This is a genomic window from Paenibacillus sp. OK076 (assembly GCF_900110055.1).
GTDB lineage: Bacteria > Bacillota > Bacilli > Paenibacillales > Paenibacillaceae > Paenibacillus.
Genome location: NZ_FOCH01000010.1, coordinates 1 through 56,284, shown reverse-complemented (window position 1 = coordinate 56,284; position 56,284 = coordinate 1). Strand labels below are relative to the sequence as shown.

Genomic DNA, 56,284 nt, shown 5'->3' with positions numbered 1-56,284 from the left:
TGATCATGCAGCGGGTTGTACACAACATTATTGGTACGAATGTATTCCCATACATCCTCTGAAGTCCAGTGGGCAATCGGGTTGAACTTCATCAGACCAAACTTGGCATCATATTCGACCTTCTTGGAGTTTGCACGCGTCGGTGCTTGATCTCTCCGAATACCGGTAATCCATGCATCGTACTGGGATAGAATACGTGTCAGCGGCTCAACCTTCCGAATATTACAACAAGCATTAGGATCAGACTTCCACAATTCATCTCCATGTTGAGCTGCCTGCTCTTCAGGAGTAATTTTCGGTGATACACGTACAAAATCAAGATTGTATTTCTCCTTCATTTTGTCACGAGTTTCGTAAGTTTCCTTGAAATGAAAATCGGTATCTAGATAAAATATATCCGTAGATGGGCTGATCTTCTGAAGCATATCTACAAGTACAACATCCTCTGCACCGAAGCTGCATGCAAAAGTGATATTTGGAAACGTCTCAATAGCGTAACGAATAATATCCTCTGGACTTGCGTTTTCCAACTCCTCAGCTTTCGTCCGTGCAAGTTCTTCTTTCTCCAACAAGTTCATGTCTGCATTTCCCCCATTCTGCATTTCAAAAATCACTAAAGCCGACTAATCTAATATGAATTATGTATAGTATAATTCTTTCATGGGGGATGTCAATGCCTGCCATATGGTAAAATACATCAGTTTAAGCCCATTTATTTGCTGTTCATCTTGAAAAATAATTTGGTCTTAATAATGCATTTAATTGATTTGTGGATAAAATCATCCATGTGTTGCATCATCAATCCCCCCCTGTCATCATCCACTCATCATTGAAATCCTTTGCTACTACTGGGTTTATCGAGCCGATTTGATAAAACGAGGTATAGAAGATCTCTATATAACCGAAGCAATTTAGAATAATGAGAAGGATCTAATAATGAAATAAAAGCGGAATCGAATTCTTCAATTGTAAGGGCTATTTATCAAAACCATAAGAAAAACTGATGAAATTAATCATGAAAAATGTATGATTACAACCATTACGAGGTTCTAAACTGCGAATTAAATTAGTGGATAACGGAGAGGTAAATTAAATGGAGTACTACCTAGAGGAAGAAACCTTAACCGTTACAGAGGAACCTGAAGCCTCTTTGATTCATCATCTGATGTTAAGAGCATTTATTATACTTATTGGTCTCTAGAATACAAAAAAGCCTTTGACCGAGGCCAAAGGCTTGTAATGCATATTAACGTTTGGAGAACTGAGGTGCGCGACGTGCGGCTTTGAGACCGTATTTTTTACGCTCTTTCATCCGTGGGTCACGAGTCAGGAATCCTGCTTTTTTCAGGGAAGCACGGTATTCCGGATCTGCTTTCAACAGAGCGCGGGAGATACCATGACGGATCGCACCGGCTTGACCGGAGATTCCGCCACCATGAGCGATAACAAGAACATCATAGTTGCTGAGTGTTTCTGTCAGGTTCAGTGGTTGTTTTACGATCAGTTTGAGTGTTTCCAAACCGAAGTATTCATTAATATCACGTTTATTGATGACAATGCGTCCTTCACCCGGTACAAGGCGAACACGAGCTACCGAATGTTTACGACGACCTGTCCCATAGTATTGTACTTGTGCCATGAAACTGTCCTCCTTTTAATTAACCGCGAAGTTCATAAACTTCTGGTTTTTGTGCTGCATGTGGATGCTCAGTGCCTCTGTACGCTTTAAGTCTCAACTTCATTTTCTCGCCCATGCGAGTTTTAGGAAGCATACCGCGAACAGCCAATTCCAACATACGTTCCGGTTTGTTTTTAACCATCTCTTCAGCAGTAGTTACTTTCAAACCACCTGGGTGCATCGAGTGACGGTAGTATTTTTTACCTTGCATTTTTTTACCAGTCAATACAATTTTCTCTGCATTGATGATAACAACGAAATCGCCAGTGTCCACATGTGGAGTGAATTGTGGCTTATGTTTGCCGCGGATCAAAGCAGCTGCTTCGCTCGCCAAACGTCCGAGCGTTTTGCCTTCGGCATCAATGATGTGCCATTGGCGCTCAACTTCGTTAGGCTTCGCCATGTACGTGGTACGCATGAAAAGTTCCTCCTTAAAATGTTCAACATCATTATATTCATTTATCTTCATTCATTAAGTGATAACTTTAGGTGTTGATGGATAGTTCTTTCATTGTGACCCTCTTAATTGGGGCTGTGGGAAAGCCATTAAGAAAACACAACTTTTATATTACATGATAGGAGCTTAAATCGCAAGTGTTAATTAAGCATTTCACTTCGCAAATTTAATCTTTTTTGTATTCAAGGTCCCAGAGCATTAAACCGCAGCTAACCGCAGTAGGTCCTGCAGCAGAACGATTACAAGCAGCAATCATATTCGGTACGTCAGAGGCTTTCCGTTTGCCCTCTCCGACCTCCAGCAGTGTACCTACAATGATACGAACCATATGCTGCAAAAAGCCGTTACCACTCACATAGATGTGAATGACACCCTGATCGCGCGGATGGTCCCTACACATAGAACGGTCCACTTCTATCCATGCTTCGTATACCGAACGTACATGATTGTCTTTCTGAGACTTGCGTGAAGCAAAGGAGGTGAAATCATACGTACCAATAAAATGACGTAACCCCTCCTGCATTGCCGCAATGTCCAGCTTGGCATGGTGATGATATTGCAGCCTCCGATTAAACACGTCCGGGAATTGATTCGCATTGACGGTATACCGATACGTTTTCTTTTTCGCAGCATAGCGAGAATGAAATTCGTTTGGTACTTCAACCGCATCAATAACGATAATATCGGATGGCAATCTGGAGTTGAGCGCCATACACCATCGTTCAATCGGGATCTGGGATTCCGTAGGAAAATTGAAGATCTGTCTGCGTGCGTGAACGCCTGCATCCGTTCTGCCTGAACCCGTAATTTTAACCTTCTCACCGGTTAAAGCACGAATGGCATCTTCAAGATGGTCCTGAATGGTATTCCCTCCCGGCTGAACCTGAAAGCCGTAATAGGCAGTGCCATCATAAGTTAACGTCATACACAAGTTGCGCATCAATACCACACCTTTGTTCCATACTATACATGTGCCTATCCCGAACAGCAAAAGAAGCCCCTTTCGGAGCTTCTATTACAGCACGAAATCCGAAATGAAGAGAAAAAAAGGGTTAAACCAGAATCAACGATTCTGTCCCCTTTCCTCATCTCATCTGTTCTACGCGCGGTCAACCAGTTCCAAGTAAACCATAGGCGCAGCGTCACCACGACGAGGTCCCAGTTTCAGGATACGAGTGTACCCACCTGGACGCTCAGCGTAACGACCGGACAATTCGCTAAACAGTTTTTGGATTGCATCTTGCTCACCATCGATTGTTTCGCGGCGAACATAAGCTGCCACTTGGCGACGGGCATGAAGATCTCCCTTTTTCGCTTTAGTGATCAGTTTTTCAGCAATAGAGCGAACCTCTTTTGCTTTCGCTTCAGTTGTCTGAATGCGTTCGTATAAGAACAGGTCGGTTACCAGGTCACGGAACAAAGCTTTACGTGCGCTGGAATTACGGCCCAACTTTTGGTATGCCATTGTTTTCCCTCCTTCACTTCAAGCACTCGGCTGTCTATTCTTCTGTACGGAGTCCCAAACCAAGTTCCTCAAGCTTCTCTTGAACTTCTTCCAAAGACTTGCGTCCGAGGTTACGGACTTTCATCATGTCTTCTTCTGTTTTCGTAGTCAGCTCTTGCACGGTATTAATACCGGCACGTTTGAGGCAGTTGTAAGAACGAACAGAGAGATCCAGCTCTTCGATCGTCATTTCGAGTACTTTTTCTTTTTTGTCTTCTTCTTTTTCGACCATAATCTCTGCATCTTTCGCTTCGTCTGTAAGACCCACGAAGAGCATCAGATGCTCGGTCAAAATTTTAGCGCCAAGGCTTACAGCCTCTTCAGGACGAATACTTCCGTCAGTCCAAACTTCCAACGTGAGCTTGTCATAGTTGGTTACTTGGCCGACACGCGTATTTTCCACAGCGTAGTTTACGCGGCTGATCGGGGTGAAGATGGAATCGACTGGGATGACGCCGATCGGCTGGTCATCGCGTTTATTCCGATCTGCCTGGACGTAGCCGCGACCGCGATTGGCAAAAATACGCATGTGAAGTCTCGAACCTGGTCCGAGCGTAGCAATGTGCAAATCCGGGTTAAGAATTTCCACATCGGAGTCAGCACGGATATCTCCAGCCGTAATTGCTCCTTCGCCTTCAGCATCAATCTCGAGCACTTTCTCCTCGTCCGAGTGAATTTTGAGCGACAAAGCTTTCAGGTTAAGGATGATCTCCGTAACATCTTCCATAACGCCAGGAACTGTAGCAAATTCATGCAGAACGCCATCGATTTGAACCGAAGACACTGCCGCACCCGGCAGTGACGAGAGCAAGATGCGACGAAGCGAGTTTCCAAGCGTCGTACCGTATCCGCGCTCTAGCGGTTCTACTACGAATTTCCCATAGGTGCCATCATCGTTGACGTCTACCGTCTCAATTTTCGGCTTTTCGATTTCAATCACTGCAATACCCCTCCTTCAAAACGTCGGTCCTCTATGAAACATTTACCTTCTCTTGCGAAAACATGTAGTAGTATGCCTAAACAACCATTATTAGCAGATTGTGGCGGAAATATACCACACGCAGGGGCAAATCTCATTAGACACGACGACGTTTTGGAGGACGGCATCCGTTATGCGGGACTGGAGTTACGTCTTTGATCAGGTTAACTTCAAGACCAGCAGCTTGCAAAGAGCGGATCGCTGCTTCACGGCCTGCGCCCGGTCCTTTAACCATAACCTCAACGGCTTTCATCCCATGTTCCATTGCAGCTTTGGCAGCAGTCTCAGCAGCCATTTGTGCAGCAAACGGAGTCGATTTACGGGAACCTCTGAATCCGAGGCCGCCGGAGCTTGCCCACGAAATTGCGTTTCCGTGAGGGTCCGTAATGGTAACGATAGTGTTATTGAATGTGGAGCGGATATGTGCCACGCCAGATTCAATATTTTTACGGTCACGACGTTTAGTACGTACGACTTTTTTCGGTTTAGCCATTTTCTCTTATCCCCCCTTATTATTTCTTCTTGTTCGCTACAGTACGACGAGGACCTTTACGAGTACGAGCATTCGTTTTCGTACGTTGTCCACGAACAGGCAGACCACGACGATGACGAACTCCACGGTAACAACCGATCTCCGTCAAACGTTTAATATTCAAAGAGATTTCACGACGCAGGTCACCTTCTACTTTGACCTCTTTGTCGATACTTTCACGCAATTTGCTGACTTCATCTTCCGTCAAATCACGAACACGAGTGTCCGGATTGATGCCTGTTGTGCTCAGAATTTTCTGGGAAGTCGTTTTACCGATTCCGAAAATATAAGTCAAGGCGATCTCAACGCGCTTATCACGTGGCAAATCCACACCAGCTATACGTGCCATTTTACGCTACACCCCCTTCTTTAACCTTGTTTTTGTTTGTGTTTCGGATTTTCACAGATAACCATAACATTCCCTTTGCGGCGAATGACTTTGCATTTTTCGCAAATCGGCTTGACCGAAGGTCTTACCTTCATGTGAATTACCTCCTCAAAGTTTTGCTTAGCAAAACTCTCTTCGTAAGCATTGACCTTGTTCTACTAATATAGAACCGGCTTCGAAGCTTTCGCAAGTTTTGCCGGGCAAAACCCGCTTCATAAGCTTCACAGTTCATTGCAACTGTCTACTACTATTTACGGTAAGTTATACGACCTTTTGTCAAATCATAAGGTGATAACTGAACAACCACTTTGTCTCCAGTCAGGATACGGATAAAGTGCATCCGCAACTTGCCAGAAACGTGAGCGAGAATTTGATGACCGTTCTCAAGCTCAACCTTGAACGTTGCATTCGGTAGCGGCTCGAGAACCGTACCTTCCACTTCAATGACATCTTCCTTGGCCATTAGTCAGTCTCCTTTCTCTTCAGCTTGAATGTTGGTGGATTCCAGAAACGAATGAACCGCATAGCGGAGCTTTCCGTTTGTCACCCGACCACTCTCGTTTAAACTGTTTACGACCTCTCTGCTAATCATCGGTTGGAGTTCAAGATGAAGAATATTCTTCTTCTTGGGTTGATCAAACTTACGTTTGTCTCCATCCGCAATATATACGAACCTGCTGTCCGCTATAGCAACAATTACTGCGGCTTGGTCCGCATTGCGGCCTTTACGGATCTTCACAAGTTGACCGAGCTGCGGATTAGACTGATTGTTCATGCCTTATCACCTACGCATTCAGTTTTGTGAAAATTTCCATGCCTTCTGGTGTAACTGCTACGGTGTGTTCAAAGTGGGCGCATAACGATCCATCAACAGTGACGACAGTCCAGTTATCTTCCAACGTTTTCACATACCGTCTGCCTGCGTTAACCATCGGCTCTATGGCCAGCACCATGCCCGCTTTAAGCCGTGGTCCCCGATCAGGAAGACCATAGTTCGGAATCTGTGGTTCTTCGTGCAGATCCGCTCCTATGCCGTGACCGACATATTCACGTACTACCGAGAACCCTTCATCTTCAATATATTTCTGAATCGCATGAGATATTGTAAACAAGCGAACGTCCGGTTTAACCAGCGCCAGACCTGCGTATAACGAAGCCTCGGTAACGTCCAGAAGACGACGGGCTTCTTCGGAAATACGGCCGACTGGATATGTCCAGGCGGAATCTCCGTGATAACCCTGGTACTGCGCGCCAATGTCAAACGTAACGATATCGCCCTCGTTCAACTTTCGTTTGCCGGGAAATCCATGCACCAACTCTTCATTCACTGAAGCGCACACACTGGCAGGGAAACCGTTATAACCTTTGAAAGACGGCACAGCTCCTTGACTGCGGATGTATTGATCGGCCATATGGTCAAGTTCTCCAGTCGTAATACCGGGAGCGATATGCTCTGCCAAGAGACGATGCGTTTCCGCAACAATTCTCCCCGCTTCCCTCATCAAGCCCAGTTCCGTTTCGGACTTACCAATGATCATTCAATTAACCTCGCAGCAGGGACACGATTTCATGAGAAACTTGATCGATATCCTGCTCTCCGTCCATTTGACGAAGAAGGCCTTTGTTCTCATAAAATGTGAGGAGTGGTGCTGTTTTGTTGATATATTCGTCGAGACGTGTGCCTACGCTCTCTTCATTATCATCAGAGCGTTGGTACAAGTCACCGCCGCATTTATCACAAATACCTTCCTGCTTAGGCGGATTGAATACGACATGATAGGTGGCGCCACAGTTCTTACAAATGCGACGACCCGTCAGACGGGCGAGCAATTTGTTGCGGTCCACTTTCAGGTTGATTACATGATCGAGACCTGAGTTCAGTCGATCCAGAATACCATCGAGCGCTTCTGCTTGAGACAGGGTTCTTGGAAAACCATCCAAGAGGAATCCTTCTCTGCAATCAGGCTGCTGCAAACGTTCTTCAACGATGCCGATCGTTACATCATCTGGTACTAGCAATCCTTGATCCATATATTCCTTGGCTTTCAGGCCAATGGGAGTTCCCTGCTTAATCGCGAGACGAAATGCATCGCCTGTTGAAATATGGGGAATACCGAACTCTTTCACAATGACGTCTGCTTGCGTTCCTTTTCCTGCCCCCGGAGGGCCCATGAATAGGATGTTCACGTTATGTCACTCCCTCCAAGACTACCCTACATCAACAAACAGCACAATAGGTGCCGGCAAGTAAATCTTAACTTGACCGGTACCTATTGCCTATTTATTGATAAAACCTTTGTAGTGGCGTTTGATCAATTGGCTTTCGATTTGCTTCATCGTATCCAGCGCAACACCGATAACGATCAGGAGAGACGTTCCTCCAATTTGCGCAGATTGAGGCAAACCAGAAAGTGCCCCCAAGATTACAGGCAGAACGGAAATTACTGCCAAGAAGATGGCACCTGCCGTTGTCAAACGAGTCATGACACGGGTCAGATATTTCTCGGTTGCTTTACCCGGACGAATGCCTGGGATGTAACCGCCGTTCTTTTTCATGTTGTCAGCCATCTGCTGTGGATTCATCTGTACAAAAGTATAGAAGAATGTGAATCCGAAAATCATCACTACATACAGTAACATACCCAGAGGTTTATGAGTAGTGAGATTGGCTCCGATCCACTGTGCCCATGCACGATCAGCCCAGAAGTTGGCGATGATCGATGGGAACATCAACAGAGATGAAGCAAAGATGACAGGGATAACACCTGCTGCATTAATCTTCAGCGGGATATGTGTGTTCTGTCCACCGTACATTTTGTTACCTACGACGCGTTTAGCGTACTGTACAGGAATTTTCCGAATCGCCTGCTGAATGTAAATGACACCTATGATAATCAGTACAATAACAATTGCAACGATTACCCCTTTAAGAATGTTCATGAACAGTTGATCAGCTTGGATGAAGTCAGATTCGATTGTTTGTTTGATAATGTTAGGCACCGTTGATAGGATACCCGCAAAGATCAAAATCGAAATCCCGTTTCCTATGCCCTTCTCGGTGATCTGCTCACCAAGCCACATTAGGAATGAAGTACCGGCCGTAAGTACAATCGCGATCAAGATATAATCTGCAAATGTTGCATTAGGCACCATTTCTGTATTGTACAAGCGGTTGAATCCGATCGACGTACCAAACGCTTGAATCAATGCCAGACCTACCGTTAAATAACGGGTCAGTTGTGCAGATTTTTTCTTACCTTGTTCCCCCTGCTTAGCCCACTCCGCTAATTTTGGAATAACGTCCATGGAAAGCAGCTGCACTATGATAGACGCAGTGATGTAAGGCACGATCCCGAGCGCAAATATCGAGAACTGAAAGAGCGCTCCACCCGAGAACGTATTGAGAAGTCCAAAAACTTCTTTACCCGCAGAATTTGTCGCTTCGAACACATCTTTGTTAACTCCCGGTACGGGGACAAAGGAGCCGATGCGGTAAATGATCAGTACAAAAAGGGTAAATAATACCCTTTTGCGCAGATCTTCAACCCGCCAGATATTCTTTAGGGTCTTGAACATTAAATCACCTCAGTTGTACCGCCGGCAGCTTCAATTTTCTCAATAGCAGATTGAGAAAACTTGTTAGCTTTAACAGTCAGCTTCACAGTGACATCACCGTTACCCAGGATTTTGATTCCGGATTTAGCGTTTTTAACTACGCCGTTCGTCATCAAGAATTCTGGAGTTACTTCAGTACCCGCAGCAAAACTGTTCAGGTCTTCAGTATTCACAACTGCATATTCTTTGCGAGTTGGGTTTACAAAACCACGTTTTGGCAAGCGACGATACAATGGATTTTGTCCACCTTCGAAGCCTGGACGTACTCCACCGCCAGAACGAGCGTTTTGTCCTTTGTGACCGCGACCTGATGTTTTACCTGTACCACTACTTGGACCGCGACCAAGACGTTTACGTTCTTTGCGGGATCCAGGAGATGGTGAAAGCTCATGTAACTTCATCGTTCGTTGCACCTCCTTAAAGATTTGTGGGATTAACCCTTTTTTAAGCTTCTACTTCTTTAACAGCGACCAAGTGGCTTACTTTGTTAATCATACCACGAATGGCAGGATTGTCGTTTTGAACCACTTTACTGTTGATTTTGCGCAAGCCCAATGTTTTCACAGTTGTTCTTTGCGTCTCCGGACGTCCGATCAAGCTGCGGACGAGGGTAATTTCTAATTTAGCCATGAGATTCCCTCCTTAACCCAGAAGCTCTTCGACGGATTTGCCGCGCAGTTTTGCCACGTCTTCAGCACGCTTCAAACGGGACAAACCTTCCAAAGTCGCATTGACCATGTTCATGGAATTCGAAGAACCCAGAGATTTTGTCAAAATGTCACCTACACCAGCAAGTTCGAGAACCGCACGTACAGGACCACCAGCGATAACACCAGTACCTTCAGATGCTGGTTTCAACAGAACGCGTCCTGCGCCGAACTTACCTGTTACCAAGTGAGGAATCGAAGTTCCTACGAGTGGAACGTGTACAAGGTTTTTCTTAGCGTCTTCAATACCTTTGCGAATTGCATCAGGTACTTCGCCCGCTTTACCGATACCAGCTCCAACCCAGCCGTTGCCGTCGCCGACTACAACCAGTGCGCTAAAGCTGAAACGGCGTCCGCCTTTTACTACTTTAGCTACGCGATTAATATTTACAACTCTTTCAGTCAGTTCCAAAGTATTCGGATCTACACGCAAGTCGTTAACCTCCTTTTGAAAAATATCTTAAAACTCAAGTCCTGCTTCACGAGCCGCTGCAGCCAATGCTGCGATACGACCATGGTACAGATAACCGCTACGGTCAAATACGATGTTAGAAACGCCTTTGTCTTTTGCACGTTTAGCAACGAGTTCGCCAACTTTACGAGCAGATTCAACAGATGCGCCGTTTTTGATGTCGCCGCTCAATTCTTTGTCTACAGTAGACGCGGAAGCAATCGTAACACCAGCTACATCATCGATGATTTGAGCATACATATGTTTACCAGAACGGAATACGTTCAAACGAGGACGTGCTGCCGTTCCTTGGATTTTCTTACGAACACGCAGGTGTCTTTTCAGACGAGCCTTGTTTTTATCTTGTTTCGTAATCATCTCAGGGATTCACTCCTTTCAGGTTACCTCGCTGGCTTCAAACCGGAAGCCACGGGGTATATTAGAAACACAAGAAGCAAGCAAGCCGAAAACCGCGCAAAGGCGGTAAGAAAAATCTTATTTCTTCTTACCGGCTTTACCTTCCTTACGGATGATACGCTCGCCTTCATATTTGATACCTTTACCTTTGTACGGCTCAGGTTCACGAACGGAACGGATTTTAGCAGCGTAAGCACCTACACGCTCTTTATCGATTCCGCGAACGATGATTTTCGTATTCGAAGGAACTTCGAATTCGATTCCCGCTTCCGGTGTAATTTCAACCGGGTGAGAGTACCCAACGTTCAGAACGATTTTATCTCCGGATTTGCTTGCACGATATCCGACCCCAACCAGCTCCAGAGATTTTGCGAATCCTTCAGTAACACCACTCACCATGTTGTTTACAACGCTACGCGTTGTGCCGTGCAAAGAACGGTGAGTTTTGTTATCGGAAGGACGCACAACTGTAATTTCGTTGTTTTCAACTGTAACCTTCATGTCTTTATGAAGTTCACGAGTCAAAGATCCTTTTGGTCCTTTTACCGTAATAACGGTGTTGTCCAGTGTGATGTCCACACCACTTGGTACTGTAATTGGTTTGCGACCAATACGAGACATATGTTGCACCTCCTATCTTGTGACGTTATATTACCAAACGTAGCAGACGACTTCTCCGCCGGATTTTGATTGACGAGCTTCTTTGTCCGTCATGATACCTTTGGATGTCGAGATAATAGCGATACCCAGACCACCAAGTACACGAGGTACTTCGTTGCTTTTCGTGTAAACACGAAGACCAGGTTTACTGATTCTTTTCAGACCAGTAATAACACGCTCGTTATTTTGACCGTATTTCAGGAAAACACGGATAATCCCTTGTTTGTTATCATCGATAACTTCAGCGTCACGGATAAAACCTTCACGCTTCAAGATGTCGGCGATTTGTTTTTTCATTGTCGAAGCAGGCATTTCTACCGTTTCGTGACGAACTGTGTTCGCGTTACGAATACGAGTAAGCATATCTGCAATTGGATCAGACATAGTCATTGTGAGTTAACCTCCTTCCCGTTCAGGACTTTTTACCAGCTTGCTTTTTTCACGCCAGGGATCTGGCCTTTATAAGCTAATTCACGGAAGCAAATTCTGCAAATTTTGAACTTCTGCAGTACCGAATGTGGACGTCCGCAACGCTCACAGCGTGTATAAGCACGTACTTTAAACTTTGGTGTACGTTGTTGTTTAACTTTCATCGAAGTTTTTGCCACTTAGCCTGACACCTCCTAAATAATTTCGGAGAAAAGGGAGTCTTTCCAGACACCCGGAAACGTTATAGCAACATTATTTTACGAAAGGCATTCCGAGTTGCGTGAGCAATTCACGGGATTCTTCGTCTGTTTTCGCCGTTGTTACGATGACAATATCCATACCGCGGACTTTGTCTACTTTATCATACTCGATCTCTGGGAAGATCAATTGTTCTTTCAGACCCAGTGTGTAGTTACCACGTCCGTCGAAAGCTTTGCTCGATACACCGCGGAAGTCGCGGACACGAGGAAGCGTAACGTTGAACAGTTTATCGAGGAAGAAGTACATGCGCTCGCCGCGCAATGTTACTTTCACACCGATAGGCATGTTCTCACGCAGTTTGAAACCTGCGATAGATTTTTTAGCACGAGTGATTACAGGTTTTTGACCTGCGATCAGTTGCAAATCGTTTACTGCGGAATCCAACACTTTAGAGTTTTGAACTGCATCGCCCACACCCATGTTGATAACGATTTTCTCGATTTTCGGCACTTGCATTACCGTTGTATAGTTGAACTTCTGCATCAAAGCAGGAGCAATTTCGTTAAGGTAACGTTCTTTCATTCTTGCTGCCATGAATCATAGACCTCCTTTCTCATTCGGTTCAATTAGTCGATAATTTCTCCGGAACGTTTTGCAACGCGCACTTTCTTTCCGTTATCCAACACTTTGTAACCTACACGGGTTACTTTTCCGCTCTTCGGATCGATGTGCATTACGTTGGAAACGTGAATCGGAGCTTCCTTCTCGATAATGCCGCCTTGCGGATTTTGCTGGTTAGGCTTCTGGTGTTTTTTAATCATGTTAACACCTTCCACAAGGACGCGGTTCTCACGAGGATAAGCAGCGATGACACGGCCTTTTTTACCTTTGTCTTTACCGCTGATCACCATAACTGTATCTTCTTTTTTAACATGAAGTTTATTGTTATGGGATTCCAGAACTTTTTTCACTCTTGGCATTTCGTACACCTCCTGTTTCTAACATCACGAGATTAAGCTTTAGATAACTTCTGGGGCCAAGGAAACGATTTTCATGAAGTCTTTCTCGCGGAGTTCACGAGCAACAGGTCCGAAAATACGTGTTCCACGTGGGCTTCTGTCGTCTTTTACAACAACCGCTGCATTTTCATCAAAACCGATGTAGGAACCGTCTTTACGACGTACAGAACGTTTCGTACGAACGACAACCGCTCTAACTACATCACCTTTTTTGACAACGCCGCCTGGTGTTGCTTGTTTTACCGAACAAACGATCAGATCACCGATTTGAGCTGTACGACGTCCCGTACCGCCGAGTACGCGGATACACATCAGTTCCTTCGCACCGGAGTTGTCGGCCACAGCCAAACGTGTAAATGGTTGAATCATTTAGTATTCCTCCTTTCAGCTATGCTGCTGATGCATTAGATGATAATCGCTTTTTCTACGACTTCAGTAAGTCTCCAGCGTTTATCTTTCGAAAGCGGACGAGTCTCCATGATTTTCACCGTGTCACCGATTTTCGCAGTGTTTTCTTCGTCATGCGCTTTGAATTTTTTAGTAACCTTGATACGTTTATGGTACAAGTCGTGTTTTTTGTAAGTTTCTACAGCAACAACGATCGTTTTATCCATTTTATCACTGACTACTTTACCTGTTTGCACTTTACGTGCGTTACGTTCTTCGCTCATTGTTGGCCTCCTTCCTGATTACGGACGGATTAGACATCCGATCCCTAATTAACCGATTCCCAATTCTCTTTCACGGATAATGGTTTTAGCACGAGCTATTTCTTTCCGCACATCACGGATTCGAGTCGGGTTATCCAGCTGACCGGTAGCGAGTTGAAAGCGGAGGTTAAAGAGTTCTTCTTTAAATCCGGCAATCTTTTGCTCGATTTCAGCAGAGGTTAGGTTGCGAAATTCACTAGCTTTCATTTGCTTCACCACCCAATTCTTCACGTTTCACAAACTTCGTTTTGATTGGCAGTTTGTGAGCGGCAAGACGCATTGCTTCGCGAGCAATATCCTCCGGTACACCAGCAAGTTCAAACATGATCTTACCTGGTTTCACAACTGCAACCCATTTTTCTACGTTACCTTTACCGCTACCCATCCGAACCTCGAGAGGCTTTTGAGTGATTGGTTTGTCTGGGAAGATTTTAATCCAAACTTTACCACCACGTTTGATGTAACGAGTCATCGCAATACGAGCCGCTTCGATTTGACGGTTCGTAATCCAAGCCGGTTCCGTAGCTTGCAGACCGTATTCGCCAAAGTTCAGCGTAGTTCCGCCTTTAGCTTGGCCCTTCATATGTCCGCGTTGTTGCTTACGGTGTTTTACACGTTTTGGTACCAACATGATTAGTTGCCTCCTTCCTTAGCAGCTTGTTTCTTAGCCGTAGGAAGAACCTCTCCACGATAGATCCATACTTTTACGCCGATACGGCCGTAAGTAGTATGAGCCTCTGCTGTACCGTAGTCGATGTCGGCACGAAGCGTGTGCAGTGGAACAGTTCCTTCGCTGTAGCCTTCCGAACGAGCAATCTCAGCACCGCCAAGACGTCCGCCCACTTGAGTTTTAATACCTTTTGCACCAGAGCGCATTGTTCTTTGAATAGCTTGTTTCAGAGCACGACGGAAAGAAACACGACGTTCCAATTGTTGTGCGATGCTTTCAGCTACCAGGATTGCGTCCAGGTCTTGGTTCTTAATTTCAGAAATGTTGATGTGTACTTTTTTACCGCCTGCGATTTTCGTAATTTGATTACGCAGATTTTCAACTTCCGAACCACCCTTACCGATAACCATACCTGGTTTCGCAGTGTGAATCGTTACGTTTACGCGGTTAGCCGCTCTCTCGATTTCAACACGAGACATAGCGGAGTCTTTCAATTTATTTTTCAGGAATTCACGAATTTTCACGTCTTCCATCAAAAGATCGCCGAAGTCTTTACCTGCATACCACTTAGATTCCCAGTCACGGATAATTCCGACACGGAGTCCGACTGGATTTACCTTTTGGCCCACACATTTCCCCTCCTTCTACTTTTCAGATACCACCAAAGTGATGTGGCTAGTACGTTTGTTAATACGACTTGCACGTCCCATTGCACGAGGGCGGAAACGTTTCATTGTCGGTCCTTGGTTCACGTAAGCTTGCGAAATGACCAAGTTATTAACATCCAAAGAATAGTTATGTTCCGCATTTGCAATCGCGGAGTTAAGCAACTTCTCAACAATCGGAGAAGCGGATTTCGGAGTGTGACGGAGAATGGCAACCGCCTCACCAACTTGCTTGCCGCGAATCAAGTCAACAACGAGTTGAACTTTACGAGGAGCAATCCGGATAAACTTAGCATGTGCTTTTGCTTCCATTGTGTAACCTCCTCTCAAACATTAAAGATGTTCATTTATCTTCTTGTTTTCTTATCATCATCAGTATGGCCTTTGTACGTACGGGTTGGAGCGAACTCACCCAATTTGTGTCCGACCATGTCCTCAGTTACGTATACTGGTACGTGTTTACGACCGTCATATACGCCAAATGTGTGTCCGATGAATTGCGGGAAAATTGTAGAACGACGGGACCAGGTTTTAATAACAAGCTTTTTACCGGATGCTTCCATCTCTTCTACCTTTTTCAGCATGTAGCCATCAATGAATGGCCCTTTTTTCAAACTGCGACCCATGTGGAGATCCTCCCTTCAAACGTAGCTATTATGCATCCGCAGATGCCTCACGAAGTTATGCACAGTGTGTATTACTTCGTGCGGCGGCGAATGATGTATTTATCAGAAGCTTTATTTTTCTTACGCGTTTTGTAACCAAGAGTAGGTTTACCCCATGGTGACATTGGCGATTTACGTCCGATTGGAGCACGACCTTCACCACCACCGTGTGGGTGATCGTTAGGGTTCATTACTACACCACGAACTTCAGGACGTTGTCCCAACCAACGGCTACGACCGGCTTTACCGATTTTGATGAGCTCGTGGTCTTGGTTACCAACAGATCCGATTGTTGCGCGGCAAACTTTCAGAATACGACGAACTTCTCCGGAAGAGAGACGAACGGATACGTATTTTTCTTCTTTACCAAGCAATTGAGCTTCTGTACCAGCAGCACGAACCAATTGTCCGCCTTTACCTGGTTTCAACTCGATGTTGTGGATAACGGTACCTACTGGAATGTTTTCAAGTGGCAGTGCGTTACCGATTTTGATGTCTGCGTCAGGACCGGAGAATACTTGATCGCCAACTTTCAGACCTTTAGGAGCGATAATGTAACGTTTCTCACCATCAGCGTAGTGAATCAAAGCGATGTTGGATGTACGGTTCGGGTCATACTCAATCGTAGCAACGCGGCCCGGTATTCCATCTTTAGTACGTTTGAAGTCAATGATACGGTATTTACGTTTGTGTCCACCACCGTGGTGACGAACTGTAATTTTACCTTGGTTGTTGCGGCCTGCTTGTTTGCTCAACGGGGCCAACAACGATTTCTCCGGCTTATCTGTGGTGATTTCCTCAAATGTAGAAACGGACATGTTCCGTCTTGCCGGGGATGTTGGTTTATACTTTTTGATTGGCACTAAGTTTCCCTCCTTACTTCAAAAATTTCAATTATACAGTTTCAAAGAACTCAAGCGTTTTGCTGTCTTGTGTCAGCGTTACAAACGCTTTTTTCCATTCGCTTGTATATCCGGAATAACGTCCGTACCGTTTAGGCTTAGCTGGAACACGCAGAGTGTTCACGTTTTTCACTTTTACGTTGAAAATAGCTTCTACGGCTTTTTTGATCTCGGTTTTGTTTGCACGGATATCGACTTCAAATACATATTTCAAGTCGTTCATCATGTCAGCAGTACGTTCCGTAATAATCGGACGTTTTACAATATCACGAGGATCCTTCATTACGCGAGCACCTCCTCTACCTTCTGAACTGCTTCTTTCGTAATGATCAATTTGTCGTGCGAAAGCACGTCAAGAACATTAATGCCGTCAGCAGCTACGAATTTCACGCCAGGAATATTCCGTGCGGAAAGAGCCACATTATCATCATAGCTAGGAGCTACGATCAAAGCTTTGCGTCCAACTTTCAAGTTGTTCAAGATGGCTGCAAATTCTTTTGTTTTAGGTGTGCTCAGCGTGAGAGCATCCAGAACGATAATGTCATTGTCGATCACTTTGGATGAAAGAGCTGATTTGATCGCCAAACGGCGAACTTTCTTAGGCAGTTTGTATGCATAGCTCCGTGGTGTCGGACCAAATACGATACCGCCGCCTTTCCATTGTGGAGAACGAATCGAACCTTGGCGAGCGCGACCTGTACCTTTTTGTTTCCAAGGTTTACGTCCACCGCCACGTACTTCAGAACGTCCTTTTACTTTGTGGGTACCTTGACGAAGGGAAGCGCGTTGCATAAGAACTGCATCGTACAGAACGTGTTGGTTCGGCTCAATTCCGAAAACCGCATCGTTCAATTCAACTTCGCCTACTTGGCTACCATCTACATTGTAAACTGATACTTTTGGCATTTTGTGTTCCTCCTTTCTTCAGTGGTTATTTTTTCACCGTTTCTTTAACTTTTACAAGGCTGTTCTTCGGTCCAGGAATGGAACCTTTCACGAGCAACACGTTACGCTCAGCGTCTACTTTAACAACTTCAAGACGTTGGATTGTAACAGTCTCATGTCCCATGTGTCCTGGCAAGTGTTTGCCTTTAGGAACGCGGTTAGCTTGGATCGAACCCATCGAACCTGGGCCACGGTGATAACGAGAACCGTGTGACATAGGTCCAGTGCTTTGTCCCCAACGTTTGATTACGCCGGCAAAACCTTTACCTTTAGAAATACCTGTTACGTCAACGAACTCGCCTTCTGCGAAAATGTCAGCTTTCAATTCTTGGCCAACTTCATATTCCGCGATGTTAATGCCGCGAAGTTCACGAACGTAGCGCTTAGGTGCAGTATTCGCTTTTTTAGCGTGTCCTGCTTCTGGCTTGTTAGCATTTTTCTCTTTCTTATCGGAGTAACCGATTTGAACTGCTTCGTAGCCATCGTTCTCAAGATCTTTCTTCTGCAAAACAACACAAGGTCCTGCTTCGATAACCGTTACTGGAACGACGTTACCTTCAGGTGTAAATACTTGAGTCATTCCAAGTTTTTTTCCTAAGATACCTTTCATGTTGACACCTCTTTTCCTTCATAAATAATCTAATGTTGCTTTATATTACAATTTAATTTCGATATCTACACCGGACGGCAGATCCAAGCGCATCAAGGCATCCACAGTTTGTGGAGTCGGGTTAACGATATCGATCAAACGCTTATGAGTGCGTTGTTCGAATTGTTCCCGAGAATCCTTGTACTTGTGCACCGCACGAAGAATAGTAATGATTTGTTTTTCAGTTGGAAGCGGAATCGGACCGGATACACCAGCACCCGAACGTTTTGCAGTTTCAACAATTTTCTCCGCGGATTGATCAAGAATTCTGTGGTCGTAAGCTTTCAAACGAATACGAATTTTTTGCTTTGCCATTTTAGTCCCTCCTTCTATCGCCCAATTTGGTATCGGACATACTCCGTGAAAATTTTCTAGCCACTCTCCCATGGCAAAGGGGCCGGGTGTGCCAGTAACCTCTCACATCATCGCAACGTCACAGAACAACATTCATTATTATATAGAAAAGATGGGCGTATTGCAAGCATATTTAAGAAAAACATTTAAACTAATCTTTTCGAGTGAAATGACTTCGTTTAATATGTTGTTTTCCTACTCTATACTAGCTGCCTTAGCCAATCTTTCTTTACAATTCCGAATGATCTTCAAACCTTGTGACGCAGGTTCCGAATCATTTACATAATAAAAGAGTTCTCTATCCGATGTCGGATAAAGAACTCTTCCGAAGCTTCGTTACAGTACAATGTTACTCGTTCCAGTACACTGTTGCATATGCTTACTCAGCGATAAGCTGAATTATTTTTGAATAGTTGCTACGGAACCTGCACCTACTGTACGGCCACCTTCACGAATGGAGAACTTAGTTCCTTCTTCAATCGCGATTGGGGAGATCAGTTGAACAGTAACCGTGATGTTGTCACCAGGCATTACCATTTCAGTACCTTCTGGCAAGTTGATGATACCAGTTACGTCAGTTGTACGGAAGTAGAACTGTGGACGGTATCCAGTGAAGAAAGGCTTGTGACGGCCACCCTCTTCTTTAGTCAAAACGTAGATTTGTGCAGAGAATTCTGTGTGTGGTTTAACAGAACCCGGTTTTGCCAATACTTGTCCACGCTCGATTTGAGTACGGTCAACACCACGCAGCAATGCGCCGATGTTGTCACCCGCTTGAGCGGAATCCAGCAATTTACGGAACATTTCAACGCCCGTAACTACGGATTTTTTAGTTTCTTCAGTAATACCAACGATTTCGATCTCTTCGCCGACTTTAACAGTACCACGCTCTACACGACCTGTAGCAACAGTACCACGACCAGTGATGGAGAATACGTCCTCGACAGGCATCAAGAAAGGTTTGTCAGTTTGACGCTCAGGCAGTGGGATGTACGTATCGATTTCTTTGAACATCTCAACGATTTTTTGAGCCCACTCACCATCAGGGTTTTGCAGAGCTTCACGAGCGGATCCACGAGTGATTGGAGTATCATCACCTGGGAACTCATATTCGTTAAGAAGGTCGCGAACTTCCATCTCAACCAATTCCAACAACTCTTCGTCTTCAACCATGTCACATTTGTTCAAGAATACAACAATGTAAGGTACGCCTACTTGACGGGAGAGCAAGATGTGCTCACGAGTTTGTGGCATTGGGCCGTCAGCTGCGGATACTACCAAGATAGCTCCGTCCATTTGAGCCGCGCCAGTGATCATGTTTTTAACATAGTCGGCGTGACCTGGGCAGTCTACGTGAGCGTAGTGACGAGTGTCAGTTTCGTACTCAACGTGAGCTGTGGAGATTGTGATACCGCGCTCGCGCTCTTCTGGAGCTTTGTCGATTTGGTCGAATGCTACAGCAGCACCACCGTAAGTTTTAGACAATACAGTTGTGATTGCAGCAGTCAGAGTTGTTTTACCATGGTCGACGTGACCGATAGTACCAATGTTAACGTGGGGTTTATTACGTTCGTATTTAGCCTTTGCCATTTGAACGTGGCCTCCTTAAAATTATAATTTTATGTTTTCACTAAATGAAGTGCAAAGAATATATGACTCTTATGCACTTTCATTCAATGAGAGAAAACTACTCGGTTCCTTTTGTTTTGGCAACAATCTCTTCAGCGATGCTCTTAGGAACTTCTTCATAGTGAGAAAGCTCCATGGAGAATACGCCGCGTCCTTGAGTACCGGAACGAAGAGTTGTAGAGTATCCGAACATTTCAGACAAAGGTACTTTAGCACGGATGATTTGGGCTCCACTACGGGAATCCATACCTTCGATGCGGCCACGACGGGAGTTAAGCATACCCATAACGTCACCCATGTACTCTTCTGGAACGGTTACTTCTACTTTCATGATTGGCTCAAGCAGAACTGGACTACATTTGTCTTTCGCAGCTTTCAGCGCCATTGATCCGGCAATTTTAAATGCCATCTCGTTGGAATCGACATCATGGTAAGATCCGTCTACGATTGTAGCCTTAACGTCAACAAGCGGGAAGCCTGCGATAACGCCGTTTTTCATTTGCTCTTCGATACCTGCAAGAGCTGGTTGAATGTATTCTCTTGGAACGGAACCACCGACAACCTTACTTTCGAACTGGCTGCCTGTACCCGGCTCGAGAGGTTCGAACTCAACCCATACGTGACCGTATTGACCACGACCACCGGATTGACGAACGAATTTACCTTCAACGCGCGCTGGTGCACGGAATGTTTCACGGTAAGCTACTTGTGGTTTACCCACAGTAGTTTCAACCTTGAACTCACGACGCATACGGTCAATGATGATATCAAGGTGAAGCTCACCCATACCTGCCAAGATTGTTTGGCCTGTTTCTTCGTCAGTATGAGCACGAAGAGTAGGATCCTCTTCAGTCAACTTACCGAGAGCAACACCCATTTTATCTTGGTCAGCTTTGGTTTTAGGTTCAACGGCGATTTCGATAACCGGATCAGGGAAGTTCATTGACTCCAGGATAACCGGATTTTTCTCATCACACAGTGTATCACCTGTACCCGTATCTTTCAAACCTACGGCAGCTGCAATGTCACCGGAGTAAACTTCAGTGATCTCTTGACGGCTGTTCGCATGCATTTGAAGGATACGACCGATACGCTCACGTTTATTTTTAGTGGCGTTCAATACGTAAGAACCGGATTGAAGAACACCGGAATATACGCGGAAGAATGTCAATTTACCAACGTAAGGGTCAGTCATGATTTTGAAGGCCAATGCAGAGAATGGCTCTTCATCGGAAGACTTGCGAATAGCTTCAGTTCCATCTTCGAGGTGACCAGTGATAGCTGGTACATCAGTTGGAGCTGGCAAGTAGTCGATAACAGCATCCAACATCAGTTGAACACCTTTGTTACGATATGAGGAACCACAGATAACAGGGAAGATCTTAACATCTACAACACCTTTACGGAGAGCGCCTTTGATCTCTTCAATAGTGATCTCTTCGCCTTCCAGGTATTTCATTGTCAATTCTTCATCCAGTTCTGCGACACGCTCGATCAATTCGTTACGGAGTTCTTCAACTTGCTCTTTGAATTCCGCAGGAATTTCGGTTTCCTCGATATTTTGACCAAGGTCATCTTTGTACATATGAGCCTTTTGTTCAACGATATCGATAATACCGATGAAATCATTTTCAGCACCGATTGGAAGTTGAATCGCAACAGCGTTCGCTTGAAGGCGATCACGCATGTCAGATACAACGTTCAGGAAGTCAGCACCGATGATATCCATTTTGTTTACGTAAGCGATACGAGGTACGCCGTACTTGTCAGCCTGTCTCCATACGGTTTCGGACTGAGGCTCAACGCCTTCTTTCGCACTGAATACACCAACTGCTCCGTCCAATACACGAAGGGAACGTTCAACTTCAACAGTGAAGTCAACGTGTCCCGGGGTATCAATGATATTAACGCGGTGGCCCTTCCAAGCAGCGGTAGTCGCAGCGGAAGTAATCGTAATTCCACGCTCCTGTTCCTGTTCCATCCAGTCCATTGTCGCAGCGCCTTCGTGAACTTCACCGATTTTGTGCGTACGGCCTGTGTAGAACAAGATCCGCTCAGTTGTAGTGGTTTTACCCGCGTCAATATGAGCCATGATCCCGATATTACGTGTATTTTTCAAGGAGAACTCTCTTGCCATGAATTGGGTCTCCCTTCAAAATTGAAGTTATTATTGTGAACTGAATCCTACCAACGGTAGTGAGCAAACGCTTTGTTTGCTTCAGCCATTTTGTGCGTGTCTTCACGTTTCTTAACGGAAGCGCCTGTGTTGTTGGAAGCGTCGATGATCTCAGCCGCCAAACGCTCTTCCATTGTTTTCTCACCGCGGTTGCGGGAGTAGTTCACGAGCCAACGTAATCCCAAAGAAGTACGTCTCTCTGGTTTTACCTCGATTGGTACTTGGTAGTTGGCACCGCCGACACGGCGAGCTTTAACTTCCAGGACTGGCATGATATTCTTGATTGCTGCTTCAAATACTTCCATCGGGTCATTACCCGTACGTTCTTGAATCAACTTGAACGCATTATACAGAATGCTTTGAGCAACACCGCGTTTTCCGTCGAGCATGATGCGGTTGATCAAACGAGTAACCAACTTGGAGTTGTATACCGGATCTGGCAACACGTCTCTTTTCGTAACTGGACCTTTGCGTGGCATGGATATCCCCCTTTCTTTCTTGTTGAGCCAATCCAACATTTTCAGATATTAATCCAAAAGGTAAATAGGATGGCTACTTATTAATGTTTTAGGCTTTTTTAGCTTTTGGACGTTTAGCACCGTATTTCGAACGAGCTTGCATACGGTTGTTTACGCCTGCAGTATCAAGAGCTCCACGAACGATGTGATAACGAACCCCTGCAAGGTCTTTAACTTTACCTCCGCGGATCAACACAACGCTGTGCTCTTGAAGGTTATGTCCGATTCCCGGGATATAAGCAGTTACCTCGAGACGGTTCGTCAAACGAACACGGGCATACTTACGAAGTGCAGAGTTTGGTTTACGTGGAGTCATTGTACCTACACGAGTGCAGACACCACGTTTTTGTGGGGCACTGATGTTAGTAGATTCACGTTTCAAAGCGTTGAACCCTTTTTGCAAAGCTGGCGATTTGGACTTGTCAACTTTAGCTTGACGTCCTTTACGAACCAGTTGGTTAATAGTTGGCATGTGATTGCCACCCCCTTCCTCAATTGTTCATGTTTCTTTATAAACCTCTTTACGCTAAGTCCACAGACCCAGGCGGTTCATAAAAAGACAAATGAAAAGTTTTTGCCTTGGAGAATCCCTAAAAGTTCTCGGACAAAAACGTTCCTTACTCTATCATTTTGCGACAGCAGCCATTGCTGCTCCCACTCCAATCCCGCAAGCTTTGCCGAGATTTTTCATTGTGTCCACTTTCGTGTACTTCACATTGTGTTGTTCACACAAGGCAATGATTTTGGAAGTGAGCTGCGGATCACTATCTTCAGCCACATAGACTTCAGCAGCCATTCCTGACTGGACCATCCGCATGGTCTGTTTGGTACCAATTTTGACATGAGCATCTTGCAGACCTTTTTCATTAGACATTGTTCATTCCTCCGAATAGGACCATATACAATCAGCTGCCCACGCACCTTTGATATATTAGCATCTAGCGCAAGCAATGTCAATGCTAATCCTAAAACATTTTCTTGCAAGTTTTGCTATACCGGGAAACGTCCGTCCGTATAAAACAGTCGTCCGCCCCCTGGCATACAAAACCTTAACTTATCCTATTAATTAGAATAAAGTTAGCAAATCAATTTAATCAACCGAAACTGGCTCAAGTTCTTCTACTGAAGATTGGCCATCTTCTGGTTCAGCAAATTTGATGCTGCGGTAACGGTTCATGCCCGTACCTGCAGGAATCAATTTACCGATGATTACATTTTCCTTCAGACCGAGCAACTGATCGACTTTACCTTTGATCGCTGCATCTGTCAGGACACGTGTAGTCTCTTGGAACGATGCCGCTGAGAGGAATGAGTCTGTTTCCAGGGATGCTTTCGTAATACCGAGCAGGATTGGTTTCGCAACCGCTGGCTCTTTATCACTCAGAATCGCTGTTTTGTTAGCTCTTTCGTACTCATGCGTATCCACGAATGATCCTGGCAACAGCGTAGTGTCCCCTGCATCGACGATACGGATTTTACGCAACATTTGACGGATCATAACTTCAACGTGTTTGTCATTGATTTCTACGCCTTGGTTACGGTATACGCGCTGTACTTCCTGCAAAATGTAGTTCTGTACGCCACGTACGCCTTTAATGCGCAGCATTTCTTTTGGATCGATAGAACCATCTGTCAACTCGTCACCAGCTTCAATTTCCATGCCTTCGCTTACGCGCACACGGGAACCGTAGGTAACAGAGTAAACTTTGGATTCTGCTTCACCTTGAATTTCGATTTCACGACGATCTTTCGCTTCGCGAATCTCTTTGACAACACCATCAATCTCACTGATTGTTGCTTGACCCTTAGGATTACGAGCCTCAAACAATTCCTGGATACGCGGCAAACCTTGCGTAATATCGTCTCCGGCTACACCACCGGTGTGGAATGTACGCATTGTCAACTGTGTTCCTGGCTCACCAATGGATTGTGCTGCGATAATACCAACTGCTTCACCGATTTCCACGTGTTTACCAGTCGCCAAGTTGCGACCATAACACTTCTTGCAAACACCGTGACGAGCACGGCAGCTGAGTACGGAACGGATTTGCAATTTAGTTACGCCAGCTTTGATGATTGCTTCTGCTTTATCGGAGTCAATCAGCTCATTGCGGTGTGCAATAACTTCTTTTGTTTCCGGATGACGAACAGTTTCGAAGCAGTATCTGCCTTCAATACGGTCATAGAGATCCTCGATAACCTCTTTACCATCCTGAATACGACTTACCGTAAAGCCTTTATCTGTACCACAATCATCTTCACGCACGATCACGTCTTGTGCAACGTCTACGAGACGACGAGTCAGGTAACCTGAGTCGGCTGTACGCAGGGCTGTATCCGCGAGACCTTTACGCGCACCGTGAGTGGAAATAAAGTACTCGAGTACTGTCAGACCTTCACGGAAGTTCGATTTGATTGGGAGTTCGATAATTCGACCAGATGGGTTGGCCATCAGACCACGCATACCGCCCAATTGGGTAATTTGCGATTTGTTACCCCGCGCTTTGGAGTCAACCATCATCATGATGGAGTTATAACGATCCATCGATTTCATCAGAATCTCGGTGATATCATCTTTCGATTTCGACCAGATATCAATGATGCGGTCATAGCGCTCTTCGTTCGTAATCAGACCACGACGGTACTGGTTCGTAACGATTTGTGCTTTTTCTTCCGACTGTCTAAGAATTTCGGTTTTCTCTTCCGGAACGATAACATCCGATACCGCAACCGTAATACCGGCACGAGTGGAGTATGTGAATCCGAGTTGTTTGATTTTATCCAAAATAACGGCTGTTTCCGTTGTATGATAAATTTCAAAGCAACGTGCGATGATCGAACCGAGATATTCTTTACCGACACCACCAGCCAAAGGAGCGTTCATAATCGCTTCTCTAAGGTCAGCACCCTTCTCATATACAAATGAATGCTCAGCGGTACCTTGGTAAAGGTTCGCACGAGTTGCATCATTGATGTAAGGGAAGCTTGCCGGGAAGATTTCATTAAAGATGATTTTGCCGACAGTAGTCAGCAACATTGCATCTTGTTGTTCGTCGGTGAAGCTTGTTTTGCCAAGTGCTCTAACCGGGATCGCTACACGAGCATGCAAACCTGCAGTACCACGTTGGTACGCGGATACAGCTTCGTTTACTGTGCGCAAAATCATACCTGTTCCTTTTTCTTCCTTGTTGTCCATGGTCAGGTAGTAAGAACCAAGGACCATATCCTGGGAAGGAGTAACAACCGGTTTACCGTCTTTCGGGTTCAAAATGTTACCTGATGCAAGCATCAGGATACGTGCTTCTGCTTGAGCTTCAGCAGACAACGGAACGTGCACGGCCATTTGGTCACCGTCAAAGTCGGCATTGTATGCCGTACATACGAGCGGGTGAAGACGGATTGCTTTACCTTCAACGAGAATCGGTTCAAATGCTTGAATACCGAGTCTGTGAAGTGTTGGGGCACGGTTCAGCAGAACCGGGTGCTCCTTAATTACTTCTTCAAGAACATCCCATACTTCAGGACTTACACGCTCAACTTTACGTTTAGCGCTCTTGATGTTGTGGGCAAGGCCTTTATTTACAAGCTCTTTCATAACAAAAGGCTTGAACAGTTCAAGTGCCATATCTTTAGGCAGACCGCACTGATACATTTTCAGGTAAGGTCCGACTACGATAACGGAACGACCGGAATAGTCAACCCGTTTACCGAGCAAGTTCTGACGGAAACGTCCTTGTTTACCTTTCAGCATGTGGCTGAGGGATTTCAAAGGACGGTTACCAGGACCCGTTACAGGGCGTCCACGACGGCCATTGTCGATCAATGCGTCAACAGCTTCCTGCAGCATCCGTTTTTCATTTTGCACGATAATGTCTGGCGCGCCCAGGTCAAGCAAACGTTTCAGACGGTTGTTCCGGTTGATTACACGGCGATACAGGTCATTCAGGTCAGACGTTGCAAAACGTCCACCATCCAGCTGTACCATAGGACGAAGTTCTGGCGGGATAACAGGAAGTACATCCATGATCATCCACTCAGGTTTATTACCCGAGTTGCGGAATGCTTCGATAACTTCCAAACGTTTAATCGCACGGTTACGACGTTGTCCTTGTGCAGTGCGGAGCTCTTCCTTCAGGAATTCGAGCTCTTTATCCACATCAAGGTCTTGAAGCAGTTTTTTAACGGCTTCTGCACCCATGCCAGCTTGGAATCCATATCCGTATTTCTCACGGTAGCTGCGGTATTCTTTCTCGGACAACAGCTGTTTTTTCTCCAGTGGAGTTTCTCCTGGATCAGTTACTACATATGATGCAAAATAAATAATCTCCTCAAGAGATCTTGGAGACATATCCAAAGCGAGACCCATGCGGCTCGGAATACCTTTGAAGTACCAGATGTGCGATACCGGAGCAGCGAGCTCAATATGGCCCATCCGTTCGCGGCGTACTTTCGCACGTGTCACTTCAACGCCACAACGATCACAGACAACGCCTTTATAACGGACGCGTTTGTATTTACCGCAATGACATTCCCAGTCTTTTGTAGGGCCAAAAATCTTTTCGCAGAACAGCCCTTCTTTTTCCGGTTTCAACGTACGATAGTTGATCGTTTCCGGTTTTTTCACTTCTCCGCGGGACCAAGAACGAATTTTTTCTGGGGAAGCAAGCCCGATCTTCATGTATTCGAAATTGTTGACGTCCAACAAGGAGCAACCCTCCTTAACCAAGTCCTGTATTCTAGGTTACGCCCCCTCCGGCCGAAGCCGGAGCAAGACGCGAGCCTGATGAAAAACGCCGGTCATCATGCGCCCGAAGCGGTTACTCCGCTCCGACCTCTGTACCCTCAAGGTTGAGGCTGAGCTTATCGCTCGCAGCGTCATCTTCATCGTCCATTTCTTTCATTTCAATCTCTTGCTCATCTTCGCTCAAAATCTTAACGTCCATACCCAAGCTTTGCAGCTCTTTGATCAATACTTTGAATGATTCAGGAACACCTGGTTCCGGAACATTCTCGCCTTTGACGATGGACTCATACGTTTTCACCCGACCTACAACATCATCGGACTTAACAGTCAAGATTTCTTGCAGTGTATAGGCCGCACCATAAGCCTCAAGCGCCCATACTTCCATCTCCCCGAAACGTTGTCCACCGAACTGGGCTTTACCACCCAGAGGCTGTTGCGTAACGAGTGAGTAAGGACCTGTGGAACGAGCATGGATTTTATCGTCAACCATGTGCGCCAGCTTGATCATATGCATGACGCCGACAGTAACTTCACGTTCGAACTCTTCTCCCGTACGTCCGTCGTACAGAACGGTTTTACCATTACGCTGCATACCTGCTTCTTCCATCGTATCGAAGACGTCATACTCCTTCGCTCCGTCGAATACAGGAGTAGCTACGTGAATACCGAGCTGCATGGCTGCCATACCCAAGTGAACTTCAAGTACTTGACCGATGTTCATCCGGGAAGGTACGCCCAGCGGGTTAAGAACGATTTGAACTGGTGTACCGTCCGGCAGGAAAGGCATATCTTCTTCCGGCAGGATACGAGCCACGACCCCTTTGTTACCGTGACGTCCGGCCATTTTATCACCCTCGGAAATTTTCCGTTTTTGAGCGATATAGACACGAACGAGTTGGTTAACACCTGGAGGCAGTTCATCACCGTTTTCACGGGTAAAGACTTTTACATCAACTACGATACCGTCAGTACCGTGAGGTACACGCAGGGAAGTATCACGTACTTCACGCGCTTTCTCACCGAAGATCGCATGCAGGAGACGTTCTTCAGCAGTCAGTTCCGTTACACCTTTTGGTGTTACTTTACCAACCAGAATGTCACCGGCACTGATTTCAGCACCGATACGGATAATACCGCGCTCATCCAGATTACGCAGCGCTTCTTCCCCAACGTTCGGGATATCACGTGTGATCTCTTCAGGTCCGAGTTTAGTATCACGTGCTTCAGACTCATATTCCTCGATATGAATGGATGTATACACATCTTCTTTAACGAGTTTTTCACTGAGCAAGATCGCATCCTCGTAGTTGTAACCTTCCCAAGTCATGAAGGCAACTACGACGTTACGTCCCAGAGCCAATTCACCCATTTCCGTCGAAGGACCGTCTGCAAGGATGTCGCCAGCTTTGACAACAGCACCTCTTTTGACAATCGGACGTTGGTTAATGCATGTTCCTTGGTTCGAACGCATAAATTTGTGTAATTTATATTTAACGATATCGCCTTTAACTTCTTGACCATCGACTTCTTCAACACGACGCAACCAAATCTCATTCGCAGAAGAACGTTCAATAATCCCGTCATATTTGGAGACAATACATACACCGGAATCTTTTGCGGCTTTGTGTTCCATACCTGTTCCGACCAGCGGAGCTTTAGGAATCAAGAGTGGAACGGCTTGCCGCTGCATGTTCGATCCCATGAGTGCACGGTTGGAGTCATCGTTCTCAAGGAACGGAATGAGCGCCGTAGCGACAGATACTACCTGCTTAGGAGATACGTCCATGTAGTCAACACGTTCACTCGGCATCGTAAGGATGTTATCCGACTGCTTGTTGTAACGTACAATGATCGCTTCTTCGGCAAAAGTGCTGTCTTCATTCAGCTTCGCATTCGCTTGCGCGATGACATAGTTGTCCTCTTCGTCTGCTGTCAGGTAATCGATTTGCTCGGTTACGACACCAGTCTTCGGATCTACCCAGCGATAAGGAGCTTCAATGAATCCATATTCGTTCACACGGGCAAATGTCGACAGGGAGTTGATCAAACCAATGTTTGGTCCCTCTGGTGTCTCGATTGGACACATCCGGCCATAGTGGGATGGATGCACGTCACGGACTTCCATGCCGGCACGCTCACGTGTCAAACCACCCGGTCCGAGTGCGGACAGACGGCGTTTATGCGTCAACTCACCCAGTGGGTTCGTTTGATCCATAAACTGTGACAATTGGGAGCTACCGAAGAACTCTTTAATGGATGCGATAACAGGACGTATGTTAATCAATGCCTGAGGCGTGATTACGTTAGCATCCTGAATGGACATTCTCTCACGAACTACACGTTCCATACGGGATAAACCGATACGGAATTGGTTTTGCAAGAGTTCACCAACCGAGCGGAGACGACGGTTACCCAGGTGATCGATATCATCTGTGCTTCCGATGCCGTGCAAAAGGTTAATGAAGTAGCTGATGGAGGAAATGATATCAGCCGGTGTAACGTTCTTCACTGATTTATCAATGTTAGCATTGGCAATCAGTTTAACGACCTTACCATCCTCAATCGGTGAAAATACATCAATCGTTTGCATCGGGATATCATTGGCATCCAAAACGCCGTTGCCCACGTGATATGTGCGGAAACCAACGCTTTTCTCCAGCTGCGGCATGATTTCATCCAACAAACGGCGGTCAATCATTTGACCTGCTTCAGCGATAATTTCGCCAGTTTCGGTATCCACAAGAGACTCAGCCAAACGTTGGTTGAACAAACGGTTCTTGATGTGAAGCTTTTTGTTGATTTTGTAACGACCCACATTAGCCAGGTCATAACGTTTTGGATCAAAGAAACGGGCTACGAGCAAGCTTTTCGCATTATCCAGCGTTGGTGGCTCGCCCGGACGAAGACGCTCATAAATTTCAATCAGCGCTTTCTCCGTGGAATCCGTATTGTCTTTGTCCAGCGTATTGCGGATATATTCGTCATTACCGAGCAGATCCAGAATCTCAGCGTCTGTGCCAAAACCAAGTGCACGCAGGAGAACCGTCACCGGTATTTTACGTGTGCGGTCGATCCGGACGTAAACAACATCCTTCGCGTCCATCTCCAGTTCGAGCCAAGCGCCGCGGTTAGGAATAACTGTAGCGGTATACGTTTTTTTGGCGTTTTTATCTACTTTGGTACTGAAGTAAACGCTAGGAGAGCGAACCAACTGGCTGACAATAACCCGTTCCGCACCATTAATAATAAATGTGCCGGTGTCGGTCATCAGCGGGAAATCTCCCATGAATACTTCCTGCTCTTTGACTTCGCCGGTTTCCTTATTAATGAGCCGGACTTTGACCCGAAGCGGTGCTGCATAAGTAACGTCACGCTCTTTCGCGTCATCTACTGTATACTTCGGTTCACCGAGACTGTAATCGATAAATTCCAAAATCAAGTTGCCTGTAAAATCCTGGATCGGCGAGATATCCTGGAACATTTCGCGCAACCCTTCCTCCAAAAACCAATCGTAAGATTTTTGTTGGATCTCAATCAGGTTCGGAACTTCGAGTATCTCGTTAATTCGTGCATAACTGCGCCGAGTGCGTCGACCATATTGAACAAGATGTCCTGCCAACTTAAACTCACCCCTCAATGTCTACTCACTTTAAAAATTTCGTTGCGAACCTCTGTTTGTAACCTTATAATGGTACACATACAGAGCAAAGCAATGCATCCACAAATAAAGAAAAGCCCTTACTCGAATGTCGTTCGAAAAAAGAGCAACTTTGATCGGCGGATGTCTTTCCAAATCATACATATCCCCAGTTTGCCCAAAATGTACATATTATACGCCAAACGTAGGCATAATAAGCCCGTTCGGCGTAAAAAAGGTTGACATTTTTAGTTAGCTAAAGCCAAGTAGGGCATCTTAATACTGACATTTTACAATAATACCACGACCTGAATTTCAAGTCAATAGTCCTATTGCAAAAAAAATACCACCCTGCTTACTTTACAAATCTGAATTTAGTTTAAAGGCGCCTCTTCCAATTTTACCGCTTTGAAAATTCGGTAACCTTTATCCTTCGTTACTTCCTCCACTCGTCCAAAGAGAGATTCCAGCTTCGCTTTCGCCGAAGGCGCTCCCTGCTTTTTCTGAATGACAATCCATAACGCTCCGCCCAACTTCAAATGACGATATGCCTGTTCAAAGATCGCATGCACGGTTTCCTTACCGGCACGGATCGGAGGATTGGTCAGAACTGCGTCAAAGTCTTCCTTTTTAACCTCAGCCAGAAGGTTGCTTTGCATAACCGTTACATTCGTTATACCGTTCGCTTTTGCATTTTCCCTGGAAAGCTCAACCGCTCTCTCATTGATATCGATCATGGTGACATGTCCATCCGGTACAAGTTTAGCTGCTGTAAGACCAATGGGTCCATACCCGCAGCCCACATCCAGTACATGAGCTCCAGCAGGCAACTCTATAGCATCAATCAACACTCTGCTGCCGTAATCGATTCCGTTTTTGGAAAATACCCCTGCATCCGTAACGAGTCGTAATTTCCATCCGCGTAGCTCCGCTTCTGTAGCCCGTCTGTCATGTGCCACCTGCGGTTTGTCCGAATAATAATGATTGGACATGTCCTCACTCACTTTCCATTTACAATTACAGCAACAAACCCCTTGATATAAGTCAAGGGGTTTGTTGTTTTGTTCATCTAGCTAATGAAAGCTAAATTATTTAACTTCGATTGTAGCGCCTGCTTCTTCAAGCTTAGCTTTAACCGCTTCTGCTTCTTCTTTGCTTACTTTTTCTTTCAGTGGTTTTGGAGCGTTGTCAACCACTTCTTTTGCTTCTTTCAAGCCAAGACCTGTGATTTCACGTACTGCTTTGATAACGTTGATTTTGGAAGCACCAGCGTTAGTCAAGATTACGTCAAATTCGGATTGCTCAGCTTCAGCTGCAGCAGCTCCGCCACCTGCAACAGCTACTGGAGCTGCAGCAGTTACGCCGAATTCTTCTTCGATTGCTTTAACGAGATCATTCAATTCCAGTACAGTCATGCCTTTGATTGCTTCCAAGATTTGCTCTTTACTCATGATTGAACCTCCATATATAATATTATTTTTTTTGTATTTCATCACTGCCTAAGCAGCATTCAGATCAAGTTGCTTACGCGCCTTGTTCTTCTTTTTCAGCAACAGCTTTAACCGCAAGCGCGAAGTTGCGCACTGGCGCTTGAAGCACGCTGAGGAGCATGGAAAGGAGACCTTCGCGGGATGGCAATTCTGCCAACGCTTTGACTTCTTGTACTCCGATTACGCGACCTTCTACGACTGCACCTTTCAATTCCAGTGCATCGTTCTTTTTCGCGAAGTCGTTCAGAATTTTGGCTGGAGCCACTACGTCGTCTACGCTGAATGCAATTGCACTAGGACCTGTCAGTACTTCGTTAAGTTCTGTCAGTTCTGCTGCAGCTGCTGCGCGGCGAAGCAACGAGTTTTTCAGCACTTGGAATTCGATTCCGGCTTCACGAAGCTGCTTACGCAGCTCAGTTACTTGGGCAACGTTCAAACCGCGATAGTCAACAACAACACTAGTCGCGCTCTCGCGCAATTTAGCTGTTACTGCATCAACGGACTCTTGTTTTGCTTGAATCACTTTTGCGTTTGCCAAACTGTACACCTCCTGATCAAATTTATCCCATTAAGAAAAGCCTCCGTAGAATCACGAAGGCTTGATATATACTCATAACCGATTTACATCGTTCTAAGTTCTATAATCACACCTCGGCAGGAAATTAAGCCAAAATGGCACCTACTGTCTACGGTAAGCATATTCAAATGTCAACGGTCAGTCACTCGGACTCACAACTTTTATAGATTATCAGAACAGGACAAGCCTGTCAAGTGATATTATCTAAAAGATGCTGCGTTCACGCGTGCGCCAGGGCCCATCGTGGAAGAAAGACTTACATTCTTCAGATAAACACCTTTTGCTGCCGCCGGTTTAGCACGAGTCAAAGCATCCATGAGAGCTTTAAGGTTCTCATTCAGTTGCTCTGCCGAGAAAGAAGCTTTACCGATCGGTGCATGAATTTGACCTGCACGATCCAGACGATATTCGATTTTACCGGCTTTAATTTCTTGAACAGCCTTGGATACATCGAAAGTTACCGTTCCGGCTTTAGGGTTAGGCATCAGACCTTTACCGCCGAGCAGTCGGCCCAATTTACCTACTTCACTCATCATGTCCGGTGTCGCTACGCAGACGTCGAACTCGAACCAGCCTTGTTGGATTTTGTTGATCATGTCTGCATCACCAACATAGTCCGCGCCAGCCGCTTCCGCTTCTTTCGCTTTGTCACCTTTTGCAAATACCAATACGCGTTGTGTTTTACCTGTGCCGTGTGGCAAGACAACAACACCACGTACTGCCTGGTCTTGTTTACGTGGGTCAACGCCCAAGCGTACTGCTGCTTCGATTGTTTCATCGAATTTTGCAGTGGCTGCCTTTTTCACAAGCTCTACAGCTTCTGAAGGCTCGTAAGTTGCTTCGCTGTCAATCAGCTTAGCAGCTTCCAGGTATTTTTTACCGTGTTTAGCCATGTTATATTCCTCCTTTGTGGTGTTAGCGGATATACCTCCCACATCAACCGGCCGCGAATCGGCCGGCTTTACGAAGCCATGTTTCAGATGAAAAATTAGTCTTCGATGGTGATACCCATGCTGCGGGCAGTACCTTCGACCATACGCATTGCAGACTCAACGTCAGCAGCATTCAGGTCAGGCATTTTTGTTTCCGCGATTTGACGTACCGCATCACGTTTAACGGTAGCGACTTTTTTCTTGTTTGGTTCGCCGGATCCTTTTTCTACTTTAGCTGCCACTTTCAACAGAACTGCTGCTGGTGGAGTTTTAGTGATGAAAGTAAAGGAACGGTCTTCGAATACTGTGATTTCAACAGGAATAATCAATCCCGCTTGATCGGCTGTACGAGCGTTGAACTCTTTACAGAATGCCATGATGTTGACACCTGCTTGACCCAAAGCTGGACCTACCGGAGGCGCTGGATTCGCTTTACCTGCTGGAATTTGCAGTTTTACCATTTTGATTACCTTTTTTGCCATGATTGACACCTCCTTGCAAAATAGTGGTTAACGGGCCTCTCAGCCCTCCCACAAGAAACTTGAAGAGACTATATCTTCTCCACTTGCGTATATTCCAACTCAAGCGGTGTTTCCCGTCCAAACATGTTCACGTGCACTTTCAACTTGCTTTTGTCTACCAAAATTTCTTCCACGGAGCCCACAAAATTCGCAAAAGGACCAACTTTAATACGTACGGATTCCTTAATGTCGAATTCAATTTTAGGCTTCGGTTCAACCATGCCCATGTGCTTCAGAATTTGTTCCACTTCTTCAGGCAGCAAGGCTGTTGGTTTGGACCCGGAACCTGTCGAACCGACAAATCCCGTAACACCTGGCGTGTTGCGAACAACGTACCAAGAGTCATCCGTCTGGACCATTTCCACCAAGACATATCCGGGGTAAACTTTACGCATAACGGTTTTTTTCTTACCGTCTTTGTTCACCACTTCTTCTTCCATCGGAACAAGAACGCGGAAAATCTTGTCTTCCATGCCCATGGACTCTACGCGTTTTTCCAAATTGGCTTTGACCTTATTCTCATACCCTGAATAGGTATGAACGACGTACCATCTTTTTTCCATATCAAGCCACCTGGGACCCTTCTTAAATAATCGCTTCGATCACAGCGGAGATGCCGATATCAACGACCCAAAAAAACAGCGTCATAACCACAACAGTACCAAGAACGATCAATGTGTAGTTGGTCAGCTCTTTACGATTAGGCCAGCGAACTTTTTTAAGTTCAGCCCAGCTTTCAGAGAAAAAGGAAATCAGAGATTTGAAACTACGTTTCACGCCGACTACACCTCCAAAAAACTATCTGGTTTCGCGATGAGAAGTCTGCTCGTTACAAAACTTGCAAAATTTCTTCATCTCCATGCGGTCGGGGTGATTACGCTTGTTTTTTGTCGTAGTGTAATTTCTTTGTTTGCAGTTTGTACAAGCCAAAGTAATAATTACCCGCATGATGTACACCTCCCGAAGACTTCCACATTCAAGCGGAGTCTCTAAATTGATCCTAAAAAAAAGCCGCGAATTTAGGCCTACCTAAAACACTTTATCACAAGGGTATAACCATGTCAATGAAAGAATAGCCTTTCATCCGTGGGTAAAAAGTTCCTATCAAACACATTCAGTTTCTCATCTCTGTTTTTCTCTTCTCCTGCATGGACCAAGCGATTACTAGTATAATCATTCTTTAACTTTATAAACTTGAGGCAGCAAAAAAAGACTCAAACCCCGAGCCTTTTCCGTCAACGACAACATGTGTTCAATTATCTCGAACTTCCAGGTACTTTTCAAGTTTACGCTTGACGCGCTGGAGTGCATTATCAATGGACTTTACATGCCTGTCCAAATCCACTGCAATCTCTTGATAAGATCTCCCGTCCAGATACAACATCAATACTTTACGTTCCAGATCACTCAGAATCTCAGACATCTTATCTTCCAGGCCTACAAACTCTTCCTGATTGATGATAAGTTCTTCCGGATCGCTGACCTGTGTTCCACAAATCACATCGAGTAACGTACGATCGGACTCTTCGTCATAAATAGGTTTGTCCAGTGATACATAAGAATTAAGCGGAATATGCTTCTGACGTGTTGCTGTCTTGATTGCCGTAATAATCTGTCGTGTAATACACAACTCGGCGAAGGCTTTGAAAGAAGCGAGCTTGTCCCCTTTGAAATCCCTAATGGATTTATAGAGTCCAATCATTCCTTCTTGAATGATATCTTCCCGGTCAGCCCCAATCAGAAAATAAGATCTTGCCTTGGCGCGTACAAAGTTACGATATTTGTTAATCAAAAACTCCAGCGCTTCGCTTTCACCTTCACGGACCGCTTCGACAATGTCTTCGTCACTTTGGTAATCATACTTGGATAACATGATATCTTTGAGGTCGACACTCACAGACAATCCCTCCGGCTGCAACGCAAGGTACCCCGTTACTCTACTCTATGAAATATAGGATCAGTATATATGATGGTACCTCACACCGTCAACCACGCTCTGCCTAAAAAAGAACATCAATAACATAATTGTCAAGAGTTTCAAAATTCTAATTTTTGTAAAACCGTGCTGTTATTCCCGGCGCCATCGCTCAAATTGCTTCAAAACATCCGGACTTAACTTGCCGCCGAGTGTATTTCGCGTTGCTTTAGCTTGATCTTCTTCCAGACGTTTCTGTAACTCTTTTTCGTTCTGCTCTACTTCGATCAGCAATTCCCTTGCGGATACACGCAGAGCTCCCTGTCCAAAAATGACATGCTGCTCTACCATATCGCTTGTAGCCACATAGATTTGGCGTCTTCGCGTGCTTAGTTCCCGAACGAGTCTCTCAATGCATTCGTCTGCCGTCTCTTTTTCCTTTGTAAAAAAAATCTGCACTTTGCTCTGTGTAAAGGATTTACCGAGTCCAGGCACGAGGTAGGCGTCAAAAACAACAATGACTCTCCGGCCGGAGAACGCCTGATAGTCGGCTAGTCGAGAGAGAAGCCTGTTGCGGGCCTCCTCCAATCCACTCTCCGCCAATCTGGATAGCTCCGGCCAGTCACCAATCATGTTGTACCCGTCTACAAGAAGCACATCACGGGAATCAGCCATATCTTCTAGTCCTGCGCTTGGCGCGAGCGGAGCACTTCATACATGACAACACCCGCTGCCACGGAAGCATTCAGGGAATTAATCTGACCTTGCATCGGCAGTTTGATCAACACATCGCATTTCTCGCGAATCAGTCGTCCCATTCCCTTGTTTTCGTTCCCGATAACGACGGCTACTGGACCCGTAAAGACGCCGTTCCCAAACACGCTCTCCTGAGCAGCAACATCCGTACCCACAACCCATACGCCCTCTTCCTTAAGACGATCAATGGTTTGACCCAGGTTGCTTACACGAGCCACTGGCACGTACTCCACCGCACCCGCTGATGTTTTGGATACCGTCACTGTAACTGCAGCTGAGCGCCGCTTAGGTACAATAACGCCATGTGCACCTGTGCAGTCAGCCGTCCGCAAAATCGATCCAAGATTATGTGGATCTTCAATCTCATCCAGCAAAATCAAAAATGGATGTTCATTTTTTGCAGCCGCTGCAGCAAGAATGTCTTCAACCTCCACATAAGCGTAAGGAGCCGCTTGTGCTACTACACCCTGGTGTTGAACGCCCGGCACTGTTTGATCCAGTTTACGCTTGTCCACGTGTTGAATGACAATCCCTAGTTTTTTTGCTTCCGCGATAATGGGCTGCGTCAAATGTTTTTGCGCTGTATCTGCAATCCATATTTTATTAATGGTCCGGCCTGAACGCAGCGCCTCCGTTACGGAGTGTTTACCGGCAATCCATTCTTCTTCCATCTTTGTTCGATCCTCTCTATAACGCCCTGTGTTACACTGCACCCTATTCGGCACATCTTACAGAAGCGGCTTTGTTGTAATTTATATTATTTTGTCGGTGATTGCGAATGTTGCTCCGCATGCTCGATGCCCCGGCGAATTAGTTCAATCATGCGGTCATGTCGACCACTGCTATACAGGTAACCGAACAGACACTCCAGAGCTGTGGCATGTCTATATTCCAAAACATCTGCGTTTTTGGGAATACTGCCAGACTTGGCATTACGACCTTGTCTGACAATGTCACGTTCCTCCTCGGTCAGCTCAGCCTCAATACCTGTGAGGATACGGCTCTGCGCCTTCGCCGATACCAAACCCGTTGCACTACGGTGCAGATGGTTGGGACGCATATTGGCTTTGGACAACAGATACTGCCGTACGGCTACCTCATATACCGCATCACCAATATAGGCGAGAGCGATGGGAGGAATCAACCTTGCAGGCCGAGAGGGAGGATAAGGAAACCATCCTCCCTGCTCAACGCTCAGAGATTGTTCATCTGTCTGTTGTTCCTCCCGTTGCTCGGCATGTTCGACGGATTCAGACAACTTTTCCAGTTGTTCATCACTCATTTGCGCCGCCATCTCATTCCTTGAGCCGTATCCTCAAGCAAGATGCCCTGCGCAGACAGTTCATCCCGAATTTCATCAGCCCGCGCCCAGTTTTTGGACTTGCGCGCTTCGTTACGTTCTTCAATTAGACGTTCGATTTCTTCGTCCAAAAGCTCCGGTTCAGCCTCCGTATAGATGCGAAGCACCGCATTCAGCTCATTGAACAATTCCAGCAGAGCGCGAATGTCCGCAGCGTTTACCACATCTTGCTGCAACAGTTGGTTAGCTTCCCCAGCCCATTCAAACAGTGCCGTAATCGCATCTGGCGTATTGAAGTCGTCCTGCATTTTCTCATGATATTGCTGACGAATCTGCTCCAGTCTCGCTGCGAACTCTGCTGACACAGCCTGATCCACACTCACAGCTTGCAAGCGATGATTAAGGTTGCCTACGGCATTGGCGATCCGGTCTACACTATTCTGTGCCTGTTCCATCGTATCTTCCGTAAAGTTCAATGGATTACGATAGTGAGTAGACAACATAAAATAACGAATGGCTTCGCGTTTATATTGATTGCGGAGGTCTTTAACAAGCACGCCGTTACCGAGTGATTTCGACATTTTTTCGTTATCAATACGGATAAATCCGTTATGCATCCAGTAGTTTGCCAGAGGTTTTCCAGTCAGTACCTCGGATTGAGCGCATTCGCATTCATGGTGCGGGAACTGCAAATCCTGTCCTCCACCGTGAATATCCAGCGTGTCGCCCAGGTACTCCCGTGCCATCGCTGAACACTCAATATGCCAGCCCGGACGACCATCGCCCCATGGACTGGACCAGAAGATCTCACCCGGTTTTGCAGCTTTCCAGAGTACGAAATCTTCCGGATGCTCTTTGCGCTCATCTACACCAATACGAATTCCGAACTGTAATTCCTGAAGGTTTTGCTTCGACAGTTTGCCGTACTCCGCGAACTTGCCTGTGCGATAATATACGTCACCGCCATTTTCATAGGCGAAGTCCTTTTCAACCAACTCACGGATAAAATCAATAATGAGCGGCATGTTTTCCGTCACTCTTGGGTTACTGCTTGCCTTCGGAATACCCAGCCCTTCGAGATCCTCGTAATACGCTGCAATAAACTTCTCTGCAACATGAGGAACATCCGTGCCAAGCTGCTCGGCCTTGCGAATGAGTTTGTCATCGACATCCGTGAAGTTCACGACGTAGTTCACTTCAAGACCGGTCTGTTCCAGGTATCCGCGAACCGTGTCGAAAAAGATAACTGGACGTGCATTCCCGATATGAATGTAATCATATACCGTCGGCCCGCACACATACATTTTCACTTTCCCCGGCTCTTGAGGAACAAAATTCTCTTTGGTACGACTCATCGTATTGTAAATTTGAAGCGTCATAGTCACTTTCCTTTCATCCGTTTCCATCATTATTCTATTGTACCACGGGAAAACTCACTTTCACGCGTACTCTGCAGAGTACGCACTTCTTCACGCAATCGTTCGATTTCTTGCTGCATATTGCGCAGGGAATCGATGACCGGATCGGGAAGCTGCTGATTCAGACGGTCCACCCGGCGGCCATCCTGCTTCACGATTCTGCCCGGTATGCCTACAACGGTGCTGTTTGGAGGAACTTCCTTCAGCACAACCGAGTTTGCACCAATATTACATTGATCCCCCACGCTGAAGGAGCCTAGCACCTTCGCTCCGGATGAGATAACCACATTATTGCCAATTGTCGGATGTCTCTTCCCTTTTTCTTTACCCGTTCCGCCAAGTGTGACCCCCTGATAGATGACAACATCGTCGCCAATTTCACATGTTTCCCCAATCACAACGCCCATGCCATGGTCAATAAACAACCGGTTGCCGATCGTAGCTCCGGGGTGGATTTCGATGCCTGTCATAAAACGGCTGACTTGTGAAATGAACCGGGCAAAAGAAAACCATTTCCGCTTGTATAAAAAGTGTGCCACCCGGTGCGCCCATATCGCATGCAGCCCCGAGTAGGTAAATACAACTTCAAACCATCCCCGGGCCGCCGGATCGTTTTCAAACACCGCCTGGATATCTGATCTGATCTTCTTGAACATGCTCGTTCCCCTCTTGTTCAGGTCTTCGTCCTCCGGCTTACCGGACGGCGCGGCCCTCATGGTAGTGTACTTCCGACTCGACCTAAACAGAAAACGCCCCTGCAGCTATTAAGCTGCAGAGGCGTTTATCGCGGTCCCACTCTGCTCGGTTCATGCCTTAACATACAAGAACTGGGAAGTTTGTTATAGCCTCCTCATATCCTTGCACAAGAATGAACCCTCAACAGTTCCGTAACGGGAACCAACCGTCACAACCTATCCTGACGTTTTCCTCTCTCCTACATAACAAGAGGCGGGGCCGGATTCGGCTATGCAGCTCACGGGTGCATTTCGACTGACGGACAGCGGATGGCTCACAGCCACCGCAGCAAAGATTCCTGTTCTTTACTGCGGGGCCATCCTCTCTGAATCTGTCCGGTTCAGCCTACTTCTCCCGGTCTTTGCTGTTTTTATGATGAATGATAAAATCATACCATTTAACCTTTGTGTTGCTATTATAGCGAAAAGGTTATGGACTGACAACAATCTTCCTTCATATCGGTATAAACGAAGTTCTATCCATAAGTCCAAAGTAGACTCTAAAAGGGGCGTTTCTTATGCACCTTTTACCTGAGCATGCAATCGATCAATCACCGTATCACGACCAAGCAGTACAATCGTTTGGTTCAGATCACGGCCATGAGTCTGTCCTGTCAGAGCTACACGAATCGGCATAAACAACTGTTTACCCTTAAATCCGGTCTCTTTCTGAACTTCTTTGATCAGCGCAGCCATTTTGCTTGGTGTAAATTCGTCGCTAGCCTGTACCTTATCAGCAAATGCCTTCAGAACGGTTGGTACCTGCTCCTCAGCCAGTACAGCAGCTCCTTCACTTTCCAGCTCCAGGTGGGAACGGAAGAACACTTCCGACAATTCCACGATATCGGAGGCAGAATTCATTTGCTCCTGGTAGAGATGAACAAGCGTATATGCCCATTCTTTCTGTTCAGGTGAGAGCTCAGCAGCAATACGTCCCGCCTTTTGCAGATGTGGAATTGCCATTTCGGCAATGCGATCCGGGTCCGCATTTTTGATGTAATGGTTGTTCAAGTGAGCCAGCTTGTGGGTATCAAATACCGCCGGACTCTTGGACAGACGCTTCGTATCAAAAATGGAGATTAACTGCTCCTGCGAGAAGATCTCTTCTTCGCCTTCAGGGGACCAGCCAAGCAGGGAGATGAAGTTAAACATCGCTTCAGGCAAATAGCCGAGCTGATCATATTGTTCAATAAACTGAATAACGGATTCGTCACGTTTGCTCAGCTTTTTGTGGTTTTCATTCACGATCAACGTCATATGACCGAATTGCGGCGGCTCCCAGCCAAGCGCTTCATAAATCATTAGTTGACGCGGTGTGTTAGAGATGTGATCTTCACCACGCAGGACGTGAGAGATCTTCATCAGGTAATCATCCACAGCAACTGCATAGTTGTACGTGGGAATGCCGTCTTTTTTCACAATAACGAAGTCGCCGGATTCCTTGCTGTTGAATGAGATTGTTCCTTTGACCATGTCATCAAACGTATAAATGCGTTCTTCCGGTACACGGAAACGAATACTCGCCACACGGCCTTCCGCTTCAAATGCACTCTGCTGCTCCGGTGTCAGATCACGGTGTTTACCCGAATAACGCGGAGTTTCTCCACGTGCTGTCTGTTCCTCACGTTCTTGCTCCAGCTCTTCTTCCGTGCAATAACAACGATAAGCCAGACCTTTGTCCAGCAGTTCCTGCGTATATTTGCGATATATATCCAGACGTTCTGTCTGACGGTATGGTCCGTACTCGCCGCCGACATCAATACTTTCGTCCCACTCGATTCCGAGCCATTTCAAGTATTTCAGCTGACTTTCCTCGCCACCGGCAATGTTGCGTTTCACGTCCGTATCCTCAATACGAATAATGAATTTGCCGTTATTATGTTTGGCATACAAATAGTTAAACAGCGCCGTACGGGCGTTCCCGATATGCAGGTGTCCCGTTGGACTCGGCGCGTAGCGCACGCGAACTTCGGTGCTCATAATATCCCCTCCGTCTCTAATTGGTTGATGATATCACACGCGAACAAGGCAAACAACCGATTGGGCAGCTATCCCCTCTCCCCGTCCGGGGAATCCGAGTTGCTCTGTTGTTGTCGCTTTGACATTCACCTGAGTTACATCCGCTTCAAGTGCCTTGGCAATAACCTCGGCCATCTGCGGAACGTAAGGTGCCATCTTCGGTTTCTGTGCAATAATGGTTGAATCGATGTTCCCCAGACTGTATCCACGATCCTTCACCAACTGCCACACATGCTCCAGCAGTTTCAGGCTATCCGCATCCTTGAACTCCGGATCGGTATCCGGGAAGTGTTTGCCAATATCCCCAAGTGCAAGCGCACCAAGAATGGCATCACTGATGGCATGCAGCAGCACGTCTGCGTCCGAGTGACCCAGCAGTCCTTTTTCATAAGGGATCGTGACCCCGCCAATAATGCATGGGCGTCCCTCTACCAGTTGATGTACATCGAATCCCTGTCCTACACGTATCATCGCTTCTTCTCTCCCTTGAGCAAAAACGCGGCGTATTCCAAATCTTCCGGCGTCGTTAATTTGATATTCGTATAACTGCCTTCCACAACCTTGACCGACATTCCCTGGCGTTCAGCCAGCATTGCGTCATCCGTTCCTAGAAATCCGTCCCGGTCCGCCGATTCGTAAGCAAGTATCAGGGAAGAAAGACGAAAAGCCTGCGGGGTTTGAATGCTCCACAGACTGCTGCGGTCCGGCGTCGCCGTAACGATTCCATCCGCATTCACTTGTTTGATTGTATCCTTCACTGGAACAGCCAATACAGCTGCTCCACCCGACATGGCGGCCTTCATACATCCCATAATCTGCTCACGGTTTATAAAAGGACGTACCCCGTCGTGAACGAGGACCCAGTCTGTCCCTAGTGCCTTAAGGCCTTCGTGGACCGAATGCTGTCTCTCTTTCCCTCCGGGGATGACACGGACATGTGATTCCAGTCGGTATTCTTTTACCCATTCCTGGCAGCGTTCAACATCGGCAGCTCCCGTGACCAGCACCATTTCGCTGACCTCGTCCATAGCCGCAAACACTTCAAGCGTATGTATGAAAACGGGCTTGTCCTGCAGCAGCAGAAACTGCTTACTCTCGGTTGTTCCCATCCGGGTCCCCCGACCTGCCGCCACAATGACAACACCCCACCCTTTATCCATGCCGCAATCCCTGCCTTGTCTGTCAGTTTACCGTTCGGAGATATAATACAGTTATATTATAAACTCTAACGATACACTACCCATCATACCGCTTTATTGGGCTTTTTCCAACAGTTTCGGCTTGGCAAAAATCATTCGTCCTGCTGACGTCTGCAGCACACTGGTCACCAGCACTTCCATCATCATGCCGATATACTCGCGTCCGCCTTCCACAACAATCATCGTGCCATCATCCAGATAGGCTACACCTTGACCGTGTTCCTTACCATCTTTGATAATCTGCACCATAATCTCCTCACCTGGTAATACCACGGGCTTAACCGCATTGGCGAGATCATTGATATTTAGCACGGATACACCTTGCAATTCACAGACCTTGTTCAAGTTGAAGTCGTTGGTGACAACTTTGCCCTGAAGAACCTTGGCGAGCTTGACCAGCTTGCTGTCCACTTCGGAAATTTCCTCGAAATCACCTTCGTAAATGAGAACTTTGACGTCCAATTCCTTCTGAATTTTATTCAGGATATCAAGCCCGCGCCGTCCTCTGTTCCGCTTGAGCAAGTCCGATGAATCGGCAATGTGCTGCAATTCCTCCAGAACGAATTCCGGGATTACAATCGTTCCCTCGATAAATCCGGTTTTGCATATATCCGCGATGCGTCCATCGATAATTACACTGGTATCCAAAATTTTGTGCTCTTCCAGCCGTCTGTCCTCATCGACTTCGGGATGACCCCAGCGTCCTGACATCCAGAAGGCCGCCAGATCGTCTTTCTTCGCCATGGCAAGCATATAGCCTGTATAGCTACTTACGACCGTCAGCGCCACCTGCAGTACCTCTCCGGCCATCCCCAGCCATGCCACACAAGGATATAATAGCAAGGCCACCAGAAGTCCTGCAACTGTACCCGCCGCACCTGCAGCCAATTCATTCATCGGTACTTTGGCCAAAGAATCAATACTATTATGCAGTCTGGTTGCCATTAATGTTCCACCGATGTTACACACGGACATAAACAATACAGCACCTAGTAAGGTTGATACCCCAGCCCCCAGCAATCCTGCTGATTGAATCCATTCAGCCATCCAAGGGACGGATTTTCCTGCCAGATGATATGCCGTGTAACCGAACCATGCACCGCACAATCCTGTAAAAGTTAAAATGCCTTTTTTCCACATAAGTCCCTGCACCTCCTTCAATATATCTTCATCTTTATATCCAGTATGATCCAATTCCCTGATTGCTAATCCCGCTTTTGAAGAACTTTTTGGAAATGTTGCAATCGTCAGTTGAAAGAAGGTAAATTATTGGCATATAATGAATTCAATTCATATCCCGAGGTGAGTAGCAAAATGAGTACGCTAAGTTTACAGGCTTTTCAGGATCAAGTTTCCGAGCTGTTGCTGCGTCATCGCAGCCTGATTGATGTACTGTCCAAAACAGGACAAGCCGGCGCCTCTGTCAACCGTGCCGTGTCAAAGGCCATTACCGAATGCGGCTGCATTGAGCTGCACGCCACCAAGCAGAAATATGCCCCAGAGAGCGATATTGCTCAATCAAAAGGCCTGCTGGAAACGCATGTGGAAGGTGAATTGTGCGAGAATTGCAAAGAGGTTATCAGCTCTGAACTGGGGCGGAACCTGTTTTATATGTCGGCTCTCTGCAATCTGCTGGACATCAACATGGAAGAGGTCGTAAATCACGAGTCACAGAAATGTTCGACGTTAGGGATGTTCAATTTGTCGTAAACAATACGTATTTCGTTGCAAATGGTTAAGTTACCTTATAGATTTGAAAAACAAAAAATAAGCACGCATGCTCCTGTTCAGGAGCGTACGTGCTTTTTTGTATTGGTTAGGAACACGGACCAACCGATTTACACCATACTGGATTGCCTAGCGATCGGATGGACGGGAAGACTTCTCTTCTTTACGCTTTTTGGCCCGGTTACGTGAGGCTGCCGTCCGCATATTATGCTTCATCCCATAAAGAGCGTATAACACAAGTGGAATAAAGATCAATTTGGACAATTGTTCTGGAAACATGACCGCCACCACTACCGCGAAGACGATAACCCAAGGTGCAATCCAGATCGCTTTGCGCGGCAGACCAACCTTTTTGAAATTGGGGTATTTCAGCGAACTTACCATCAGATACGATAACAGCAACGTGGCAATCATCATACTCACGGGACCGATATCCTTATTAAACAGGGACAGTGTAGCCAGTACCCCTCCGGCCGCTGGAATCGGTAAACCTGTAAAGTACCCGGGGATGCCGGGGCGAACGTTAAACCGGGCAAGCCGGATAGCCCCACAAATGGGAAAGCTTGCGGTTGCGATCCAGGCAAGAACCGTTGTTGCATCCTGAAACGAGACCATGAATATAATCAGAGCTGGAGCTGCACCAAATGAAACCATGTCAGACAAAGAATCCAGCTCTTTACCAAACTCACTCTGGGCATTAAGTGCACGTGCCACACGGCCATCCAGACCATCCAGCAACATCGCAATAATGACCAAAATCGCAGCCAAACTATAATTCCCATCAATTGCAAGCAGGATTGCCATCATTCCAAGAAACAGATTACCCAAGGTAAAGAGATTCGGAATGAATCTGGTTAACATCGTTGTTTCACCTCATTATTTTCAAGCCGTTATAGGCAAACCCTTACATTTGTCTGTCAATAAACATCTGCTCCTGCAAACGCTTGAGACCTTCCTTAATGGTTCGGGCGCGTACCTCTCCAATCCCGTCCACTTCGTCCAGCTCTTCAATTGTAGCCATGATGACATGAGGCAATTGTTCGAACTGATCCACCAGGTTATGGATGATGACATTCGGCAAGCGGGGGATCTTATTTAATACCCGATATCCGCGAGGTGCAACCGAATCTTCGGACGTAGCTGCTGACGAAGGGTATCCCAGCAGACGTACGATATGATGTGCATCCAGCAATTCATCGTCCGATAATCTTTTCAGACCAACGATAATCTCACGGATTTTGTCATCACTGTCATCACGGGCATAGTCCTTATACAGCAACCAGGCTTCTTCTTCCGTAGTACCGACGAGTTCCTCCATCTGCATGGAGATCAGACGTCCCTCGTTGCCGAGTTCATGAATATAACGCTTGATTTCCGTTTTGATACGCATAACCATTTCCGTACGCTGAATGACATTAACCACCTCAGGAATCGTTACCAGTTCCTCGAACTCGGAGGCACTCAGATTCGTAAGGGACTGTGTCAATACAGCTTTGTATTTTTCCAAGGTTTGAATCGCTTGATTCGCCTTGGTCAAAATAACCCCAATTTCTTTGAGGGAATACCGTAGTGTTCCTTGATATAAGGTGATAATATTCCGGCGCTGCGATATGGATACGACTAATTTGCCTGTTTGTTTTGCGACACGCTCAGCCGTCCGGTGACGGATCCCCGTCTCAGATGAAGAGATGGATGAGTCAGGAATGAGCTGTGTGTTGGCGTATAAAATACGCTTTAAATCCTCGCTAAGGATGATGGCACCATCCATCTTGGCGAGTTCATACAGATAGTTCGGGGAGAAATCACAATTAATCGAGAATCCTCCATCCACTACTTCCATCACTTCAGGGCTGTATCCTACAACCAGCAGTGCACCCGTCTTGGCACGCAGCACGTTCTCCAGACCTTCGCGGAAAGGTGTACCTGGTGCGATCAGCCTTAACAATTCGTTCATATTATCCAGTTGGCTCGAATCTTTCATCTTGTTATGCCCCCTAATCTAAAGCAACCGCTAGTGCATCTGCCACGGTATTCACACCGATCAGTTGTATCCCGCGAGGATGTTTCCAGCCCTTTAAGCTTTTTTCTGGTAAAATGACACGCTTGAAGCCCAATTTCTGAGCTTCTTTCACACGTTGTTCAGCCCGCGAAACGGCCCGAACCTCACCCGTCAAGCCGATTTCCCCAAAGATAACGTCATCTGGCTTGGTAGGCACATCTCTCAAGCTGGATGCGATACTTATAGCAACCGCCAAGTCCACTGCCGGCTCATCTAATCTCACACCACCAGCTACGTTCAGATAAGCATCCTGTGTTTGCAGGAACATGCCCATCCGTTTCTCCAGTACCGCAATAATCAAATTTAATCGATGGAGATCTACCCCAGTTGCCATACGTCGGGGAGAAGGGAAATGTGTGGTAGAAATCAATGCCTGCAATTCCACAAGCAGAGGACGTGTGCCCTCCATGCTGGCCACTACGGTAGAACCAGCCACACCCAGTGGACGTTCTGACAAAAAGAGCTCAGAAGGGTTGCCTACTTCACGAAGTCCATCTTCGCCCATTTCAAAAATACCGATCTCATTGGTCGAACCAAAACGGTTCTTGACCGCACGTAAAAGGCGATACGTATGATGCCGCTCTCCTTCAAAATAAAGAACACAGTCCACCATATGCTCCAACATACGGGGACCGGCAATAGCACCTTCTTTCGTAACATGCCCCACAAGTACGGTTGCAATGCCTCGCCCTTTGGCGATCCGCATGAACCGTGACGTACATTCCCTTACCTGAGCTACACTACCGGGAGCACTGGTGACTTCTGGCAGATATACGGTCTGAATGGAGTCGATGACTAGAAAATGCGGTTGGATCTGCTCCACCGCTTCCTCAACCCGCTCCATATTGGTCTCACATAGTACATATAACTCAGGAGACAGCGCACCCAGACGGTCAGCCCGCAATTTCGTTTGCTTAACGGATTCCTCGCCTGAGACATATAACACGCGCAAACCTGAATGAGTCAATGCATGAGATGTTTGCAACATTAACGTTGATTTTCCGATTCCGGGGTCTCCGCCCACCAGAACGAGAGATCCTGGAACAATTCCGCCGCCCAAAACCCGGTTTAGCTCTTCAATTCCAGTCTGTACACGCGGTTCCTGACCGCTATCTATATCTATGATGGGAAGTGGCTTATCTTTACTCTCAAAAAGAGGGGAATTTCTCCCTTGTGTTTTGACCACTGTTTCGGTTTCTTCCACCATTGAATTCCAAGACTGACAACCCGGACATTTGCCGTACCATTTGGGGGCTTCATAGCCGCATTCCGTACACTGAAACTTGGTTTTAACTTTGGCCACTTCAGCACTCCTAGGATTTATTTTATAACAGCATTTTGCATTTTTCGACGAATTTTGCCTAAACTCCCTGACGTGCAGGGTTAATAAAAGTTTACCATTGTTTGAGATTTTTCGTAAAGGATTATCGCAAACTTTACACATGTTCGCAGCCAGTTCAAGTTTGTTTTCTGATAAACAACAGCTTTGGGACTTTGAATGGCACAAAAAACACAAAAATCCTTCCTGACAAAAGACAGGAAGGATTTTTGTTTTATACATCAGACTCAGTAGCACCAGCTATTCACTAGTTAAGTGTCACTTATTTCGTTTCGATTTCTTCAGTAGAAGGAACAACAGCTTCTTTTTTCGTTACCGACAATGCTCCATTCTCCTCATCGATGAGTAACGAATCACCTTTGATTACATTACCCGTGAGCAACTCTTCAGACAATTTGTCTTCGATATGCTTCTGGATCGCCCGACGAAGCGGACGAGCACCATAGGCTGGATCGAAGCCTGCTTTGGCAAGGAATGCCTTGGCATTGTCGGTGAGTTCGAAGTCGACCTCATACTCACGCAGCCGTTTGCGAAGCTCTTCGCTCATCAGCGTAACAATCTCAGCGATATGTTTCTCTTCAAGAGAGTGGAACACGATAATTTCATCAATCCGGTTAAGGAACTCAGGACGGAAGCTTTTCTTCAGCTCATCCATCACTTTACCCTTCATGTTATCGTAATCCGCACCTGCATCCACTACTGCCGTAAAGCCAAGTGTAGAGTTACGTTTGATCGCTTCTGCACCCACATTGGATGTCAAAATGATCAACGTATTCCGGAAGTCTACGACGCGACCTTTGGAGTCGGTCAGACGACCATCCTCAAGCACTTGCAGCAAGATATTGAATACTTCCGGATGTGCTTTCTCGATCTCATCGAGCAGGACGACGGAGTAAGGTTTGCGACGAACTTTCTCTGTCAGCTGTCCACCTTCTTCATATCCCACATATCCCGGAGGCGCTCCGACGAGTCGGGAAGTCGAATGCTTCTCACCATACTCGGACATATCGATCCGGATGACTGCATTTTCATCGCCGAACATGGCTTCTGCAAGTGCACGAGCGAGCTCGGTTTTACCTACCCCGGTAGGACCCAGGAAGATAAATGAACCCATCGGACGTTTCGGATCTTTCAATCCGGCCCGAGCACGACGAACTGCACGGCTGACGGACTTCACAGCCTCATCTTGGCCGATGACACGTTCATGAAGAATAGATTCCAGGTTCATCAAGCGTTGTGTTTCTTCTTCTTTCAGCTTGTTCACCGGAATTCCAGTCCAGTTGGCTACCACTTGCGCGATATCCTCAGGTGTTACTTCAGAATCCGTGCGACCTTGTTTTTCTTTCCATTGGTTCTTCGTTACATCCAGCTCTTCACGAATTTTTTGTTCCGTGTCACGCAGAGCTGCTGCTTTTTCGAACTCCTGACTTTGAACCGCTGCGTCTTTTTCCTTACGGATATCTTCAAGACGGCTTTCCAATTGTTTGAGGTTTGGTGGAATGGTGTAAGAGTTCAACCTTACTTTGGAACCCGCCTCATCAATCAGGTCAATCGCTTTGTCCGGCAGGAAACGGTCTGTAATATACCGGTCAGACAGTTTAACCGCTTGAACAATCGCTTCATCCGTAATTTTCACCCGGTGATGCGCTTCGTAACGATCACGCAAGCCGTGTAAAATCTGAATTGCTTCTTCTGGAGAAGGTTGATCCACAGTGATCGGTTGGAAACGACGCTCCAGGGCAGCATCCTTCTCGATATATTTGCGGTATTCATCCAGTGTTGTTGCACCGATGCACTGTAATTCTCCACGGGCCAACGCCGGTTTCAAAATGTTCGAAGCATCAATTGCACCTTCCGCTCCACCTGCACCAATCAGGGTATGCAATTCGTCAATGAACAGGACGATGTTACCCGCTTGACGAATCTCATCCATAATTTTTTTCAGACGATCTTCGAATTCACCACGATATTTTGTACCTGCAACAACCGATCCCATATCCAATGTCATGACACGTTTGTCACGCAAAGTCTCCGGAATTTCATTCGCGATGATTTTTTGTGCAAGTCCTTCAGCAATGGCTGTTTTACCTACACCTGGTTCACCGATCAGTACCGGGTTATTCTTGGTACGACGGCTCAGTACCTGAATAACACGTTCAATTTCTTTACTACGTCCAATCACAGGGTCCAGGTTGTTCTCTCTGGCATACGCCGTGAGGTCACGTGCCAGACTGTCCAGTGTTGGTGTGCTGACATTGGCAGGTGTACCGTTATGACTGGATACAGCTTCACTGCTGCCAAGCAGTTGCAATACTTGTTGACGTGCCTTGTTCAAACTAATACCCAGGTTGTTCAGCACACGTGCCGCAACCCCTTCGCCTTCTCGGATCAATCCGAGCAGGATATGCTCTGTGCCTACATAGGTATGGCCCAATTTGCGCGCTTCATCCATAGACAGTTCAATTACTTTTTTCGCACGAGGCGTATATGCAATGTTCGTAGGTTGCTCTTGACCGCGGCCAATCAGCGTTTCTACTTCATCTTGAATTTTTTCCAATCCGAGTCCCAGGCCGATCAGCGCTTTGGCTGCGATGCCTTCGCCTTCACGAATGAGGCCGAGCAAAATGTGCTCTGTACCGATGTTATTATGACCAAGACGGACAGCTTCTTCCTGCGCCAATGCGAGCACCTTTTGGGCCCGTTCCGTAAATCTTCCAAACATCATATCTCCTGCACCTCCATGGTTTTGGATAAAACGGGGGCTGTTAAAAGGATCCCACCGTATTCTTCATATCATTTTTTTTGCAGCCGTGCTGCGAATAAAATCATTCAGCATTCAGTTATAGAAAATGCTCTATTATATAGAAGCCGCAGATGCGGCGTGAAACCTTTATAAACAACGCTTGAACCTAAGATTGATTGGCTGCACTGATCGTATCACGAATCAACTGAGCCCGATATATGTCACGCTCATCTGTCCGCATGTCTTCCCCAAATGTTTTCTGCAAAAAGCCCGGCTGCGTCATCACATTCAACTCGTTCATCACGGTTATGGACAAGCCGTCCAACAAGCCGAGATCCACACCAAGTCGAACATCAGACAAACGCTGTGCAGCTTCCTTCGAATCGACAATTGCAGCATGGGACAGAATGCCATATGACCGCATAACCCTGTCGGTAATTCGCAGTCTGGAGTCGGTAATTAACCGTTCTCTCGCGGTACGTTCATGCCCTATCATCTGTAACACAACACTATGCAGGTTATCAATGACTTCTTGTTCCGTCTGCCCCAGTGTGATCTGGTTCGAGATTTGGAACAGGTTACCCATCGCCTCACTGCCTTCACCGTAAATTCCCCGTACAGTCAGTCCGACTTGGGAGACTGCGGTTAGAATGCGGCCGATCTGCTGTGTCATCACCAGAGCGGGCAGATGCATCATGACAGATGCTCTTACACCTGTACCTACATTTGTAGGGCAACTGGTTAAATATCCTCTGCGGTCATCAAAAGCATAATCCACATGCGCTTCAAAAGCATCATCTATGGCGGAAGCTTTCTCCCAGGCTTCTTTCACCTGGAACCCCGGATAGAGGCACTGGATACGAAGATGATCCTCTTCATTAATCATAATACTGACAGATTCATCCTCACTGAGAATAACAGCACCATTTCTGGATTCGTTCGCAAGACTGGGACTTATCAGATGTTTCTCCACCAGCACCCGTTTGTCAAGGTCATCGATATCAATCAGATCCAGAGTATGAAAATCTCCAAAGGCATGAACGTCATCGTATTGAAGTACTTCGCTCAGCTTATTCAGCACTTCTTCCGATTGCTCATTGGAAGCCAGCATCGGAAACGGATAATGCTGCAGGTTGCGTGCGATCCGGACCCGGCTGCTAATGACGATCTCGGAATCAGCCGCATCACTACGCATCCAGTCGCTGAGCGCCTTCTCTGTAAAACGAAGATTAGGCATTACGCATCCCTCCTACTCATCACAAACTTTACTCCTGAGCTATTTCTTTTTCAAGTTCCCTGATCTGATCACGAATTTGAGCAGCTTCTTCAAACTCCTCTTGCGTTATGCTCTCCTGAAGATCCCGTTTCAGATCAGCAATCTGTCTTTTGACCTTGATGCGGCCACCAGCTCGTGCAGGCACTTTCCCCACGTGGGAAGTGCTGCCATGAACCCGTTTGAATAGCGGGTCCAAACGACTGTCAAAATATTTATAACAAGAACTACAGCCAAAGCGGCCGATTTTGCTAAACTGTGAATAGGTCATGCCGCATTCTTCACAACGAAGGGATTGTGCAGGTGTTGCTCCCGTATTGCCATTCTTGCCTGAGGGTTCAAAATCAAGCAACCCGGACAATAAGTTGTGAATAGAAAATCCGTTGGATGTTCCGGGAATCATTTCCCCTTTTTCACGAGCACATGACTCACAAATATGGAATTCCGTCTTCTCTCCGTTCACGATCTTCGTGAAATGGAGTGTTGCCGGTCGTTTGTTGCATTCTTGGCACAGCACAATGATGTACCCCCTTGATCCCGATAGTTTTCATTTACCGAGCAAAGATATTAACATCGCCTTTAACATTCTGGCACGAATTTGATCCCGGTAAGGAAGTTTGACCAATATAATCTCTCTCGATACAGCTGCCCGCATCAACCCGGCTTCCCTTTTGCTCAAGAAACGTGCTTCTTCCAGTTGGTAGATCAGACCTTCGGCAGCTGTCTGCCCGATCTCATCTCCAATACTATGGTGCAAATGGTTATGCAGAGCCGAGTGAGCTGGCAATTCGATTCGCTGTATGCGAACATAACCGCCGCCTCCACGTTTACTCTCTACAAGGTAACCTTTTTCGAGTGTAAATCGGGTGCTGATGACATAATTGATCTGGGAAGGCACACATGAAAATTGGTCAGCCAGATCATTACGTTGAATTTCGACCATTCCTTCGGGACTTTCATGCAAAATACTCTTCAGATATTGTTCGATAATATCAGAGATATTACGCATCGACTCATCCTCCACTGTCTGAAACGTTAAGTCAATAAGGACCCACACGCCCCTACAGAGTACACCTTCTCCACCCATTTAACCAATCAAGGAAACAGCGAAACTGATCTTCAACGGTCTTTAACAGGAGAGCGAAGGACGCTCGAAGGTCCTTTAATATTGCCTTTATCCGCTGATGTGTACTACCTTTAAAATGGCTCCCACCACCGGATTGCAGAAAGAAAGCTACGTAAGTATTTAACCTTTAGTTGACTTTGACTTTCTTTGACTTTATATACATTATAGCATATTTTGTGGTTTTGCCAAGAGGGAGCACTATTCATTTTTTACGATTTTACACGAAATATTCGGCTGACACAAAAAAACCTCTCCAAAATAACTGGAGAAGTCCATTTGTCTCACACTAGCAACGTAATGCTATACACGTTAAATCTATGAAATTGATCCTAGAATACTCTTTACTCTATGAGGATCAGAAAAAATCAAGTAAATACGTTTCCCGTTCAGGAATCGCTTGTTCCAAAGCCTTAATCGCTTCATTTGGTCCTTCCATTCTACCTATTTGAGCCATCTCTGAGGGCCTGCGATACCCCATCAGCATGGCGGTGAGCGCCTGAATATCTACTTTAACAGTCTGATCTTTAGCAGCCGAATCAGAGGTTTTCCATATCGAAGCTGTGCCATTCATCGCCACATTCAACTGCCATACCCCTTCATTCCATGGTGCGTGTGCGTCCTCTACCTGGAGATTAATCTGTACTGGTGAGTCTGGGCTCGCAAAAGGATACTGTGAAATAAATTGTTCTACACTCACAATACGTGCCATGAAGAATGGTATAACTTCCTGCTGAATCCGCGGATTGTCTAATTGAAAAGCAAGCATATCACTGGCTGGTGCCTGTAAAGTTACTTCCTCAATCATGGAATCATGGTTCGCAATAAAGGTCCACAAACCTTGTCTTGCCTCTTCATTCAGATAAATGATCTCTTTAATGGTAAACTTTCTTTCCTTAACCTCATATAAAACATAGCCTTGTGCTTTACCAGCTTCATCATAATATACAGCCTTCTGGCTGGCTCCATTAGTGAGAACTGAATTCTCCCATCTCGCATCATCTCGGATTAAGGTTCCGTTATAGCGCTCAGCATACGCACTGTATACTTCCTTTAATACGCTGAGTCCCGGATCGCCACGCCGAATTGTTCCAGGGGTTGCCTTTTTTGCAGGCAGATGAGCTGTAGGCACTTTATATCGTTTAAACTCAACATACGTCTCCCATCCATATCTCCGATAAAATGCAAAAGAGAACGGATGCAAAAACGATATACTTTGTTTGTTACGGTTCATTTCCTCCAGCGCATGCTTCAATAGCCCGGCTACCCAGCCTTTGCGTCTATATTCTGGCCATGTGGCTACTCCCGCAATACCGCCCATCTCGAACGATCTTCCGTGAATATAAGTTTGAAAAGGAATAATGTGAAGTTTGGCACCCAATTGTCCTTCCTCAAATACACCCCATATCTCCTGTGAATCAAATTGACTCCGTCGCTTCTCCGTTTGTTCTTCACTCATTACCACTTGAAAAGCATACTCGGAGAGTGCCATAGCTGGCTCAAAATCATCTACGGTTAATTTCTGAATTTCCATGTCGTCCTGCACCCCGTTCTCTAAGTTATGATATCTTTCAAATCATGGCCTGATACGTGATGTATGTATCTATTTATGAGTGTGTCAGAGGAACGGGACAAAGTCAAACAAGAGATGCGTGGGCATCTCTCGGGAATATTTTTTTCGTGTATAATAATTGTTCCACCTGTGATCTATAGTAAAAAAACGCAAATAAAAACCACCACCGAATAACATCGGCAGTGGTTCTTCGCTTGGCGGCGTCCTACTCTCCCAGGACCCTGCGGTCCAAGTACCATCGGCGCTAGAGGGCTTAACGGTCGTGTTCGGGATGGGTACGTGTG

General features: G+C 46.2%; 69 protein-coding genes, 1 rRNA gene and 1 other annotated feature (1 of these 71 cut by a window edge). Of the genes, 1 reads left to right on the top strand and 69 read right to left on the bottom strand.

Going from position 1 to position 56,284, the window contains the following annotated elements; all coding sequences use genetic code 11:
* From BMY78_RS31535 to BMY78_RS31235, 60 genes are all read right to left on the bottom strand, one after another.
* Positions 1-578, bottom strand: partial view of a phosphoadenylyl-sulfate reductase gene (locus BMY78_RS31535; RefSeq protein ID WP_090905295.1) — the 5' portion only. The gene continues 115 nt to the left of window position 1, outside the view; the window shows 578 of its 693 coding nt (coding positions 1-578); it begins with the start codon at positions 576-578; its stop codon lies off the left edge, out of view.
* A 668-nt stretch (positions 579-1,246) separates the two neighbouring features.
* Positions 1,247-1,639 carry a 30S ribosomal protein S9 gene (rpsI, locus tag BMY78_RS31530; RefSeq protein ID WP_024633563.1) on the bottom strand — a complete coding sequence of 131 codons (393 nt, stop codon included), beginning with the start codon at positions 1,637-1,639 and terminating at the stop codon, positions 1,247-1,249.
* Between the two features lie 19 nt (positions 1,640-1,658).
* The gene (rplM, locus tag BMY78_RS31525) at positions 1,659-2,096 is read right to left on the bottom strand and encodes a 50S ribosomal protein L13 (RefSeq protein WP_024633564.1); all 438 of its coding nucleotides are present in this window, start codon (positions 2,094-2,096) and stop codon (positions 1,659-1,661) included.
* Positions 2,097-2,301: 205 nt separating this feature from the next.
* Entirely contained in the window at positions 2,302-3,075 is a 774-nt protein-coding gene (gene truA / locus BMY78_RS31520; protein WP_090905293.1) for a tRNA pseudouridine(38-40) synthase TruA, read from the bottom strand.
* A gap of 159 nt (positions 3,076-3,234) precedes the next feature.
* Positions 3,235-3,600, bottom strand: coding sequence for a 50S ribosomal protein L17 (gene rplQ / locus BMY78_RS31515; RefSeq protein ID WP_017692102.1), 366 nt, complete (start codon positions 3,598-3,600; stop codon positions 3,235-3,237).
* A 34-nt stretch (positions 3,601-3,634) separates the two neighbouring features.
* Positions 3,635-4,579 carry a DNA-directed RNA polymerase subunit alpha gene (locus BMY78_RS31510; RefSeq protein ID WP_024633566.1) on the bottom strand — a complete coding sequence of 315 codons (945 nt, stop codon included), beginning with the start codon at positions 4,577-4,579 and terminating at the stop codon, positions 3,635-3,637.
* Between the two features lie 136 nt (positions 4,580-4,715).
* A complete protein-coding gene (gene rpsK, locus BMY78_RS31505) occupies positions 4,716-5,111 on the bottom strand; it encodes a 30S ribosomal protein S11 (RefSeq protein WP_017692100.1) in 396 nt (131 codons plus the stop codon).
* A 19-nt stretch (positions 5,112-5,130) separates the two neighbouring features.
* Entirely contained in the window at positions 5,131-5,499 is a 369-nt protein-coding gene (rpsM, locus tag BMY78_RS31500) for a 30S ribosomal protein S13 (protein WP_062329455.1), read from the bottom strand.
* 20 nt (positions 5,500-5,519) lie between these two features.
* On the bottom strand, positions 5,520-5,633 hold the full coding sequence (gene rpmJ, locus BMY78_RS31495) for a 50S ribosomal protein L36 (RefSeq protein WP_003333770.1): 114 nt from the start codon (positions 5,631-5,633) through the stop codon (positions 5,520-5,522).
* 152 nt (positions 5,634-5,785) lie between these two features.
* The gene (gene infA / locus BMY78_RS31490) at positions 5,786-6,001 is read right to left on the bottom strand and encodes a translation initiation factor IF-1 (protein ID WP_017692098.1); all 216 of its coding nucleotides are present in this window, start codon (positions 5,999-6,001) and stop codon (positions 5,786-5,788) included.
* Between the two features lie 3 nt (positions 6,002-6,004).
* Positions 6,005-6,313: a KOW domain-containing RNA-binding protein gene (locus BMY78_RS31485; protein ID WP_090905291.1), complete on the bottom strand. Its 309-nt coding sequence runs from the start codon at positions 6,311-6,313 to the stop codon at positions 6,005-6,007.
* 10 nt (positions 6,314-6,323) lie between these two features.
* On the bottom strand, positions 6,324-7,076 hold the full coding sequence (map, locus tag BMY78_RS31480) for a type I methionyl aminopeptidase (protein ID WP_024633569.1): 753 nt from the start codon (positions 7,074-7,076) through the stop codon (positions 6,324-6,326).
* A 4-nt stretch (positions 7,077-7,080) separates the two neighbouring features.
* The gene (locus BMY78_RS31475) at positions 7,081-7,725 is read right to left on the bottom strand and encodes an adenylate kinase (protein ID WP_024633570.1); all 645 of its coding nucleotides are present in this window, start codon (positions 7,723-7,725) and stop codon (positions 7,081-7,083) included.
* Between the two features lie 90 nt (positions 7,726-7,815).
* Positions 7,816-9,114, bottom strand: coding sequence for a preprotein translocase subunit SecY (gene secY / locus BMY78_RS31470; protein ID WP_062329461.1), 1,299 nt, complete (start codon positions 9,112-9,114; stop codon positions 7,816-7,818).
* A complete protein-coding gene (gene rplO / locus BMY78_RS31465; RefSeq protein ID WP_062836188.1) occupies positions 9,114-9,554 on the bottom strand; it encodes a 50S ribosomal protein L15 in 441 nt (146 codons plus the stop codon). Before rplO ends, secY begins: the two co-directional genes overlap by 1 nt.
* A 43-nt stretch (positions 9,555-9,597) precedes the next feature.
* Positions 9,598-9,783 (bottom strand): 50S ribosomal protein L30, encoded by a 186-nt coding sequence (gene rpmD / locus BMY78_RS31460; RefSeq protein WP_017692092.1) that lies wholly within the window; start codon positions 9,781-9,783, stop codon positions 9,598-9,600.
* Between the two features lie 12 nt (positions 9,784-9,795).
* Positions 9,796-10,293, bottom strand: coding sequence for a 30S ribosomal protein S5 (gene rpsE / locus BMY78_RS31455; protein ID WP_017692091.1), 498 nt, complete (start codon positions 10,291-10,293; stop codon positions 9,796-9,798).
* 27 nt (positions 10,294-10,320) lie between these two features.
* On the bottom strand, positions 10,321-10,689 hold the full coding sequence (rplR, locus tag BMY78_RS31450; protein WP_062329465.1) for a 50S ribosomal protein L18: 369 nt from the start codon (positions 10,687-10,689) through the stop codon (positions 10,321-10,323).
* A gap of 117 nt (positions 10,690-10,806) precedes the next feature.
* Positions 10,807-11,349, bottom strand: coding sequence for a 50S ribosomal protein L6 (gene rplF, locus BMY78_RS31445; protein ID WP_024633576.1), 543 nt, complete (start codon positions 11,347-11,349; stop codon positions 10,807-10,809).
* Between the two features lie 30 nt (positions 11,350-11,379).
* On the bottom strand, positions 11,380-11,778 hold the full coding sequence (gene rpsH / locus BMY78_RS31440) for a 30S ribosomal protein S8 (protein WP_017692088.1): 399 nt from the start codon (positions 11,776-11,778) through the stop codon (positions 11,380-11,382).
* A gap of 32 nt (positions 11,779-11,810) precedes the next feature.
* Positions 11,811-11,996: a type Z 30S ribosomal protein S14 gene (locus BMY78_RS31435; protein WP_013312154.1), complete on the bottom strand. Its 186-nt coding sequence runs from the start codon at positions 11,994-11,996 to the stop codon at positions 11,811-11,813.
* Positions 11,997-12,069: 73 nt separating this feature from the next.
* Positions 12,070-12,612: a 50S ribosomal protein L5 gene (gene rplE, locus BMY78_RS31430; RefSeq protein ID WP_062329467.1), complete on the bottom strand. Its 543-nt coding sequence runs from the start codon at positions 12,610-12,612 to the stop codon at positions 12,070-12,072.
* 32 nt (positions 12,613-12,644) lie between these two features.
* Complete coding sequence (gene rplX / locus BMY78_RS31425) at positions 12,645-12,998, bottom strand: 50S ribosomal protein L24 (RefSeq protein WP_024633578.1); 354 nt, start codon at positions 12,996-12,998, stop codon at positions 12,645-12,647.
* Between the two features lie 39 nt (positions 12,999-13,037).
* Positions 13,038-13,406 (bottom strand): 50S ribosomal protein L14, encoded by a 369-nt coding sequence (gene rplN, locus BMY78_RS31420; protein ID WP_090905289.1) that lies wholly within the window; start codon positions 13,404-13,406, stop codon positions 13,038-13,040.
* Positions 13,407-13,441: 35 nt separating this feature from the next.
* The gene (rpsQ, locus tag BMY78_RS31415) at positions 13,442-13,708 is read right to left on the bottom strand and encodes a 30S ribosomal protein S17 (RefSeq protein ID WP_024633580.1); all 267 of its coding nucleotides are present in this window, start codon (positions 13,706-13,708) and stop codon (positions 13,442-13,444) included.
* 48 nt (positions 13,709-13,756) lie between these two features.
* Positions 13,757-13,954, bottom strand: coding sequence for a 50S ribosomal protein L29 (gene rpmC / locus BMY78_RS31410; RefSeq protein ID WP_017692083.1), 198 nt, complete (start codon positions 13,952-13,954; stop codon positions 13,757-13,759).
* The gene (gene rplP / locus BMY78_RS31405; RefSeq protein WP_076292170.1) at positions 13,944-14,378 is read right to left on the bottom strand and encodes a 50S ribosomal protein L16; all 435 of its coding nucleotides are present in this window, start codon (positions 14,376-14,378) and stop codon (positions 13,944-13,946) included. Before rplP ends, rpmC begins: the two co-directional genes overlap by 11 nt.
* 2 nt (positions 14,379-14,380) lie before the next feature.
* The gene (gene rpsC, locus BMY78_RS31400) at positions 14,381-15,046 is read right to left on the bottom strand and encodes a 30S ribosomal protein S3 (RefSeq protein ID WP_024633582.1); all 666 of its coding nucleotides are present in this window, start codon (positions 15,044-15,046) and stop codon (positions 14,381-14,383) included.
* Positions 15,047-15,061: 15 nt separating this feature from the next.
* Positions 15,062-15,394, bottom strand: a complete 333-nt coding sequence (rplV, locus tag BMY78_RS31395; protein ID WP_024633583.1) for a 50S ribosomal protein L22 — start codon at positions 15,392-15,394, stop codon at positions 15,062-15,064.
* A gap of 35 nt (positions 15,395-15,429) precedes the next feature.
* Positions 15,430-15,708 (bottom strand): 30S ribosomal protein S19, encoded by a 279-nt coding sequence (gene rpsS / locus BMY78_RS31390; protein ID WP_024633584.1) that lies wholly within the window; start codon positions 15,706-15,708, stop codon positions 15,430-15,432.
* Positions 15,709-15,779: 71 nt separating this feature from the next.
* Positions 15,780-16,610, bottom strand: a complete 831-nt coding sequence (rplB, locus tag BMY78_RS31385) for a 50S ribosomal protein L2 (protein WP_076292169.1) — start codon at positions 16,608-16,610, stop codon at positions 15,780-15,782.
* Positions 16,611-16,641: 31 nt separating this feature from the next.
* Positions 16,642-16,932, bottom strand: a complete 291-nt coding sequence (rplW, locus tag BMY78_RS31380; protein WP_024633586.1) for a 50S ribosomal protein L23 — start codon at positions 16,930-16,932, stop codon at positions 16,642-16,644.
* The gene (gene rplD / locus BMY78_RS31375; RefSeq protein WP_062329471.1) at positions 16,932-17,555 is read right to left on the bottom strand and encodes a 50S ribosomal protein L4; all 624 of its coding nucleotides are present in this window, start codon (positions 17,553-17,555) and stop codon (positions 16,932-16,934) included. Before rplD ends, rplW begins: the two co-directional genes overlap by 1 nt.
* Before the next feature lie 25 nt (positions 17,556-17,580).
* On the bottom strand, positions 17,581-18,204 hold the full coding sequence (rplC, locus tag BMY78_RS31370; protein ID WP_090905287.1) for a 50S ribosomal protein L3: 624 nt from the start codon (positions 18,202-18,204) through the stop codon (positions 17,581-17,583).
* A 45-nt stretch (positions 18,205-18,249) separates the two neighbouring features.
* Positions 18,250-18,558: a 30S ribosomal protein S10 gene (gene rpsJ, locus BMY78_RS31365; protein ID WP_017692074.1), complete on the bottom strand. Its 309-nt coding sequence runs from the start codon at positions 18,556-18,558 to the stop codon at positions 18,250-18,252.
* 438 nt (positions 18,559-18,996) lie between these two features.
* Complete coding sequence (gene tuf, locus BMY78_RS31360) at positions 18,997-20,187, bottom strand: elongation factor Tu (RefSeq protein WP_076292167.1); 1,191 nt, start codon at positions 20,185-20,187, stop codon at positions 18,997-18,999.
* A gap of 97 nt (positions 20,188-20,284) precedes the next feature.
* A complete protein-coding gene (fusA, locus tag BMY78_RS31355; protein WP_090905285.1) occupies positions 20,285-22,363 on the bottom strand; it encodes an elongation factor G in 2,079 nt (692 codons plus the stop codon).
* A gap of 47 nt (positions 22,364-22,410) precedes the next feature.
* Entirely contained in the window at positions 22,411-22,881 is a 471-nt protein-coding gene (gene rpsG, locus BMY78_RS31350; RefSeq protein WP_007432586.1) for a 30S ribosomal protein S7, read from the bottom strand.
* Positions 22,882-22,969: 88 nt separating this feature from the next.
* Positions 22,970-23,392, bottom strand: a complete 423-nt coding sequence (gene rpsL, locus BMY78_RS31345) for a 30S ribosomal protein S12 (RefSeq protein WP_056697677.1) — start codon at positions 23,390-23,392, stop codon at positions 22,970-22,972.
* Positions 23,393-23,545: 153 nt separating this feature from the next.
* Positions 23,546-23,794, bottom strand: coding sequence for a ribosomal L7Ae/L30e/S12e/Gadd45 family protein (locus BMY78_RS31340; RefSeq protein ID WP_076292165.1), 249 nt, complete (start codon positions 23,792-23,794; stop codon positions 23,546-23,548).
* A 216-nt stretch (positions 23,795-24,010) separates the two neighbouring features.
* Positions 24,011-27,625 carry a DNA-directed RNA polymerase subunit beta' gene (rpoC, locus tag BMY78_RS31335; protein ID WP_076292164.1) on the bottom strand — a complete coding sequence of 1,205 codons (3,615 nt, stop codon included), beginning with the start codon at positions 27,623-27,625 and terminating at the stop codon, positions 24,011-24,013.
* A 112-nt stretch (positions 27,626-27,737) separates the two neighbouring features.
* Complete coding sequence (rpoB, locus tag BMY78_RS31330; RefSeq protein ID WP_090905283.1) at positions 27,738-31,283, bottom strand: DNA-directed RNA polymerase subunit beta; 3,546 nt, start codon at positions 31,281-31,283, stop codon at positions 27,738-27,740.
* Between the two features lie 392 nt (positions 31,284-31,675).
* Positions 31,676-32,293: a class I SAM-dependent methyltransferase gene (locus tag BMY78_RS31325; RefSeq protein ID WP_090905281.1), complete on the bottom strand. Its 618-nt coding sequence runs from the start codon at positions 32,291-32,293 to the stop codon at positions 31,676-31,678.
* Positions 32,294-32,389: 96 nt separating this feature from the next.
* Positions 32,390-32,752, bottom strand: a complete 363-nt coding sequence (rplL, locus tag BMY78_RS31320) for a 50S ribosomal protein L7/L12 (RefSeq protein ID WP_090905279.1) — start codon at positions 32,750-32,752, stop codon at positions 32,390-32,392.
* Between the two features lie 73 nt (positions 32,753-32,825).
* Complete coding sequence (rplJ, locus tag BMY78_RS31315; RefSeq protein ID WP_076292160.1) at positions 32,826-33,329, bottom strand: 50S ribosomal protein L10; 504 nt, start codon at positions 33,327-33,329, stop codon at positions 32,826-32,828.
* Positions 33,330-33,352: 23 nt separating this feature from the next.
* Positions 33,353-33,501: a sequence feature (ribosomal protein L10 leader region), on the bottom strand.
* Between the two features lie 67 nt (positions 33,502-33,568).
* On the bottom strand, positions 33,569-34,261 hold the full coding sequence (gene rplA / locus BMY78_RS31310; protein ID WP_024633597.1) for a 50S ribosomal protein L1: 693 nt from the start codon (positions 34,259-34,261) through the stop codon (positions 33,569-33,571).
* A 95-nt stretch (positions 34,262-34,356) separates the two neighbouring features.
* The gene (gene rplK / locus BMY78_RS31305; RefSeq protein ID WP_076292159.1) at positions 34,357-34,782 is read right to left on the bottom strand and encodes a 50S ribosomal protein L11; all 426 of its coding nucleotides are present in this window, start codon (positions 34,780-34,782) and stop codon (positions 34,357-34,359) included.
* Between the two features lie 68 nt (positions 34,783-34,850).
* Positions 34,851-35,384 carry a transcription termination/antitermination protein NusG gene (nusG, locus tag BMY78_RS31300; RefSeq protein WP_024633599.1) on the bottom strand — a complete coding sequence of 178 codons (534 nt, stop codon included), beginning with the start codon at positions 35,382-35,384 and terminating at the stop codon, positions 34,851-34,853.
* 22 nt (positions 35,385-35,406) lie between these two features.
* Positions 35,407-35,598, bottom strand: coding sequence for a preprotein translocase subunit SecE (gene secE / locus BMY78_RS31295; RefSeq protein ID WP_024633600.1), 192 nt, complete (start codon positions 35,596-35,598; stop codon positions 35,407-35,409).
* A gap of 21 nt (positions 35,599-35,619) precedes the next feature.
* Positions 35,620-35,769 (bottom strand): 50S ribosomal protein L33, encoded by a 150-nt coding sequence (rpmG, locus tag BMY78_RS31290; RefSeq protein ID WP_072735843.1) that lies wholly within the window; start codon positions 35,767-35,769, stop codon positions 35,620-35,622.
* Positions 35,770-36,073: 304 nt separating this feature from the next.
* Positions 36,074-36,718, bottom strand: coding sequence for an RNA polymerase sporulation sigma factor SigH (sigH, locus tag BMY78_RS31285; RefSeq protein WP_024633601.1), 645 nt, complete (start codon positions 36,716-36,718; stop codon positions 36,074-36,076).
* A gap of 171 nt (positions 36,719-36,889) precedes the next feature.
* Entirely contained in the window at positions 36,890-37,411 is a 522-nt protein-coding gene (locus BMY78_RS31280) for an NYN domain-containing protein (RefSeq protein WP_076292158.1), read from the bottom strand.
* Positions 37,412-37,416: 5 nt separating this feature from the next.
* A complete protein-coding gene (rlmB, locus tag BMY78_RS31275) occupies positions 37,417-38,163 on the bottom strand; it encodes a 23S rRNA (guanosine(2251)-2'-O)-methyltransferase RlmB (protein ID WP_090905277.1) in 747 nt (248 codons plus the stop codon).
* Between the two features lie 86 nt (positions 38,164-38,249).
* Positions 38,250-38,774: a Mini-ribonuclease 3 gene (locus BMY78_RS31270; protein ID WP_256222558.1), complete on the bottom strand. Its 525-nt coding sequence runs from the start codon at positions 38,772-38,774 to the stop codon at positions 38,250-38,252.
* Positions 38,771-40,171, bottom strand: coding sequence for a cysteine--tRNA ligase (gene cysS, locus BMY78_RS31265; protein ID WP_090905275.1), 1,401 nt, complete (start codon positions 40,169-40,171; stop codon positions 38,771-38,773). The genes BMY78_RS31270 and cysS overlap by 4 nt, the downstream gene beginning before the upstream one ends.
* Before the next feature lie 29 nt (positions 40,172-40,200).
* On the bottom strand, positions 40,201-40,866 hold the full coding sequence (gene cysE / locus BMY78_RS31260; protein ID WP_090905273.1) for a serine O-acetyltransferase: 666 nt from the start codon (positions 40,864-40,866) through the stop codon (positions 40,201-40,203).
* A 594-nt stretch (positions 40,867-41,460) separates the two neighbouring features.
* The gene (gene gltX, locus BMY78_RS31250) at positions 41,461-42,924 is read right to left on the bottom strand and encodes a glutamate--tRNA ligase (RefSeq protein ID WP_076292154.1); all 1,464 of its coding nucleotides are present in this window, start codon (positions 42,922-42,924) and stop codon (positions 41,461-41,463) included.
* Positions 42,925-42,957: 33 nt separating this feature from the next.
* Positions 42,958-43,434 (bottom strand): 2-C-methyl-D-erythritol 2,4-cyclodiphosphate synthase, encoded by a 477-nt coding sequence (gene ispF / locus BMY78_RS31245; RefSeq protein WP_090905269.1) that lies wholly within the window; start codon positions 43,432-43,434, stop codon positions 42,958-42,960.
* Positions 43,431-44,123, bottom strand: a complete 693-nt coding sequence (ispD, locus tag BMY78_RS31240; protein WP_090905267.1) for a 2-C-methyl-D-erythritol 4-phosphate cytidylyltransferase — start codon at positions 44,121-44,123, stop codon at positions 43,431-43,433. Before ispD ends, ispF begins: the two co-directional genes overlap by 4 nt.
* A gap of 93 nt (positions 44,124-44,216) precedes the next feature.
* A complete protein-coding gene (locus tag BMY78_RS31235) occupies positions 44,217-45,302 on the bottom strand; it encodes a PIN/TRAM domain-containing protein (RefSeq protein ID WP_090905265.1) in 1,086 nt (361 codons plus the stop codon).
* A gap of 174 nt (positions 45,303-45,476) precedes the next feature.
* On the opposite strand from BMY78_RS31235, the gene BMY78_RS31230 reads away from it, so the two are divergent.
* Entirely contained in the window at positions 45,477-45,872 is a 396-nt protein-coding gene (locus BMY78_RS31230) for a nucleoside triphosphate pyrophosphohydrolase family protein (protein WP_024633611.1), read from the top strand.
* A 147-nt stretch (positions 45,873-46,019) separates the two neighbouring features.
* Here BMY78_RS31230 and pssA read toward each other — a convergent pair whose 3' ends face one another.
* The 9 genes from pssA to rrf all read right to left on the bottom strand — a co-directional run.
* Entirely contained in the window at positions 46,020-46,751 is a 732-nt protein-coding gene (gene pssA, locus BMY78_RS31225) for a CDP-diacylglycerol--serine O-phosphatidyltransferase (RefSeq protein ID WP_090905263.1), read from the bottom strand.
* Between the two features lie 43 nt (positions 46,752-46,794).
* A complete protein-coding gene (gene disA, locus BMY78_RS31220; RefSeq protein ID WP_076292150.1) occupies positions 46,795-47,871 on the bottom strand; it encodes a DNA integrity scanning diadenylate cyclase DisA in 1,077 nt (358 codons plus the stop codon).
* A gap of 13 nt (positions 47,872-47,884) precedes the next feature.
* Positions 47,885-49,252, bottom strand: a complete 1,368-nt coding sequence (radA, locus tag BMY78_RS31215) for a DNA repair protein RadA (protein ID WP_090905261.1) — start codon at positions 49,250-49,252, stop codon at positions 47,885-47,887.
* A gap of 298 nt (positions 49,253-49,550) precedes the next feature.
* Positions 49,551-52,013, bottom strand: coding sequence for an ATP-dependent protease ATP-binding subunit ClpC (gene clpC / locus BMY78_RS31210; RefSeq protein WP_090905260.1), 2,463 nt, complete (start codon positions 52,011-52,013; stop codon positions 49,551-49,553).
* A gap of 184 nt (positions 52,014-52,197) precedes the next feature.
* Positions 52,198-53,268 (bottom strand): protein-arginine kinase McsB, encoded by a 1,071-nt coding sequence (locus BMY78_RS31205; protein ID WP_053779232.1) that lies wholly within the window; start codon positions 53,266-53,268, stop codon positions 52,198-52,200.
* Positions 53,269-53,296: 28 nt separating this feature from the next.
* Entirely contained in the window at positions 53,297-53,821 is a 525-nt protein-coding gene (locus tag BMY78_RS31200) for a protein-arginine kinase activator protein McsA (RefSeq protein ID WP_090905256.1), read from the bottom strand.
* A gap of 30 nt (positions 53,822-53,851) precedes the next feature.
* Positions 53,852-54,313, bottom strand: coding sequence for a CtsR family transcriptional regulator (locus BMY78_RS31195; protein WP_024633618.1), 462 nt, complete (start codon positions 54,311-54,313; stop codon positions 53,852-53,854).
* A gap of 472 nt (positions 54,314-54,785) precedes the next feature.
* Positions 54,786-55,961, bottom strand: coding sequence for a GNAT family N-acetyltransferase (eis, locus tag BMY78_RS31190; protein ID WP_090905255.1), 1,176 nt, complete (start codon positions 55,959-55,961; stop codon positions 54,786-54,788).
* Between the two features lie 231 nt (positions 55,962-56,192).
* A 5S ribosomal RNA gene (rrf, locus tag BMY78_RS31185) occupies positions 56,193-56,284 on the bottom strand; the annotation flags it as partial.

Excerpts from the sequence above, each read along its gene's own strand:
- rpmC (WP_017692083.1), bottom strand. The coding sequence starts at position 13,954 with ATGAAAGCTAGTGAATTTCGCAACCTAACCTCTGCTGAAATCGAGCAA.
- rplL (WP_090905279.1), bottom strand. The coding sequence starts at position 32,752 with ATGAGTAAAGAGCAAATCTTGGAAGCAATCAAAGGCATGACTGTACTG.
- fusA (WP_090905285.1), bottom strand. The coding sequence starts at position 22,363 with ATGGCAAGAGAGTTCTCCTTGAAAAATACACGTAATATCGGGATCATG.
- rplP (WP_076292170.1), bottom strand. The coding sequence starts at position 14,378 with ATGTTGGTACCAAAACGTGTAAAACACCGTAAGCAACAACGCGGACAT.
- BMY78_RS31205 (WP_053779232.1), bottom strand. The coding sequence starts at position 53,268 with ATGCCTAATCTTCGTTTTACAGAGAAGGCGCTCAGCGACTGGATGCGT.
- rpsS (WP_024633584.1), bottom strand. The coding sequence starts at position 15,708 with ATGGGTCGCAGTTTGAAAAAAGGGCCATTCATTGATGGCTACATGCTG.
- BMY78_RS31235 (WP_090905265.1), bottom strand. The coding sequence starts at position 45,302 with ATGTGGAAAAAAGGCATTTTAACTTTTACAGGATTGTGCGGTGCATGG.
- BMY78_RS31270 (WP_256222558.1), bottom strand. The coding sequence starts at position 38,774 with ATGAGTGATGAACAACTGGAAAAGTTGTCTGAATCCGTCGAACATGCC.
- BMY78_RS31325 (WP_090905281.1), bottom strand. The coding sequence starts at position 32,293 with ATGTCCAATCATTATTATTCGGACAAACCGCAGGTGGCACATGACAGA.
- pssA (WP_090905263.1), bottom strand. The coding sequence starts at position 46,751 with ATGTTAACCAGATTCATTCCGAATCTCTTTACCTTGGGTAATCTGTTT.
- rpsQ (WP_024633580.1), bottom strand. The coding sequence starts at position 13,708 with ATGAGCGAAGAACGTAACGCACGTAAAGTGCAAACAGGTAAAGTAGTC.
- rplA (WP_024633597.1), bottom strand. The coding sequence starts at position 34,261 with ATGGCTAAACACGGTAAAAAATACCTGGAAGCTGCTAAGCTGATTGAC.
- rplR (WP_062329465.1), bottom strand. The coding sequence starts at position 10,689 with ATGATTACGAAACAAGATAAAAACAAGGCTCGTCTGAAAAGACACCTG.
- rplD (WP_062329471.1), bottom strand. The coding sequence starts at position 17,555 with ATGCCAAAAGTATCAGTTTACAATGTAGATGGTAGCCAAGTAGGCGAA.
- BMY78_RS31280 (WP_076292158.1), bottom strand. The coding sequence starts at position 37,411 with ATGGCTGATTCCCGTGATGTGCTTCTTGTAGACGGGTACAACATGATT.
- rpsK (WP_017692100.1), bottom strand. The coding sequence starts at position 5,111 with ATGGCTAAACCGAAAAAAGTCGTACGTACTAAACGTCGTGACCGTAAA.
- eis (WP_090905255.1), bottom strand. The coding sequence starts at position 55,961 with ATGGAAATTCAGAAATTAACCGTAGATGATTTTGAGCCAGCTATGGCA.
- map (WP_024633569.1), bottom strand. The coding sequence starts at position 7,076 with ATGATCATTGGTAAGTCCGAAACGGAACTGGGCTTGATGAGGGAAGCG.
- rpsJ (WP_017692074.1), bottom strand. The coding sequence starts at position 18,558 with ATGGCAAAGCAAAAAATTCGTATTCGTTTGAAAGCTTACGACCACAGA.
- secY (WP_062329461.1), bottom strand. The coding sequence starts at position 9,114 with ATGTTCAAGACCCTAAAGAATATCTGGCGGGTTGAAGATCTGCGCAAA.
- disA (WP_076292150.1), bottom strand. The coding sequence starts at position 47,871 with ATGAAAGATTCGAGCCAACTGGATAATATGAACGAATTGTTAAGGCTG.
- rpsG (WP_007432586.1), bottom strand. The coding sequence starts at position 22,881 with ATGCCACGCAAAGGTCCAGTTACGAAAAGAGACGTGTTGCCAGATCCG.
- rplK (WP_076292159.1), bottom strand. The coding sequence starts at position 34,782 with ATGGCAAAAAAGGTAATCAAAATGGTAAAACTGCAAATTCCAGCAGGT.
- BMY78_RS31230 (WP_024633611.1), top strand. The coding sequence starts at position 45,477 with ATGAGTACGCTAAGTTTACAGGCTTTTCAGGATCAAGTTTCCGAGCTG.
- clpC (WP_090905260.1), bottom strand. The coding sequence starts at position 52,013 with ATGATGTTTGGAAGATTTACGGAACGGGCCCAAAAGGTGCTCGCATTG.
- cysS (WP_090905275.1), bottom strand. The coding sequence starts at position 40,171 with ATGACGCTTCAAATTTACAATACGATGAGTCGTACCAAAGAGAATTTT.
- rpsI (WP_024633563.1), bottom strand. The coding sequence starts at position 1,639 with ATGGCACAAGTACAATACTATGGGACAGGTCGTCGTAAACATTCGGTA.
- rplQ (WP_017692102.1), bottom strand. The coding sequence starts at position 3,600 with ATGGCATACCAAAAGTTGGGCCGTAATTCCAGCGCACGTAAAGCTTTG.
- rplO (WP_062836188.1), bottom strand. The coding sequence starts at position 9,554 with ATGAAGTTACATGAGCTTTCACCATCTCCTGGATCCCGCAAAGAACGT.
- rpmJ (WP_003333770.1), bottom strand. The coding sequence starts at position 5,633 with ATGAAGGTAAGACCTTCGGTCAAGCCGATTTGCGAAAAATGCAAAGTC.
- rpmD (WP_017692092.1), bottom strand. The coding sequence starts at position 9,783 with ATGGCTAAATTAGAAATTACCCTCGTCCGCAGCTTGATCGGACGTCCG.
- rplW (WP_024633586.1), bottom strand. The coding sequence starts at position 16,932 with ATGAAGGATCCTCGTGATATTGTAAAACGTCCGATTATTACGGAACGT.
- rplE (WP_062329467.1), bottom strand. The coding sequence starts at position 12,612 with ATGGCAGCAAGAATGAAAGAACGTTACCTTAACGAAATTGCTCCTGCT.
- rpmG (WP_072735843.1), bottom strand. The coding sequence starts at position 35,769 with ATGCGGGTAATTATTACTTTGGCTTGTACAAACTGCAAACAAAGAAAT.
- rplF (WP_024633576.1), bottom strand. The coding sequence starts at position 11,349 with ATGTCTCGTATTGGTCGCAAACCAATTACAGTACCAAGTGGTGTGGAC.
- rplV (WP_024633583.1), bottom strand. The coding sequence starts at position 15,394 with ATGGAAGCAAAAGCACATGCTAAGTTTATCCGGATTGCTCCTCGTAAA.
- rpsH (WP_017692088.1), bottom strand. The coding sequence starts at position 11,778 with ATGACTATGTCTGATCCAATTGCAGATATGCTTACTCGTATTCGTAAC.
- rlmB (WP_090905277.1), bottom strand. The coding sequence starts at position 38,163 with ATGGAAGAAGAATGGATTGCCGGTAAACACTCCGTAACGGAGGCGCTG.
- BMY78_RS31340 (WP_076292165.1), bottom strand. The coding sequence starts at position 23,794 with ATGTCTAATGAAAAAGGTCTGCAAGATGCTCATGTCAAAATTGGTACC.
- rplM (WP_024633564.1), bottom strand. The coding sequence starts at position 2,096 with ATGCGTACCACGTACATGGCGAAGCCTAACGAAGTTGAGCGCCAATGG.
- nusG (WP_024633599.1), bottom strand. The coding sequence starts at position 35,384 with ATGGAAAAAAGATGGTACGTCGTTCATACCTATTCAGGGTATGAGAAT.
- BMY78_RS31195 (WP_024633618.1), bottom strand. The coding sequence starts at position 54,313 with ATGCGTAATATCTCTGATATTATCGAACAATATCTGAAGAGTATTTTG.
- rplN (WP_090905289.1), bottom strand. The coding sequence starts at position 13,406 with ATGATTCAACCATTTACACGTTTGGCTGTGGCCGACAACTCCGGTGCG.
- rplC (WP_090905287.1), bottom strand. The coding sequence starts at position 18,204 with ATGAAAGGTATCTTAGGAAAAAAACTTGGAATGACTCAAGTATTTACA.
- tuf (WP_076292167.1), bottom strand. The coding sequence starts at position 20,187 with ATGGCAAAGGCTAAATACGAACGTAATAAACCCCACGTTAACATTGGT.
- rpsL (WP_056697677.1), bottom strand. The coding sequence starts at position 23,392 with ATGCCAACTATTAACCAACTGGTTCGTAAAGGACGTCAAGCTAAAGTT.
- BMY78_RS31485 (WP_090905291.1), bottom strand. The coding sequence starts at position 6,313 with ATGAACAATCAGTCTAATCCGCAGCTCGGTCAACTTGTGAAGATCCGT.
- rplX (WP_024633578.1), bottom strand. The coding sequence starts at position 12,998 with ATGCCAAGAGTGAAAAAAGTTCTGGAATCCCATAACAATAAACTTCAT.
- infA (WP_017692098.1), bottom strand. The coding sequence starts at position 6,001 with ATGGCCAAGGAAGATGTCATTGAAGTGGAAGGTACGGTTCTCGAGCCG.
- truA (WP_090905293.1), bottom strand. The coding sequence starts at position 3,075 with ATGCGCAACTTGTGTATGACGTTAACTTATGATGGCACTGCCTATTAC.
- ispF (WP_090905269.1), bottom strand. The coding sequence starts at position 43,434 with ATGATACGTGTAGGACAGGGATTCGATGTACATCAACTGGTAGAGGGA.
- rpsM (WP_062329455.1), bottom strand. The coding sequence starts at position 5,499 with ATGGCACGTATAGCTGGTGTGGATTTGCCACGTGATAAGCGCGTTGAG.
- ispD (WP_090905267.1), bottom strand. The coding sequence starts at position 44,123 with ATGGATAAAGGGTGGGGTGTTGTCATTGTGGCGGCAGGTCGGGGGACC.
- cysE (WP_090905273.1), bottom strand. The coding sequence starts at position 40,866 with ATGTTCAAGAAGATCAGATCAGATATCCAGGCGGTGTTTGAAAACGAT.
- gltX (WP_076292154.1), bottom strand. The coding sequence starts at position 42,924 with ATGAGCACCGAAGTTCGCGTGCGCTACGCGCCGAGTCCAACGGGACAC.